The organism is Mangrovihabitans endophyticus, from assembly GCF_014646155.1.
GTDB lineage: Bacteria > Actinomycetota > Actinomycetes > Mycobacteriales > Micromonosporaceae > Actinoplanes > Actinoplanes endophyticus.
Map to the genome: position 1 here is coordinate 1 of NZ_BMMX01000013.1, position 57,671 is coordinate 57,671.

At 70.8% G+C, this 57,671-nt stretch carries 42 protein-coding genes and 1 riboswitch (1 of these 43 running past the window's edge); of the genes, 25 read left to right on the forward strand and 17 right to left on the reverse strand.

The annotated features are described in order from the left end of the window. Positions 1-130: 130 nt before the first annotated feature. Positions 131-880, reverse strand: coding sequence for an SDR family NAD(P)-dependent oxidoreductase (locus IEY73_RS16020; protein ID WP_189080013.1), 750 nt, complete (start codon positions 878-880; stop codon positions 131-133). A gap of 32 nt (positions 881-912) precedes the next feature. Continuing rightward, positions 913-1,746 carry a helix-turn-helix transcriptional regulator gene (locus IEY73_RS16025; RefSeq protein ID WP_189080014.1) on the reverse strand — a complete coding sequence of 278 codons (834 nt, stop codon included), beginning with the start codon at positions 1,744-1,746 and terminating at the stop codon, positions 913-915. A gap of 244 nt (positions 1,747-1,990) precedes the next feature. Here IEY73_RS16025 and IEY73_RS16030 point away from each other — a divergent pair, with 244 nt between their 5' ends. From IEY73_RS16030 to IEY73_RS16060, 7 genes are all read left to right on the forward strand, one after another. Then, positions 1,991-3,145 (forward strand): ROK family transcriptional regulator, encoded by a 1,155-nt coding sequence (locus IEY73_RS16030; protein ID WP_189080015.1) that lies wholly within the window; start codon positions 1,991-1,993, stop codon positions 3,143-3,145. Continuing rightward, complete coding sequence (locus IEY73_RS16035) at positions 3,142-3,954, forward strand: ABC transporter permease (protein WP_229715869.1); 813 nt, start codon at positions 3,142-3,144, stop codon at positions 3,952-3,954. The genes IEY73_RS16030 and IEY73_RS16035 overlap by 4 nt, the downstream gene beginning before the upstream one ends. After that, a complete protein-coding gene (locus IEY73_RS16040) occupies positions 3,951-4,712 on the forward strand; it encodes an ABC transporter ATP-binding protein (protein ID WP_189080016.1) in 762 nt (253 codons plus the stop codon). Before IEY73_RS16035 ends, IEY73_RS16040 begins: the two co-directional genes overlap by 4 nt. Next, positions 4,709-5,710, forward strand: a complete 1,002-nt coding sequence (locus IEY73_RS16045; protein WP_189080017.1) for an aliphatic sulfonate ABC transporter substrate-binding protein — start codon at positions 4,709-4,711, stop codon at positions 5,708-5,710. Before IEY73_RS16040 ends, IEY73_RS16045 begins: the two co-directional genes overlap by 4 nt. Next, positions 5,707-7,191: a sulfatase family protein gene (locus tag IEY73_RS16050; RefSeq protein ID WP_229715870.1), complete on the forward strand. Its 1,485-nt coding sequence runs from the start codon at positions 5,707-5,709 to the stop codon at positions 7,189-7,191. Before IEY73_RS16045 ends, IEY73_RS16050 begins: the two co-directional genes overlap by 4 nt. Positions 7,192-7,253: 62 nt before the next feature. Beyond that, positions 7,254-9,485, forward strand: a complete 2,232-nt coding sequence (locus tag IEY73_RS16055) for a family 43 glycosylhydrolase (protein ID WP_189080018.1) — start codon at positions 7,254-7,256, stop codon at positions 9,483-9,485. A gap of 158 nt (positions 9,486-9,643) precedes the next feature. Next, positions 9,644-12,709 carry a discoidin domain-containing protein gene (locus IEY73_RS16060; RefSeq protein ID WP_189080019.1) on the forward strand — a complete coding sequence of 1,022 codons (3,066 nt, stop codon included), beginning with the start codon at positions 9,644-9,646 and terminating at the stop codon, positions 12,707-12,709. Positions 12,710-12,758: 49 nt separating this feature from the next. Here the strand turns inward: IEY73_RS16060 and IEY73_RS16065 are convergent, their stop codons facing one another. Beyond that, positions 12,759-14,300 (reverse strand): cation:proton antiporter, encoded by a 1,542-nt coding sequence (locus tag IEY73_RS16065; RefSeq protein ID WP_189080020.1) that lies wholly within the window; start codon positions 14,298-14,300, stop codon positions 12,759-12,761. A gap of 36 nt (positions 14,301-14,336) precedes the next feature. Next, positions 14,337-14,443, forward strand: a riboswitch (ZMP/ZTP riboswitch). Between the two features lie 22 nt (positions 14,444-14,465). On the opposite strand from IEY73_RS16065, the gene IEY73_RS16070 reads away from it, so the two are divergent. After that, complete coding sequence (locus IEY73_RS16070; protein WP_189080021.1) at positions 14,466-15,890, forward strand: glycine hydroxymethyltransferase; 1,425 nt, start codon at positions 14,466-14,468, stop codon at positions 15,888-15,890. 370 nt (positions 15,891-16,260) lie between these two features. Here the strand turns inward: IEY73_RS16070 and IEY73_RS16075 are convergent, their stop codons facing one another. Continuing rightward, positions 16,261-16,779: a metallophosphoesterase family protein gene (locus tag IEY73_RS16075; RefSeq protein ID WP_189080022.1), complete on the reverse strand. Its 519-nt coding sequence runs from the start codon at positions 16,777-16,779 to the stop codon at positions 16,261-16,263. Positions 16,780-17,300: 521 nt separating this feature from the next. On the opposite strand from IEY73_RS16075, the gene IEY73_RS16080 reads away from it, so the two are divergent. The 4 genes from IEY73_RS16080 (at position 17,301) to IEY73_RS16095 (ending at position 22,596) form a co-directional block, all read left to right on the forward strand. Further along, positions 17,301-19,526, forward strand: a complete 2,226-nt coding sequence (locus tag IEY73_RS16080; RefSeq protein ID WP_189080023.1) for a discoidin domain-containing protein — start codon at positions 17,301-17,303, stop codon at positions 19,524-19,526. A gap of 225 nt (positions 19,527-19,751) precedes the next feature. Then, complete coding sequence (locus IEY73_RS16085) at positions 19,752-20,795, forward strand: sugar ABC transporter substrate-binding protein (RefSeq protein ID WP_189080024.1); 1,044 nt, start codon at positions 19,752-19,754, stop codon at positions 20,793-20,795. Positions 20,796-20,797: 2 nt separating this feature from the next. Next, positions 20,798-21,829, forward strand: a complete 1,032-nt coding sequence (locus IEY73_RS16090) for an ABC transporter permease (protein WP_189080025.1) — start codon at positions 20,798-20,800, stop codon at positions 21,827-21,829. Beyond that, on the forward strand, positions 21,826-22,596 hold the full coding sequence (locus tag IEY73_RS16095; RefSeq protein ID WP_189080026.1) for an ATP-binding cassette domain-containing protein: 771 nt from the start codon (positions 21,826-21,828) through the stop codon (positions 22,594-22,596). The genes IEY73_RS16090 and IEY73_RS16095 overlap by 4 nt, the downstream gene beginning before the upstream one ends. Positions 22,597-22,668: 72 nt before the next feature. Here IEY73_RS16095 and ahcY read toward each other — a convergent pair whose 3' ends face one another. Then, positions 22,669-24,126, reverse strand: a complete 1,458-nt coding sequence (ahcY, locus tag IEY73_RS16100; RefSeq protein ID WP_189080027.1) for an adenosylhomocysteinase — start codon at positions 24,124-24,126, stop codon at positions 22,669-22,671. Positions 24,127-24,346: 220 nt separating this feature from the next. On the opposite strand from ahcY, the gene IEY73_RS16105 reads away from it, so the two are divergent. Then, complete coding sequence (locus tag IEY73_RS16105) at positions 24,347-25,570, forward strand: EAL and HDOD domain-containing protein (protein WP_189080130.1); 1,224 nt, start codon at positions 24,347-24,349, stop codon at positions 25,568-25,570. Between the two features lie 9 nt (positions 25,571-25,579). On the opposite strand, the gene IEY73_RS16110 is transcribed toward IEY73_RS16105, so the two are convergent. After that, entirely contained in the window at positions 25,580-26,992 is a 1,413-nt protein-coding gene (locus IEY73_RS16110) for a serine/threonine-protein kinase (RefSeq protein WP_229715871.1), read from the reverse strand. A gap of 207 nt (positions 26,993-27,199) precedes the next feature. On the opposite strand from IEY73_RS16110, the gene IEY73_RS16115 reads away from it, so the two are divergent. Together IEY73_RS16115 and IEY73_RS16120 are read left to right on the forward strand one after the other, a co-directional pair. After that, positions 27,200-27,961, forward strand: coding sequence for a SigB/SigF/SigG family RNA polymerase sigma factor (locus tag IEY73_RS16115; RefSeq protein WP_189080028.1), 762 nt, complete (start codon positions 27,200-27,202; stop codon positions 27,959-27,961). Between the two features lie 136 nt (positions 27,962-28,097). Next, on the forward strand, positions 28,098-30,092 hold the full coding sequence (locus IEY73_RS16120) for a glycosyl hydrolase family 28-related protein (protein WP_189080029.1): 1,995 nt from the start codon (positions 28,098-28,100) through the stop codon (positions 30,090-30,092). 16 nt (positions 30,093-30,108) lie between these two features. Here IEY73_RS16120 and IEY73_RS16125 read toward each other — a convergent pair whose 3' ends face one another. Beyond that, positions 30,109-30,870 (reverse strand): hypothetical protein, encoded by a 762-nt coding sequence (locus IEY73_RS16125; RefSeq protein ID WP_189080030.1) that lies wholly within the window; start codon positions 30,868-30,870, stop codon positions 30,109-30,111. 48 nt (positions 30,871-30,918) lie between these two features. Further along, entirely contained in the window at positions 30,919-31,320 is a 402-nt protein-coding gene (locus IEY73_RS16130) for a hypothetical protein (protein WP_189080031.1), read from the reverse strand. Positions 31,321-31,830: 510 nt separating this feature from the next. Here IEY73_RS16130 and IEY73_RS16135 point away from each other — a divergent pair. After that, positions 31,831-32,886, forward strand: a complete 1,056-nt coding sequence (locus IEY73_RS16135; protein ID WP_189080032.1) for a GDSL-type esterase/lipase family protein — start codon at positions 31,831-31,833, stop codon at positions 32,884-32,886. Between the two features lie 24 nt (positions 32,887-32,910). Next, positions 32,911-34,587 (forward strand): phospholipid carrier-dependent glycosyltransferase, encoded by a 1,677-nt coding sequence (locus tag IEY73_RS16140; RefSeq protein WP_189080033.1) that lies wholly within the window; start codon positions 32,911-32,913, stop codon positions 34,585-34,587. 15 nt (positions 34,588-34,602) lie between these two features. Here IEY73_RS16140 and IEY73_RS16145 read toward each other — a convergent pair whose 3' ends face one another. Next, a complete protein-coding gene (locus tag IEY73_RS16145) occupies positions 34,603-35,763 on the reverse strand; it encodes an alpha-amylase family protein (protein ID WP_229715872.1) in 1,161 nt (386 codons plus the stop codon). Positions 35,764-36,042: 279 nt separating this feature from the next. Here IEY73_RS16145 and IEY73_RS16150 point away from each other — a divergent pair, with 279 nt between their 5' ends. From IEY73_RS16150 to IEY73_RS16165, 4 genes are read left to right on the forward strand one after another with little or no spacing between them, the layout of a single operon-like run. Beyond that, positions 36,043-37,644 (forward strand): radical SAM protein, encoded by a 1,602-nt coding sequence (locus IEY73_RS16150; RefSeq protein ID WP_189080133.1) that lies wholly within the window; start codon positions 36,043-36,045, stop codon positions 37,642-37,644. A 38-nt stretch (positions 37,645-37,682) separates the two neighbouring features. Continuing rightward, positions 37,683-38,471, forward strand: coding sequence for a methyltransferase domain-containing protein (locus tag IEY73_RS16155; RefSeq protein WP_189080132.1), 789 nt, complete (start codon positions 37,683-37,685; stop codon positions 38,469-38,471). After that, positions 38,468-39,841 carry a dihydrolipoyl dehydrogenase family protein gene (locus IEY73_RS16160; protein WP_189080035.1) on the forward strand — a complete coding sequence of 458 codons (1,374 nt, stop codon included), beginning with the start codon at positions 38,468-38,470 and terminating at the stop codon, positions 39,839-39,841. The genes IEY73_RS16155 and IEY73_RS16160 overlap by 4 nt, the downstream gene beginning before the upstream one ends. Beyond that, positions 39,838-39,990 (forward strand): hypothetical protein, encoded by a 153-nt coding sequence (locus tag IEY73_RS16165; RefSeq protein WP_189080036.1) that lies wholly within the window; start codon positions 39,838-39,840, stop codon positions 39,988-39,990. Before IEY73_RS16160 ends, IEY73_RS16165 begins: the two co-directional genes overlap by 4 nt. Positions 39,991-40,081: 91 nt before the next feature. Here the strand turns inward: IEY73_RS16165 and IEY73_RS16170 are convergent, their stop codons facing one another. The 4 genes from IEY73_RS16170 to IEY73_RS16185 all read right to left on the reverse strand — a co-directional run bounded on the left by IEY73_RS16170 (position 40,082) and on the right by IEY73_RS16185 (position 43,459). Continuing rightward, the gene (locus IEY73_RS16170) at positions 40,082-41,449 is read right to left on the reverse strand and encodes a NarK family nitrate/nitrite MFS transporter (RefSeq protein ID WP_189080037.1); all 1,368 of its coding nucleotides are present in this window, start codon (positions 41,447-41,449) and stop codon (positions 40,082-40,084) included. A 453-nt stretch (positions 41,450-41,902) separates the two neighbouring features. Next, positions 41,903-42,109: a helix-turn-helix transcriptional regulator gene (locus IEY73_RS16175; RefSeq protein ID WP_189080038.1), complete on the reverse strand. Its 207-nt coding sequence runs from the start codon at positions 42,107-42,109 to the stop codon at positions 41,903-41,905. Positions 42,110-42,194: 85 nt separating this feature from the next. Continuing rightward, positions 42,195-42,845 (reverse strand): copper resistance CopC family protein, encoded by a 651-nt coding sequence (locus IEY73_RS16180; protein WP_189080039.1) that lies wholly within the window; start codon positions 42,843-42,845, stop codon positions 42,195-42,197. Beyond that, positions 42,830-43,459 carry a superoxide dismutase family protein gene (locus IEY73_RS16185; protein WP_189080040.1) on the reverse strand — a complete coding sequence of 210 codons (630 nt, stop codon included), beginning with the start codon at positions 43,457-43,459 and terminating at the stop codon, positions 42,830-42,832. Before IEY73_RS16185 ends, IEY73_RS16180 begins: the two co-directional genes overlap by 16 nt. Positions 43,460-43,591: 132 nt before the next feature. Here IEY73_RS16185 and IEY73_RS16190 point away from each other — a divergent pair, with 132 nt between their 5' ends. Continuing rightward, entirely contained in the window at positions 43,592-44,185 is a 594-nt protein-coding gene (locus IEY73_RS16190; RefSeq protein WP_189080041.1) for a hypothetical protein, read from the forward strand. A gap of 340 nt (positions 44,186-44,525) precedes the next feature. Continuing rightward, positions 44,526-45,881, forward strand: a complete 1,356-nt coding sequence (locus IEY73_RS16195) for an FUSC family protein (RefSeq protein WP_189080042.1) — start codon at positions 44,526-44,528, stop codon at positions 45,879-45,881. Between the two features lie 3 nt (positions 45,882-45,884). Here the strand turns inward: IEY73_RS16195 and IEY73_RS16200 are convergent, their stop codons facing one another. After that, the gene (locus tag IEY73_RS16200; RefSeq protein WP_189080043.1) at positions 45,885-46,736 is read right to left on the reverse strand and encodes a helix-turn-helix transcriptional regulator; all 852 of its coding nucleotides are present in this window, start codon (positions 46,734-46,736) and stop codon (positions 45,885-45,887) included. Positions 46,737-46,864: 128 nt separating this feature from the next. On the opposite strand from IEY73_RS16200, the gene IEY73_RS16205 reads away from it, so the two are divergent. Together IEY73_RS16205 and IEY73_RS16210 are read left to right on the forward strand one after the other, a co-directional pair. Continuing rightward, the gene (locus IEY73_RS16205) at positions 46,865-47,890 is read left to right on the forward strand and encodes an aldo/keto reductase (protein WP_189080044.1); all 1,026 of its coding nucleotides are present in this window, start codon (positions 46,865-46,867) and stop codon (positions 47,888-47,890) included. A gap of 53 nt (positions 47,891-47,943) precedes the next feature. After that, positions 47,944-48,438: a hypothetical protein gene (locus IEY73_RS16210; protein WP_189080045.1), complete on the forward strand. Its 495-nt coding sequence runs from the start codon at positions 47,944-47,946 to the stop codon at positions 48,436-48,438. A gap of 4 nt (positions 48,439-48,442) precedes the next feature. On the opposite strand, the gene IEY73_RS34135 is transcribed toward IEY73_RS16210, so the two are convergent. From IEY73_RS34135 to IEY73_RS16225, 3 genes are all read right to left on the reverse strand, one after another. Then, entirely contained in the window at positions 48,443-55,513 is a 7,071-nt protein-coding gene (locus IEY73_RS34135) for a type I polyketide synthase (protein ID WP_268240454.1), read from the reverse strand. 211 nt (positions 55,514-55,724) lie between these two features. Continuing rightward, positions 55,725-57,158, reverse strand: a complete 1,434-nt coding sequence (locus IEY73_RS16220) for a S8 family serine peptidase (protein WP_189080046.1) — start codon at positions 57,156-57,158, stop codon at positions 55,725-55,727. 28 nt (positions 57,159-57,186) lie between these two features. Next, positions 57,187-57,671: the 3' end of an RICIN domain-containing protein gene (locus tag IEY73_RS16225; RefSeq protein WP_229715873.1), read on the reverse strand. 1,111 nt of this gene lie beyond the right edge of the window; 485 of the gene's 1,596 nt are visible here — the last part of the coding sequence; its start codon lies beyond the right edge, outside the window — the gene reads right to left on this strand; it ends in the stop codon at positions 57,187-57,189.

Consider the following 57,671-nt stretch of genomic DNA (forward strand, 5'->3'; position numbering starts at 1 on the left):
GGGGCGGCGAGGGGCGGCGAGGGGCGGCCCCGGGGCGGCGCGCGGGCGGCGAGGGTGGCGCAGGGGCGGCGCGGGGGCGGCGGGGTGACCCGTGTGGCCCTGGCGGCTGGGTTACGGCGGGTGGGTTGGGCTACAGCAGGGTGCCGCCGGACGCCTCGATGCGCTGGCCCGTGATCCAGCCCACCGGGTTCGTCAGCAGCGTCGCCACCACCGCGCCGATGTCCTCCGGTTCGCCGATGCGGCCCAGCGCCGCCCGGTTTCCCATCGCCTCGCGCACCGCCGCGTTGTCCCGCATCGCGCCGCCACCGAACTCGGTGCCGATCGGGCCCGGCGCCACCACGTTCGCCGTGATGCCGCGCGGTCCCACCTCCTGCGCCAGGTATCGGGTGAAGACCTCGATCGCGCCCTTCATCGAGGCGTACGCGGAATAAGTGTTGTTGCCGTCGGTGAACCGGGCCAGGCCGGTGGAGAAGTTGATGATGCGCCCGCCGTCAGCGATCACCGGCAGCAGCTTCTGGGTCAAGAAGTAGACCCCGCGAAAGTGCACGTTCATCATGGTGTCGAAGTCCTCGATGGTGGTCTGCGCGATCGAGCCGCCGAGGCCGACTCCGGCGTTGTTGACCAGGAAGTCGATGTCGTCGCGGTCCCAGTTCTCGCGCAGCGTCGTGCGGAGCGACGCGACGAACGCGTCGTAGTCCTCCAGCGCGCCGACCTGCAGCGGCAGGGTGGCCGCGGTGCGGCCGAGCTTGGCGATCTCGTCGGCGGTGGTGCCCGCGTCGGAGCGGTACGTGTAGACGATGTCGACACCGGCCTCGGCGAGGGCGAGGGCGCAGCTACGGCCCAGTCCACGGTTGCCGCCGGTGATCAAGGCGATGGGCATGGTGAAGCCTTTCCAGGGGAGAAACGGAGGGTTCAGATCCGCTGGTCGCCGAGGACGGAGAGCAACTGCAACTTCTCGTAACTCTCCGACCCGGGCGCCGCGGTGAAGACCAGCAACGTCTGTGACTGGTCCGGGTCCAGCAGCGTCTGGCAGTACAGCTCCAGGACGCCGACCTCGGGATGGCGGATGCGTTTGCGGTCCACGTGCGTCATGCCGACCTCGTGGTCCGCCCAGACGGTTGCGAACTCGGGGCTTGCCGCGAGCAGGGCGTCCACGATCTCCGCGGAGCGGCCCCGGCCGTTCTCTCGCGCGTACGTCTGACGCATCTGCGCGGTGAAGATCCGCCCGTGCATGGGGTGGTCCTCCTCGGGATAGATCTCGCGGGCGGTGGGTTCGGTGAACCAGCGATACAGCATGGAGCGGGCCAGGCCGGTCCATCGTGTCTCGTCGCCGAGCAGCGCGATGGCCGGCTGGGTCTGCCGCAGCGTCTCGCCGTGTGGGGACATCACCTGCGCCGGTGTGTCGGCGAGCCGGTCCAGCACGCGCATGATGCCGGGGCTGAGATGTTCGCTGCGCAGCAGGCGCTGTGGTGTGGCGTGCCCGGCCAGTTGGAACAGATGGTCCCGCTCGGACAGCGACAGGTGCAGGCCGCGGGCGATCGCGGCGAGCATCTGTTCGGAGGGGTGGGGTCCGCGTTGCTGTTCGATCCGGCTGTAGTAGTCGGCCGACATTCCGCAGAGCGCGGCTACCTCTTCGCGTCGCAGCCCCTCGGCGCGGCGGCGCGGGCCGCGTGGCAGGCCGACATCCTCCGGCTGCAGCGCCTGGCGGCGTGTCCGGAGGAAGTCGGCGAGCTGTGCCCGGTCCATGCGTCGAGTCTCCTTCAGGTCTCTGGGTCCGGCCGGGGTTTCGCCGTGATCCTGTCCCGGTCGGCGTGGAACCAGCGTGCCCCGGCGGCGCCCCGGTGATGAAGGTCGGGCTTGTCCGGGGACAAACAGTCCGTGGATGTGCTGCGTAACGCCGGTGTTACGCAGGAACTAAGCCTATAGAAATAGTAGGTTTAATTATGCCGGAGTGTTGACGGAAAAATTCGGCCCCGCCTACGGTGGCGACGTGGCTCACACTTCGGGTGTACATGCCCTGGTCAGGCGCGTTCACGAGGAACGCGTCCTGGCGATCCTGCGGGAGCGCGGTGGCCTCAGCCGAGCCCAGATCGCGGTCCGCGCGGGCCTGTCCCGCACCACGCTTTCGGAGATCACCGGAGGTCTTCTCGCGCGCGGGGCAATCGTGGTCGTCAATACCGATGCCCGCCGTCGGGTGGGCAGCGGACGCCCCGCCGAGTTGCTCGCCCTGGATCCGCACGCGGGGCAATACCTCGGGGTGGACCTGCAACACGCCCGCGTCCGCGTGGTGGTGGCCGACGCCACCCACGAGATCATCGCCGGCGGCCAGGCGGCGTACCCGGAGGGCACCGGCCGCACCGGCCGCCCGGCGGTGGCGTTCGACCTGATCGACCGGATCGCCGCGGAGTCCGGGATCAACTTCCAGGCGTTGCAAGGCGTCGGTGTGGGCGTGGTGGGACCGGACGCGGATGGCTCGCGCCGCCAGGTGACGGCCGCGTTCGCGCAACGCTTCGCGGTGCCGGTCGTGGTGGACAACAACACCCGGTTCGCGGCGTTGGCGGAGGCCGTGGCGGACGGCACCGATCCCCGTGACCTCGTCTACATCCGACTCTCCGACGGCATCGGCGGCGGGGTGGTGGTCGGCGGCCGTCTGGTGGCCGGTGGGCGGGGCATGGCGGGCGAGTTCGGGCACATCGCGGTCGACCCGTCCGGGGTGCCCTGCCGGTGCGGCAAACGTGGCTGTTTGGAGACCATCGCGTCGGTGCCCGCCGTGCTGCGCGCCTGCGGCCTGGCCACGCTGGGCGACCTGGCGCAGGCCGGACCGGCGGTGCACCCGGTGCTGGACGCGGTGGCCGACGCGGTGGGCCGGGTGCTCGCCGAGGCGGCGCTGATCCTCAACCCGGAACAGGTCGTGATCGCGGGCAACCTGGCCACGGCGGCGCCGCGCGTCGTGACCCGTGCCGCCTCGGTGGTGGCCGCCGAACTGACCCCGGTCGGCGGGGCCGGCCCGACCATCCGGTCCGCACGCCTCGGCGACGACGACGGCGCCCGCGGAGCGATCGCCGCGCTGTTCCGCCAGACCCCGCTGCTCACGGACTACCCCTCGACCATCCCCGCCCCGGGCGCGGGTAGGAGCGCCACATGACCATGGTCCGCCAACAGCCCGCCACCCAGGCCGGGACGCCGCAACCCGAGCCGCGTCGACGGCGAACCGTGCCGCGCGGCGTGCTGAACCTGGTGTCCGTGTTGCTCGGCATCGGCATCTGGTGGCTGCTGCCGACGGTCGGCTTCCACGACATCCCGGCGCCGCCCGAGGTGGCCGGCCGGGCCTGGGAGCTGACCGTGGACGGCACGCTCGGCGGCGACGTGCTGGCCAGCCTGCTGCGGGTGTTCATCGGGTTCGTGCTGGGTGTGGTGGCCGCGGTCCCGGTGGGATTCCTGATGGGCTGGTACGGGCCGATTCGCGGCCTGGTCGAGCCGTGGGTGCAGTTCTTCCGCACCATCCCGCCGCTCGCGATCATCCCGCTGGCCATCGTGCTGATGGGCATCGGCGAGACGCCGAAGATCTTCGTCATCTTCCTGGCGTCGTTCCTCGCCTGCGTCATCGCCACCTTCCAGGGCGTGGTCAACGTGGACAAGACGCTGATCAACGCGGCCCGGGTGCTCGGCGCCAAGGACCGGACCATCTTCGCCCGCGTGGTGGTGCCGGCGTCCACACCGTTCATCCTCGTCGGCATGCGCGTCGGCCTCGGGTCGTCGTGGGCGACGTTGGTGGCGGCCGAGCTGATCGCGGCGCAGCAGGGCCTGGGCTACCGCATGCAGAACGCGCAGCTCTACTACGACCTGCCGACGATCTTCGTGGGCCTGATCGCCATCGGCGTCTTGGGCCTGCTGATGGACCGGATCCTGCTGTTCGCCGAACGGCACCTCACCTCGTGGCAGGAGCGCCGATGATCGTCATCGACCGGGTTCGCAAGGTCTTCCCGTTGGCCGGTGCGGAGTTCGTCGCGCTCGGGGACGTCTCGCTGGAACTGGCGGACAACGAGTTCGTCACCATCGTCGGCCCGTCCGGGTGCGGCAAGACCACGTTGATGAACATCCTCGCCGGGCTGGAGACACCGAGCGGCGGGCGCGCGCTGGTGGACGGCACGCCGGTCGCCGGTCCCGGCCCGGAACGCGGCGTCATCTTCCAGCAGTACGCCCTCTTCCCCTGGCTGACGGTGCGCAAGAACGTCGAGTTCGGACTGCGCACGGCGGGTGTGCCGGCGGCCCGGCGGCGGGAGATCGCCGAACACTTCATCCACCTCGTCGGACTCGACCAGTTCGCCGACGCGCTGCCCAAGATGCTCTCCGGCGGCATGAAGCAACGCGTCGCCATCGCCCGCGCGTACGCGGTCAATCCCTCGATCCTGCTGATGGACGAGCCGTTCGGCGCGGTCGACGCGCTGACCCGGGTCCGCCTGCAGGAGCAACTGCTGGACACCTGGAGTCAGGAACGCCGCACCGTCGTCTTCGTCACGCACGACGTGGACGAGGCGGTCTTCCTGGCCAATCGGGTGGTCGTGATGGCCGCCCGGCCCGGTCGCATCGTCGAGGTCATCGACGTCGACCTGCCCTACCCCCGCACCGAGGACATCCGCCTCAGCCCGGCGTTCGCCACCCTGCGCAACCGGGTCTGGGGTGCCGTATACCACCAGGAGACCCCCGCATGAACCGACGTGCATTAGGCGCCCTGCTCGCGTCCATCGCCCTGGCCGCCACTGCGGCATGTGGCGACGACGGCGGGGACTCGGCCGGCTCCGGCGGCGACACCATCAAGGTCAACTTCGGGTACATCGCCGACTACAACGGCACCAGCCTGCTGGCCATCGCCGATGATCAGGGGATCTGGGACAAGCACGGCGTCGACGTGAGCACCGAGGTGTTCACCAACGGCCCCTTGCAGATCACCGCCCTGGGCGCCGGCGACCTGGACTTCGGCTACATCGGACCGGGCGCGGTCTGGCTGCCCGCGTCCGGCAAGGCGAAGATCGTGGCGCTGAACAGCCTGGGCAACTCCGACCGGGTGATCGCCCAGGCCGGCATCACCAGCCTGGCCCAGCTCAAGGGCAAGAAGGTCGGCGTTCCGGAGGGCACCTCCGGCGACATGATTCTCACCCTGGCCCTGAAGAAGGCGGGACTGTCCGCCTCGGACATCCAGCGGGTGCCGATGGAGCCGGCCACCATCGTCTCGGCGTTCTCCTCCGGACAGATCGATGCCGCCGGCATCTGGTACCCGCTGCTCGGCAACATCAAGAAGCGCAAACCGGACCTGGTGGAACTGGCCAAGAACGCGGACTTCGCCGACGAGGTCTCCTTCCCGACCGAGTTCGTGGCCGGCAACGACGTGGTGAGCGACCAGAAGGACAAGGTCGACCGGGTGGTGGCGGCGTTGCGCGAGGCCATGGACTGGCGTGCCGCGCACGGCGACGAGGCGATCAAGCTGACCGCCGACATGCTGCACCAGTCGCCCGACGCGGTCGCCGCCGACGCCGCCAACAACCAGATGCTCACCACGGCTGAGCTGGATGAGTACACCAAGAACGGAACCATCGACAAGTGGCTGACCGGCATGGGGGAGTACTTCGTCGGGGCGGGCAAGCTGCCGCAGCAGGTCGACCCGAAGACGTATTACCTCGGCGACGTCTTCACCGGAGCGGCGAACAAGTGAACCTTCTCTTCCTGATGACCGACCAGCACCGGGTGGACACGCTCGGGGCGTACGGCAACACCCAGGCGCGTACCCCCCACCTGGACCGGCTGGCCGGCTCCGGCACCCGCTTCGACCGGTGGTACACGCCGACCGCGATCTGCACCCCAGCGCGGGCCAGCCTGCTCACCGGGCAGGCCCCGTTCCGGCACAAGGTGCTGGCCAACCACGAGCGCAACGTCGGCTATCAGGAGGATCTGCCGCCGGACGTGTTCACGTTCCCGGCCGCGCTGCGGGAACGCGGCTACCACACCGGAATGGTGGGCAAGTGGCATGCCGGCACGCAGCGCACCCCCGCCGACTACGGGCTGGACGGTGTGCACCTGCCCGGCTGGCACAACCCGGTGGACCACGAGGACTATCTCGACTATCTGAAGGAGCGCGACCTCCCGCCGTACGGGATCACCGACCGCATCCGCGGCACGCTGCCCAACGGGGGGCCGGGCAACCTTCTGGCTGCCCGGCTGCGGCAGCCTGCCGAGGCCACCTTCGAGCACTATCTGGCCACCCGGGCGATCGAAATGATGCGCCGGTACGCGGCGGACTACTCCGCCCGGCGCCAGCCGTTCTACCTCGGCGTGCACTTCTTCGGCCCGCATCTGCCCTACATCGTGCCGGACGCATACTTCGACATGGTCGACCCGCAGACGGTGGTGCTGCCCCGGTCGGTTGCCGAGACGTTCGAGGGCAAGCCGCCGGTGCAGCGCAACTACAGCGCACACTGGACGTTCGACACGATGCCCATCGAGACCACCCGCAAGCTGATCGCGGTCTACTGGGGTTACGTGACGCTTATCGACGAGCAGATCGGCCGGATCCTGGCCGAGATGGACGCCCTCGGTCTGCACGACGACACCGCGGTCTTCTTCACCTGCGACCACGGCGAGTTCACCGGAGCACACCGGCTGCACGACAAGGGTCCGGCGATGTACGAGGACATCTACCGCACGCCGGGACTGGTCCGCATCCCCGGCGCGCCCGCCGGACAGGTCCGCGACGAGTTCGTGAGCCTGCTCGACTGCACCGCCACGATGCTGGACCTGGCCGACGCGCCGGCCGGGCAGGCGGTCGACTCGCGCAGCCTGGTGCCGCTGGTCCGCGGCGAGAACCCGCCGTGGCAACCGGACATCGTCGCCGAGTTCCACGGGCACCATTTCCCGTACCCGCAGCGCATGCTCCGCGACGAGCGCTACAAGCTGGTGGTCAACCCGGACTCCACCAACGAGCTGTACGACCTGCGCACCGACCCGGACGAACTGCTGAACGTCTACCACCATCCGGAGATGGGCGAGGTGCGCGGCCGGATGATGCGGCGGCTCTACACCCTGCTGGTCGAGCGCGGTGACCGGTTCTTCCACTGGATGACGTCCATGTACGACGTGGGGGAGGTGACCCACGACCCGACGATGAGCGGGCTCGACGAGTCGACGTACCAGTCGTGACCCACCCCCTCCCGTACGTCCGCAACTGCTGAATCCCCCGAGTCCGAGAAAGGACCGCAGCCGTGCGCCCGATCCCACGTACCGCCGTCGTGTTGGCATCGCTGCTCTCGCTGGCCGCACCGGCCGGTGTCCCCGCACCGGCGTCCGCGGCACCCGATGCCGCCACCTACACCAACCCGGTCAGCGCCGACACCGTCGACACGTTCCCCGATCCGACCATGATCCGCGGCAAGGACGGCCGGTGGTACGCCTACGGCACCACCAACCCGATCTTCAACAGCGACGGCGAGACCGGCGAGCACATCCTGCCCACGATGGTCTCCGACGACCTGGTCCACTGGACGTACGCCGGAGACGTCTTCGCGCTGCACGCGAAGCCGTCGTGGTGGCCCGCCGCGACCCGGCCGTGGGCGCCGGACATCCGGTACTACGACAACACCTACCACCTGACGTACGCCCTGTCGGTGGGCGGCATCGGGCTGGCGACCAGCCCGAACCCGGCGGGACCGTGGACCGATCGCGGGCAGATCGTGCCGGCGGCCAGCGGATGCCCCAGCGGCACCATCGACCAGGCCATGTTCACCGACACCGACGGGTCGTACTGGCTCTACTGGGGAAGCTACGACACCATCTGCGTGTCCCGGATGACGCACGACGGGACCGCGCTGACCGGCCCGGTCACCCAGATCGGCCGGGGACGCCGGATGGAAGGCGGGTACGTCGTGCACCGCGACGGCTGGTACTACCTGTTCTATTCCGACGGCGGATGCTGCGACGGCGCGTTCAGCGGCTACGTGACGAAGGTGGCCCGCGCGAGTTCGCCGACCGGTCCGTTCCGCACGCCCAGCGGCGTCGACCTGATGGATCTGACCAGCAAGGACGGCATCGTGGTGGCGGGCGACGGCAACCGCTGGGTGGGTCCGGGACACAATGCGCTGGTCACCGACCTGTCCGGACAGGACTGGCTGGTCTATCACGCCATTCCGTACGCGGACCCGGACTTCCCGCCGGTCACCGGCGCGAACGGCGCCACGCTGCGGCTCACCAAGCGCCCGCTGCTCATCGACCGGCTCGACTGGATCGACGGCTGGCCGGTGGTCCGCGCCGGCGCCGGGCCGTCCACCACGGCCCAGCCCGCTCCGGTCACCACCTGGGCGGTGGGCAGCCGATTCGACACCGCCGACGGGTTCGGCACGCAATGGGACCTGGTCGACGGGCATCTGCAGACGGACGCCGCCGGCACCGTGCTCAGCGACGACACGGTGGCCGGCAACGTCCGTGTGGAAGGCGACGTGCGGGGCGCTGCGGCCGGCATCGTCTTCGCCTACCGGAGCCCGGACAACAGGATCGAGGCCCGGCTGGACGGCGCGACGAAGCGGCTGATCGTGGACGTGACGGTGGCCGGTGCCACCACGACGGCCACCGCGGCGTTGCCGGACAACACCAACGTCGATTCGTGGCACACCATCGCCGCGGAACGCCGCGGCCGCAACCTCAGCGTCGAGGTGTCCGCCGACCGTCTGCGTGACGCCAGCGCGGCGGTCGCGATCACCCTGCCCGCGGGCATCGGCAACGGCCGGATCGGGGCGGTCTCCCGCTCCGGCGCGGCGCAGGTGGACAACCTGGGCGCGGCGCCGCTGTACGCTCCGGTGCGCCATCGGGTGGCCGACCCGTCCGTGGGGGCGAAGCTGGCCGCGTACTCGGACGAGTTCACCGGGTCGGCGCCGGGCGCGGGGTGGAGCTGGATCCGCGGCAACCCGGGCGTCACGGTGAGCGGCGGCGCGCTGTCCTGGCCGACGCAGAACGCCGAGCTGGCGCTGGGCGACAACTCGGCCTCGGTGCTGGTGCGTGACGCGCCGTCGGGTGACTACGTGGTGGAGACGAAGCTGGACTTCGACGGCACCCGAGGGAATCAGCAGGCGGGGATGATCCTCTACGGCACCGACGACCGGTTCATCAAGCTGGTGCATTCGGTGCTGCCGTTGAACAACGGCGGCGGCGCGGTGTTGCAGCAGACCGAGTTCACCAAGGAGGACACCCGGGCGTCCACGTCCCAGGTGACGTCGGGACCGATGTTCGGCGGCCCGGCGCCGCGCACGATGTGGCTGCGCATGCTGTACCAGCCGGAGACGCGTACGGCACGCATGGCGTCCAGCCGGGACGGCGTGACGTGGGAGTGGGGCGGTTCCTGGACGGCGGAGTTCGCCGCGCCGCCACGGATCGGGCTGATCTCGATGAACGCGTCGGGAGCAACCGGGAGATTCGACTACGTCCGCACCTACGCGGCGGGATGACGGGTGGACATGCGGTGCGGCGACGGGAGTCGCGGCGGGTACTAAAGTCGCGAATCTAACGTAAAGGACCGCGTACCATCGGTCTGGGTTCGTGCCGTGGAGGTCGCATGCTGCCTTTGTCGCGTCGACAACTCCTCGCGCTGAGTGGGTCACTCGCTGTGACGCCGACGGTCGGGAAGCGTCGCGACGTCGCATGGTGGTCGAAGCCGCACGACGATGCCGTCGCCGACACCTACCGGCACGTGCTGCATCTGCACACGCGATGGGTGCAGGCGCAGTGGGATTCCGCCCTCGGCGCGTACGCCGCGAACGACTTCCGCTTCGTGTCGGTGCTCGGCAACGCGGTGCTGCTGGTCATTGAGGATTACGACGAAGACCTGGCCGGCGTGTCCCGGCGTGAGTTGGAGGAGCGGACGCTCGCCACCGTCAAGCGGTTCGCCGCGACCAACCGGCTGGCCGGTGGTCGTGAGTGGGGCCGGCAGATGTTCTGGGACTCGACCTACGAGCTGTACTTCGTGCTCGCCGCCCGCCTGCTCTGGGACCGTCTGGACGCCGCGACGCGGACGAACGTGCAGCGCATCGCGACCGGCCAGGCGGCGTACGCGTACGGGCTGAATCACGGCGACGACCCGCTGAGCGAAAGCGCCGGCGCGAGCTGGACCACGAACGGCGTCGAGGGCGGCTGGCTCGATGACAGCAAGCTCGGCGAGATGGGTGTCTATGCCCAGGCCCTGGCGCCCGGCCTGGTCTGGGCGGACTCGCCCGGGTTCGGCTGGAGGGACCGGTTCCTGTTCTGGATGGCCAACCTGAGCGGGCTGCCCGCCGCGGACCGGGCGAACGCCGCCCGGCTGGACGGGCTTCCGGTGCGCGAGAGGGCCGAGGCGCACAACATCTACGACACGTTCATCGTCGCGGGCCAGGATGCGGCGGGCCGGGGCGCGGCGGATCCGTACCTCCAGGCGGAGGTGTGGCGGGTGGCGGCACGCACCGCGATTCACTTCCTGGTGGCCGGCAAGGCGCTGCCGCAGCTTCTCACCCACGCGCCCAACGGCGAGCAACTGTGGCGGACGTTGAAGCTGCTGGCCACCGACGCCGGCGAACCGGTGATGCCGATGGCCGGGGACCACTATCACCGGTACGGGTGCGACGTGCTGCCGCTCGCCTTCCTGGCCCAGGTGCGCGGCGACCGGTACGCCGCCCGTGCCGAGGCGGATCTGGCCGCGCGCCTCACGCCGTACCTGCGCTATGCGCCGCAATACCGGCTGACCAAGCTCGCCGGTGAGGAGAGCCGGGAACCACAGGCCCGCGCGGAACTGGCCATCGCCTATCTCCTGCACCGGCACCGCGGCTCCGCGGTGACGCCGGTGAGCCGCGACGCGTTCTTCGCCGACGCCGCCGGGACCCGTGACTTCGGCACCGACGTGGGCCTGACCGTGCAACAGACCTCGGCGGGGGTCGCCGCCGCCGTCTCCAAGGAAGGCTTCATCCGCTTCCTCTGGCAGCCCCGGCACGACAACTGGCTCATCGACACCCGGGCGGCGGGTTTCCTGCCGGCCGGCAGCCCGGTGCCCGTGCAACGGTGGACCAGGGCGCTGCGCCGGGTGCGCGAAGGGGTGGACGCGACCGCCACGGTGTTCTGCTACGGCGACCGGTACGCGGGTTTCGTCACCCTGCCGACCGGCACGGTGATCTACGCCAGTTCGGGGATCGGCCGGGACGAGGGCATGCTCACCCTGTTCAACCGCAACATGCCCGGCATCCCGGGGATGTCGGGCGAGAGGGCGTTCACCTGCGAGGGCGGCAAGCTCACCCTCAGCGGCAGCGGCGGTGGTGGCGGCGACGGCGGCACCGACGAACTGATCTTCAAGCCGCGGCCCGCCCGCTACGTGCGAATGCTCGGCCGGGAAGCCTCCGGCGAGTACGGGTATTCACTGTGGACGTTCAGCGTGCTGGACGAGGCCGGTGCGGACCTGGCGCAGGGCGCGATGCCGATCGCCTCCTCCTCCGACGTCACCTATCCCGCCCGCAACGCCACCGACGGCAACCCGCAGACCCGCTGGGCAGTGGACCGCGGCGAGCGGGGGCGCTCGAACAGTTGGCTCGCGGTCGACCTGGGATCCACGGTGACCGTCGCCGGCGTCCGTCTGGAATGGCAGGACGCCTACGGTGCCCGGTACCTGATACAGACCTCGACGGACGCGCTGACCTGGACCGATGCGGTGAGCGTGCCGCAGGCGCACACGTTGAGCGGGCGCTGGGTGGACATCGACGGGCGGGCCGGCCTGGTGACACACGGCGGTTCCCGGCCGATCACCGTCACCGCGACCGGCGTGATCGCGGCCACCGGTGACCTCGCCACCGACGAGGAGCCGGAGATGCTCGTGGTGGAGGGATACGCGCGGCGCGGCGTGGACCTGGCCGCGGCGGCCGCGCGGCGCATGCCGGAGGCGCCGCCGGGGATGCTGGCCAGCGACGCGGACGGCCACCTCGCGGTGTTCAACTTCCAAGCCGAGCGGTCCGCCGTCGAAGCGGTACGCCTGCCGTCGAAGACCCGCCTCTACCGAGGTACGCAGGAGGTGCGCCCGGACTGTCTGGAGTGGATGGTGACGGTGGCGGGCGGCGCCGCCCTGGTCGAGCCGCCGCGGTTCACGGTCGAGCCGGCCGCGCCGGTCGGCACCCGGTTCGTGGTCGCCGACTCGCACCACGTGCGCATCACCGCGCCGAGGGACCAGCCCGTCCGGGTGCGGCTGCACGCCGGGAACTGGTCGACGACGGTGCAGGTGGCCGCCGGGCGCACCACGAAGGTGGCGGTTGACCGGGAGGGCCCACGGACCCCGACGACCGACCTGGCCCGTGCCGCCGTCACCTTCCCCACGTCGCCGTTGCCCGAGGACATGACCGCGCCGGACAACGCGGTGGACGGCGACGCCCGCACCGCATGGCGGCCGGGTACCTCCGGCCGGATGGTGGTCGACACGGGGCACGTCTACGACGTCGCGGTGATCCGGCTGACCTGGACCGACGGACGGCGTCGCCCGGTGCGGGTGGAGCACTCCACCGACGGGCTCACGTACACCTTGGCGGACCGGATACCCGAGCCCGCGCGGGTGGCCGTGTCGCCGATGCGCACCTCGGCCCGGTACGTCGCGGTGGTGGTGGACGGGTGGCGGCCGGGCGACGCCGAGTTGGCGGAGTTCGCGGTCTTCCCGTCCGCGGCCGACTGAGTCGTACCGGCTGGCGCGGTCCGGGCCGCGCTGTCCGGACCGCGGTGTTTCAGTGCGTGTGCCGCGCGGCCTCCCGCAGGTCGATGTCCTCGATGAGCCGGCGGGCGGTGTCCTCGTCCAGTTGCCGCTGCATCACCGCCCTGCCCAGCGCCAGCCGCTGCTGCTCGAACGCCGTGTCCGGGTCATCGTCCGTCGCGGCCTCGGCGGCGATGCGGCGGCCCGTCTCGCGCATCTGCTCCGCTTCGGCGCGCTCGGCGCGCACATCGAACTTCAGCCACCGCGTCAGCCGGCCCAGGGTGGTGCCCTGGATCAGCAGGGTGCCCAGCGTGACCACCAACGCGATCGCCTGGATTGCATCCCGCCCGGGGAACGGCGCCCCACTCGACGTGGTCTGCGGCACCGCTGCCGCCGCCGCCAGCGTGATGATGCCGCGCATGCCGGTCCACCCCACCAGCAGCGTCTCGCGTCCGCTCGGCGGACCCAGGGGCTGTCCGCCGCCGCGCGCCGTCCGGCGTTCCTGACGCTGCTGCCGACGTCGCGCGAAGGCGGGGTCGCGGGCCACCTGTCGTTCGGTCATCCGGTTGCTCAGCGCCCAACGGCCGAACAGGGCGTACACGCCGCCGATGCGGACCACGATCGCCACCACCAGCAGCACCCCGGCGGCGATCAGCGTGCGGATCAGCCCCGGATCGTCGGACTCGGCCAGGTCAGCGAGCACGAATCGCAGTTGCAGGCCGATGTACGCGAAGACGAACGTCTCCAGCAGGAAGTCGATCACCGGCCAGACGGACTCCTCCTGCAGCCGGGTCCGGTAGGCGCCCGGATACTGGTGCTTCGGGTCCAGCGTGAGGTTGACGCTTACCGAGAAGGACGCGACCACCACCGCCAGAATCCCCGAGGCGTGCACCTCCTCGGCGGCCAGGAACGCGGTGAACGGCAGCAGCATCACCAGCGCGGTCTCCAGCGTGGGGTGGCCCAGCCGCTTGCGGATCCACAGCGTCAGCACGCCGAGCAGCAAGCCGATCCCGATGCCCAGGAAAGCGGTGCGGAAGAACTCCCCGACGCCACGGCCGACCGTGGTGTGCTGCCCGTCCACCGCGGCGAGCGCGATGCTGAACAGGGTCAGCGCGGTGGCGTCGTTGACCAGGCTCTCGCCGGTGAGGATCGAGGTGACCCGTTTCGGCAGGCCGGTCTCCTCGCCGTGGGACACCGTGGTGATGGTGTCCGGCGGTGCGAGGACCGAGCCGAGCGCGAACGCGGCCAGCCCCATCGAGGGCACCAGCCAGGAGGCCACCAGGCCCAGGGCGCCCGCGGTGACCAGCACCAGCAGGACGCCGAGGCTGATGATCGGGCGCAGGTTGGCGCCGAAGCCGGAGAACGACGCGCCGCGGGTCGCCGAGTAGAGCAACGGCGGGATCACGATCGCCATGATGAGTTCGCTGTCCAGTTCCAGCCGCGGGATGCCGGGCAGGAAGGACGCCGCCGCCGCGAGCACCACGATGATGACGCCGGGCTCGAAACCGCGGCGCTTGGCGATGGCCGACACCGCGATGCCGACGCCGATGATGAGCAAGATCTGCACGCCGTTCACGCGGGCAGCGTAGTTTCGGCGGTGGCGGGTATGCTGGCGGCGGGCCGTGACTGGCGTGTTCGGATGGGCCAACCATCGGGGAGCGGTCCCACGGCTGGGCGTTTCGTCCGGCCAGTGACCTGCCGTGCGCCTGGGCCTCTTCCGCTCTGTGATAGGGAGGTCCGCATGTCCGACCTGAACGCCGAATCCACCGCCTACCGCGCCGCGCTCGACGTGGTCCGCGGGGTCGAACCGCGCATCGCCGACGCCATCACCAAGGAGCTGGCTGACCAGCGGGAGTCGCTGAAGCTCATCGCCAGCGAGAACTACGCCTCTCCGGCGGTGCTGCTCGCCATGGGCAACTGGTTCTCCGACAAGTACGCCGAGGGCACCATCGGCCGCCGCTTCTACGCCGGCTGCCAGAACGTCGACACGGTCGAGGCCGTCGCCGTCGAGCACGCCACGGCGCTGTTCGGCGCGCCGTACGCGTACGTCCAGCCGCACTCGGGCATCGACGCGAACCTGGTGGCGTACTGGGCCGTGCTGGCCGACCGGGTGGAGGCACCGCGGCTGAAGAAGCTCGAAAAGCGCCAGGTCAACGACCTGACCGACGCCGAATGGGCGGAGCTGCGAGCGGCCTTCGGCAACCAGCGGATGCTGGGCATGAGCCTGGACGCCGGTGGCCACCTCACGCACGGATTCCGGCCCAACATCTCCGGCAAGATGTTCGACCAGCGCAGCTACGGCGTGGACCCGGCGACCGGACAGATCGACTATGCGGCGCTGCGGGAGACCGCCCGCGAATTCCGCCCGCTGCTCATCGTCGGTGGCTATTCGGCGTACCCCCGGAAGGTGAACTTCCGCATCATGCGCGAGATCGCCGACGAGGTGGGCGCCACCTTCATGGTGGACATGGCGCACTTCGCGGGCCTGGTCGCCGGAAAGGTGTTCACCGGCGACTTCGACCCGATCGCCAACGCGCACATCGTCACCACGACTACGCACAAGAGCCTGCGCGGTCCGCGCGGCGGCGCGGTGTTCTGCGGCCCGGAACTGTCCGACCAGGTGGATCGCGGCTGCCCGATGGTGCTCGGCGGCCCGCTCGGTCACGTCATGGCGGCCAAGGCGATCGCGTTCGCCGAGGCCCGCAGGCCGGAGTTCGCCCAGTACGCCCAGGCCATCGTGGCGAACAGCCGGGCGCTCGCCGAGGGCCTGAGCCGGCGCGGGGTGAAGCTGGTCAGCGGCGGCACCGACAACCACCTGGCACTGCTGGACGTGCACCCGTTCGGCCTGACCGGGCGGCAGGCCGAGCAGGCGCTGCTGAGTTCGGGCATCGTCACCAACCGCAACGCCGTACCGTCGGATCCGAACGGCGCCTGGTACACCTCCGGCATCCGGGTGGGGACTCCGGCGCTGACCACCCGCGGCCTGGGCGTCGCGGAGATGGACCAGATCGCGGAGCTCATCCACACCGTGCTGGGCGCGACTACCCCGGCGGCGGGCTCCAAGGCGAAATACCAGCTCGACCCGGCGCTGGCGGACCGGGTGAGCAAGCAGGCGAGCGAGTTGTTGGCACCGTACCCGCTCTACCCCGAGGTCGACCTGGGCTGACCCCGCCCGGGCCGTCGCCGCCTCCGTCCGCCGGACGGGTCCCCGCCGTCCCGGGCCTCCCCCGCGCCGTCCCGGGCCCGCGCCCCCGCCGTCCCGGGGCTCCCCCCGCGCCGATCTTGGACTTTACGTGCCCGATGTGTGGCGACTTATCCGACAAGCCCGACCGTAAACTCCATGATCGATCCGGCGGCCTCCGCTGCGCCGGCCGATCATGGAGTTTGCGGTCGGACATGTCGGTCCTGCCGGTACAAGCCTGGCACACAAAGCTCAAGATCGGCGCGGCGGGGCCACGGCGCGGGGGAGCCCCGGCGCGGCGGAGCCACGGCGCGGGGGGCCACGGCGCGGCGGGGCCACGGCGGGGCGGGGCGGGTTACCGTGTGGGCGGGTCATGGCGGCGGGGTAGCTTGTGCAGGGTTACGTCGCCCAGGGTGCCCGCGTCGATCGTCGCCGTCATGAACGTCGCGTACGGCTGGCGGCGCCGGTCGGTCGGGGAGCCTGGGTTGAGCAGGCGCAGCCCGGTGGCCGTGGTGGTGTCCCAGGGAATGTGTGAGTGGCCGAACACCAGCACGTCCAGGTCGGGAAACCGGGCTGCGCAGCGCTGCTCGCGTCCGGTGGCCGGTCCGGTCTCGTGCACGACGGCCATCCGTATGCCGTCGACCGTGGCGTGGGCGATCTCCGGGAGCCGGGCGCGCAGCCGCGGGCCGTCGTTGTTGCCATAGCAGGCGATCAAGGCTGCGGATCGCTCGGACAGCAGGTCGAGCGTCGCCTCATCCACCCAGTCTCCGGCGTGCACGACCATGTCAGCGGAATCTATCGCCGCCCAGAGTGCGGGCGGCAGATCACGGGCGCGTTTCGGCAGATGAGTGTCGGTCGTCAGGACCAGCCGCATGATGCCAGCGTAGGGCGAACCGGGGATCACGTGGGCGCCGCGGCGACGGTGCCGTTGAGGGCAGACCCGGGCGTCGATTGAGGCAGACTATGACCGTCCGCATGGGAGAGCGCTTCCCAGGGAATCGCCGGTTACGTCGTCTTCTGTCCACGATGTGAATCTTGACGGCAGGTGCCGTAACCGGTTCCGGGATCTCCGTTATCGGTAGATCCGCGGAACATCCGGAGTCGGCAAGGGTTGTCGTTCCGGTGCTTCTAGCTGCTGAAACTCATGTTTCGTGCCACCCTGACAGCCGCCGAACATGACATTCGCAAGCCCGTCGATGTTAGGGATCGGTTCCGGAACCGTCCCCAACCCTGGACATGGCCCGGGGCGCTACCTAGCGTCAACGGCGGGTGAGCGCTCTCCAGTACGCGGAACCCCCGTCCGCACACCCCAGCGCACGGGATGCGTACGCGTGGAGACCGTCTCACCCGAGTGCGAGAAGTCCCCCTCGCACCTCCCCGCACACAGGAGAAGCAATGACCATCCCCTCCCACTCCGCACCACCGCGGAGACGTTCGGCATGGCGGCTCGGTGCGATCGGCGGTCTTGTGGCCGCGGTCGTCGGCGGGTACGCCATCACCGTCGCCAATGGCGCGGAGGCCGCGGAGACCCTGCTCTCGCAGGGCAAGCCGGCTACCGCGTCCTCCACCGAGGCTCCGAACGCCTACCGGGCCGAGGAAGCCGTCGACGGCAACCCCGGCACCCGCTGGTCGTCGACCTTCTCCGACCCGCAGTGGCTGCAGGTCGACCTGGGTAGCTCGTCGAGCATCACCCGGGTGGAATTGAACTGGGAGACGGCGGCCGCCAAGGCGTTCCAGATCCAGGTGTCGGACAACGCCTCGAACTGGAACACCATCTATTCGACCACCACCTCCACCGGCGGCGACCAGTCGCTCAACGTCAACGGCACCGGCCGGTACGTGCGCATGTACGGCACCCAGCGCACCACCGGGTACGGCTACTCGCTCTGGGAGTTCAAGGTGTTCGGCGGTGGCGGGACCACGCCGACCACCCCGCCCACCACGCCGCCGACCAGCGGCCCGCCGGTCCCCGGCGGCGGCAGCCTGGGCGCCAACGTGGTGGTCTTCGACCCGGGCATGTCCACGTCGGCCATCCAGAGCCGGGCGGACGAGATCTTCCGCCAGCAGGAATCCAACCAGTTCGGCACGCAGCGTTACGTGCTGGCGTTCAAGCCGGGCACCTACAACGGCCTGAACATCCAGGTCGGCTTCTACACCTCGGTGGTCGGGCTGGGACAGAACCCGCAGGACGTACGGATCAACGGTGACATCACTGTGGACGCCGGCTGGTTCGACGGCAACGCCACGCAGAACTTCTGGCGCTCCACCGAGAACCTGTCGGTCTACCCGGTCAACGGCACCGACCGGTGGGCCGTCTCGCAGGCCGCCCCGTTCCGCCGGATGGACGTGCACGGCAACCTGAACCTGGCGCCGAACGGCTACGGCTGGGCGTCCGGCGGTTACATCGCCGACTCGCGGATCGCCGGCTCCGAGGGCCAGTACTCGCAGCAGCAGTGGTTCACCCGCAACAGCCAGATCCAGTCGAACACCAACGCGGTGTGGAACCAGATGTTCGTCGGTGTGCCGGGCGCGCCCGCGCAGAGCTTCCCCAACCCGCCGTACACCACGATCGGTTCCGCCCCGGTGATCCGGGAGAAGCCGTACCTGTATCAGAACGGCGGCAACTACGCGGTCTTCGTCCCGAACTTGCAGACGAATGCCTCGGGTGTCACCTGGGCGAACGGCAACACGCCGGGCAGCAGCATCCCGCTGAGCCAGTTCTATGTGGCCAAGCCGGGTGACAGCGCGGCGACCATCAACCAGGCGCTGGCGCAGGGCCTGAACCTGATCTTCCAGCCGGGCGTCTACCACGTGAACCAGACCATCAACGTGACCCGGGCCAACACCGTGGTCATGGGTCTGGGCTACGCGACGATCATCCCGGACAACGGGGTCACCCCGATGCAGGTGGCCGACGTGGACGGGGTGAAGGTGGCCGGCCTGCTGTTCGACGCGGGTACGACCAACTCGGCCAACCTCCTGGTGGTCGGGCCGAACGGGTCGTCGGCGAACCACGCGAGCAACCCGACCACGGTGCAGGACGTGTTCTTCCGCATCGGTGGTTCGATCGCCGGTAAGGCGACCAACAGCCTGCTGGTGAACAGCAACAACACCATCATCGACCACATCTGGGCGTGGCGCGCCGACCACGGCAACGGCGGCACGTACGGCTGGAACGTGAACACCGCGGCCACCGGCCTCACCGTCAACGGTCAGAACGTCACCGCGTACGGCCTGTTCGTCGAGCACTACCAGAAGTACGAAGTGGTCTGGAACGGCAACGGCGGCCGCACGTACTTCCTGCAGAACGAGCAGCCGTACGACCCGCCGTCGAACGCGGCCTGGCGGTCGGACGGCACCGGATACGCGGCCTACAAGGTGGCCGACTCGGTGACCAGCCACGAGGCGTGGGGGCTGGGTAGCTACTGCTACTTCAACGTCAACCCGTCGGTGCACTCCGCACGTGGCTTCGAGGTGCCGGTGAACTCCGGGGTCAAGATGCACAACCTGCTCACCGTTTCGCTGGGCGGCAACGGCGTCATCGACCACGTCATCAACAACACCGGTGGCCCGGCACAGGGCACCGACACCGTCCCGGTCTACGTGGTCAACTTCCCGTAGGTCACGGACAGCGGCTCGACACGGCCGCCGAGACGCGCGGAGCGTCTCGGCGGCCGTTCCCGTCTTCGGCCCCGCTTCCATGATCGCTGCAGGCAACAAAACCGAAACTCATTGTTGACAGTTGATGTCTCCGGTCGTCTAGTAGAGGCAGCGTTGTCTCACGATCGCATCGCACCTTGTCCCCTGTCCCCGACGGGTGCGCTGCTAAATCGATTTGGAGGAGGCATGCGTCGTCCCCTCATGGCCGCGTTCGCGGCCGGCTCGGCGGCTGTGCTGGCGTTCGGCGCGGCTGCGTGCGGCGGTAACGGTGGCGGATCCGGCGGCGACGTCGTCGGCCTGATCACCAAGACCGACACCAACCCGTTCTTCGTGAAGATGAAGGAGGGCGCGCAGGCGGCGGCCCAGAAACAGGGCGTCGACTTGCAGACCTTCGCCGGCAAACAGGACGGCGACAACGAGTCCCAGGTGCTGGCGATCGAGAACCTGATGTCGGCGGGAGCCAAGGGGTTCCTCATCACCCCCAACGACTCCAAGGCCATCGTCCCGTCCATCGACCGGGCACACCAGCAGGGCATGCTGGTGGTCGCGCTGGACACGCCGACGGATCCACCGGACGCGGTGGACGCCACGTTCGCCACCGACAACTTCGAGGCCGGCAAGCTGATTGGGCAGTGGGCCAAGGCGAAGTTCGACGCCGACGGCAAGCAAGCCAAGATCGCGATGCTGGACCTCAACCCCAACCAGGTATCCGTGGACGTGAAACGCGATCAGGGCTTCCTGCAGGGCTTCGGCATCGCCGTCGGCAACCCCGACCGGATCGGTGACGAGAACGATCCGCGGATCGCCGGGCACGACGTCACCGACGGCGCCGAGGAGGGCGGCCGTACGGCGATGGAGAACCTGCTGCAGAAGGACCCGTCGATCAACCTCGTGTACACCATCAACGAACCCGCTGCGGCGGGCGCTTACCAGGCCATCAAGGCGGCCGGCAAGCAGCAGGACGTCACCATCGTCTCGATCGACGGCGGCTGTCCCGGCGTCGACAACGTGAGCAAGGGCATCATCGGCGCGACGTCCATGCAGTTCCCGCTGAAGATGGCGCAGATGGGTGTGGAGGCGGTCGCCGAGTTCGCCAAGAACGGCACCAAGCCGCAGGCCACCGCCGGCAAAGACTTCGTGGACACCGGCACCACACTGATCACCGACGACCCGCAGCCCGGGGTGGACGCCAAGGACACCGCCTGGGGCAAGCAGAACTGCTGGGGCTGACCATGTCGACAACGACCAGAGAACCGGAGTCGGCACCCGACTTCGACGTACGCCGCCACGACTCGCTGGGCCTGCGCATCCAGCATGTGCTGCACGGCAATCCCGTCCTCGGCCCGCTGGCCGTGCTGATCGTGTCCATCATCGCCTTCTCGATCGTCAACACCCGGTTCTTCTCCGCGACCAACCTGTCGCTCGTGCTCGCCCAGGTGACCGTGATCGCGACGCTTGCGCTCGGGCAGACGCTCGTCATCCTGACCGCGGGCATCGACTTGGCGGCCGGCGCCATCGCGGTCTTCTCCTCGATCCTGATCGCCAACTTCTGCACCAAGGCCGGCATGCCCGGCGTACCGGCTCTGCTGCTCGGATTCGTCTGCGGCACCGCGATGGGCGCCTTCAACGGGTTCCTGGTGACCCGGATCAAGCTGCCGCCGTTCATCGTCACGCTCGGCACGCTGACCATCTTCTTCTCGCTCAATTCGGTGGTCAGCAACAGCGAGACGGTACGGGGATCGGACATGCCCGCGCTGATGACCTGGGCCGGAAACACCTTCCCGATCGGCGGATTCCGATTCACGTACGGGTCGATCATCATGCTGTTGCTCTTCGCGTTCTTCTTCTACGCGTTGGGGTCGACCGCTTGGGGCCGGCACGTCTATGCCACCGGCGACGACATCGAGGCCGCGCGTCTGGCCGGCATCCAGACCAACCGGGTGCTGTTCTCCGTCTACACCGTTGCCGGCCTGCTCTACGCCGCCGGCGGCTGGATCCTGATCGGGCGGCTCGCCTCGGCCAGCCCGAACGTCGGCATCGACTACAACCTCGACTCGATCACCGCGGTGGTGCTCGGCGGAACCAGCCTGTTCGGCGGTCGGGGCGGCGTGCTCGGCACGCTGATCGGAGCGCTGATCGTCGGCGTGTTCCGCAACGGGTTGCAGTTGGGCGGTGTGGAGGTCGTCTGGCAGGGCTTCGCGGTCGGCCTGCTGGTGCTGGTGGCCGTGTCGCTGGACCAGTGGATCAGAAAGGTGAAGGCATGACGCCGATCCTGCAGGCCAAGGGCATCACCAAGCGGTACGGGCGGGTCACCGCGATCGAGGACAGCGACCTGGAGTTGTACCCCGGCGAGATCCTGGCCGTCATCGGCGACAACGGCGCCGGCAAGTCCAGCCTGATCAAGGCGCTCTCCGGGGCGCTGATCCCGGACGCCGGAGAGATCTATCTGGACGGTCGGCGGGTGCATTTCCGCAACCCGATGGATGCGCGCGCGGCAGGCATCGAGACGGTGTATCAGACGCTGGCCGTCGCGCCCGGCCTGGACATCGCGGACAACCTGTTTCTCGGCCGGGAGGAGCGCAAGAAGGGCCCACTCGGGTCGGTGTTCCGGATGCTCGACCGGGGGCGGATGCGCTCCGAGGCGAAGCGTCACATGTCCGAGCTCGGCGTGGCCACCTTGCAGAACATCGGCCAGGCCGTCGAATCCCTGTCCGGCGGCCAGCGCCAGGCCGTGGCGGTGGCCCGATCGGCGGCCTTCGGCAGCAAGGTGGTCATCCTGGACGAGCCGACCGCGGCGCTGGGCGTCAAGGAGGGAAACCGCGTCCTGCAACTCGTCCGCGACGTCCGCGACCGTGGTCTGCCGGTCATCCTGATCAGCCACAACATGCCGCACGTCTTCGAGGTCGCGGATCGCATCCACATCCAGCGGCTGGGACGCCGGGCGACGGTGATCACCCCGAAGTCGCACAGCATGTCGGAAGCGGTGGCGATCATGACGGGCGCCGCGCCTCCGCCGCCGCACGCAGCGTGAGCCAGCCCGCGCCCCACCCGGAACCCTCCGAAGCCGCGTCTACGGAGGGGCCGGGCGGTAGCGTCCGGGTCGTCAGTAGCGGTAGTGCTCCGGCTTGAACGGGCCGTCCACGTCCACGCCGAGGTACTCCGCCTGCTTCTTGGTGAGCGTGGTGAGCCGCACGCCCAGGGCGTCCAGGTGCAGCCGCGCGACCTTCTCGTCCAGGTGCTTCGGCAGCACGTAGACCTGCTTGGCGTACTCGCCGGGCTTGGTCCACAGCTCGATCTGCGCGATCACCTGGTTGGTGAACGAGTTGGACATCACGAAGCTGGGGTGGCCGGTGGCGTTGCCCAGGTTCATCAGCCGGCCCTCGGAGAGCACGATGACCGCGTGGCCGTCCGGGAAGCGCCACTCGTCGACCTGCGGCTTGACGGTGACCCTCTCGACGCCGGGCACCTTGGCCAGCCCGGCCATGTCGATCTCGTCGTCGAAGTGGCCCACGTTGCCGACGATGGCGTTGTGCTTCATGGCAGCCAGGTGGCCGGCCGTGATGATGTCGGTGCCGCCGGTGGTGGTGATGAACAGGTCGGCCTGCTCGACCACGTCCTCCAGCCGCACGACCTGCATACCGTCCATCGCCGCCTGCAGGGCGCAGATCGGGTCGATCTCGGTCACCACGACGCGGGCGCCCTGGCCGCGCAGCGTCTCTGCGGCGCCCTTACCGACGTCGCCGTAGCCGCAGACCACGGCCAGCTTGCCGCCGAGCATCACGTCGGTGGCCCGGTTCAGGCCGTCCACGAGGGAGTGGCGGATGCCGTACTTGTTGTCGAACTTGCTCTTGGTGACCGAGTCGTTGACGTTGATCGCCGGGAAGAGCAGTTCGCCCTCCTTGGCCAGCTTGTAGAGCCGGGCGACGCCGGTGGTGGTCTCCTCGGTGACGCCCTTGGTCTCGGCGGCGACCTTGGTGAACCGCTGGGGGTCGGAGGCCAGGCTGCGCCGCAGGGTGTCCAGGATGATGCGGTATTCGAGGTGGTCCTCCTCGCCCGCCTGGGGCACGGCACCGGCCTTCTCGAACTCCGCGCCCTTGTGCACCAGCAGCGTGGCGTCGCCGCCGTCGTCCAGGATCATGTTGGGTCCGAGGCCGTCGCCGAAGTCGAACAGTTGCTCGGTGCACCACCAGTACTCCTCTAGCGTCTCGCCCTTCCAGGCGAAGACGGGCGTGCCGGTCGGCGTCTCGGCGGTGCCGTCGCCGACCACGATCGCGGCGGCGGCCTCGTCCTGGGTGGAGAAGATGTTGCAGGACACCCAGCGCACCTGCGCGCCGAGCGCGACAAGCGTCTCGATGAGGACGGCGGTCTGAATGGTCATGTGCAGCGATCCGGCGATGCGGGCGCCGCGCAGCGGCTGCTGCTCGGCGTACTCCGCGCGGATCGCCATCAGGCCCGGCATCTCGTGCTCGGCCAGGCGCATCTGGTGGCGGCCGAACCCGGCCAGCGACAGGTCGGCCACGGCGAACTGGACGCCATTGCGCTCTTGCAGGTCGTACGACATGACGGAGGGCACCCCCCTGAAATAGGAGGCGCCCTTGAAGTCGGAAACCACGGTCGAGCGTGGCGGACCCGAGCCGTCTCCGGCCGGTCCGTCGCAGCGCCTCTCGGCCGCAGCCGGATTCACCATAACCCCGGACCGTGGTGGCGTCGCAACCCGCCGCGGGTGATGTGGCTTTCCTCAAGTGGGCCGCGCGGACGCCGATGTGCAGGCCGTGAAGCCCATGGTGCCCTCCCTGCCCGGCACCCACCTCGTCCACGTCGGCCGTCAGCCGATCTTCGACCGTGACGGTGAGGTGGTCGCCTACGAGCTGCTGTTTCGTGGCAGCACCGAAGCCGTCGAGGCGGGCCGCCAGGACACTTACGCGACAAGCCAAGTGATCGTCAACACGTTCGCCGAATTCGGCATCGGTGAGGTGGCCGGCGGCCGGCACTGCTTCATCAACCTCACCCGGGAGTTCCTCACCGGCGAGTTGCGGCTGCCGTTCGGCCCCAAGCATGTGGTGCTCGAGGTGCTGGAGACGGTGACCGTGGACGATGAGGTGATCGATGGAATCACCAACCTGGTCGACGAGGGGTACCGGATCGCGCTGGACGACTTCGTGTGGGGTTCCGGGCACGAACGGCTGCTGCCGCTGACCTCGTACGTGAAATTGGATCTGCTGGACGGGGACCTGAGCCACCTCGACGACATCGTCGCGGACATCCGTCGCCATCCGGGCGTGCAGATCGTCGCGGAGCGGTTGGAGAACGCCACGCATCTGGAGCTGGCCGAACGGTACGGCTTCGAGCTGCGGCAGGGGTACGCGCTGAGCCGTCCCCAGGTGCTCAGCACCGCCAGCCTGTCACCCTCGCGGCTGCGCCGGCTGGAGCTACTCGGCGCGCTGAGCTCGTCGGACGCCAACCTGGAAGCCATCCTGTCGATCATCGCCAGCGATCCCGCACTGTCCATGCGGGTGTTGCGGGTGAGCAACTCAGCCGCGTCCGGTTCGCCGCTGCGGGTCTCCTCGGTGCGCCAGGCCGTGGTGCTCATCGGGCTGGCGCAGATCCGGCAATGGGCGATGCTGATGGTGGTGGACGACGTTGCCGAGGCCACCGAGGATCAGATGGCCAGCGCGCTGACCCGGGCACGGCTGAGCCAGAACCTTGCGGTGTCGATGGGCGCCCCCGCGGACGCGGCGTTCATGGCGGGCCTGATCACCGGCGTGGCCGACCTGCTGGGCATGCCGCATGCGGACCTGGCCCAGCAACTGCCGCTGTCGCCGGAGATCGCGGCGGCGTTGACCCGCGGCGCGGGGCCGGTGGGGCGGGTGTTGCGCGCGGTCGAGGCGTACGAGACGGGGGCGTTGTCGGAGTTGTCCGGCTCGTTGGATCTGGCCGGGCAGTTCATCGAGGCCGTGCGCTGGTCGGCACACCTGATCGGAGCCACGAAGGCCCCGGCTTCCTGACCCGTCCGGTCACCGGCCCCGGTGCCGTCGCGGCGTGCGGTGGTGCGTGCCGCGCTTCTTCGTGCGGCTGTCCTTGAGCGCCTTCTTGAGCGCCTTGCTCATCGCCTTGGCGGGCTTCTTCGGCTTACCGGGCTTCCGTGCGGTGCCGCCGACCGGCTTTCGTGCCGTGGCGTTTCGTGCCGTGCTGGCGTTTCGCGTGGTGGCGGGGGCGGCGCCGGTCCCCGCGGGGGTGGCCGCCCGGGTGACCGCCACCGCCCGCGCCGGCGTGGCCGGCGTGGTACTCGGCGGTGGCGACGTCGGACAGTTGTCGGTGTCCAGGGCGAGCTCGGCGGTCACGGTCGCCCCGCGCGTCGCGCACGGACGTGGGGTGGACGCTTCCGCCTCCGCGGGGGTCGCCGCCGGACGGGTGGTGAACCACGCGGCGGCACCGGCCAGCGGCAGCAGGGCGGCGGCCATCGCCGCCACCATGCGCCGCCGGCGCCGGGGGATGCCCGCCACGCCCCCGCTCCCGGACGTCCCCGTCCCGGCCGCGGCGTCCTGGTGCGGCGGCACGACGAGGGTGAGCTCTCCTCCTTCGGGAAGGGGCGTGGTGTCGGTGACCGCGGCGGCCGGCGCCGCGGAGGGAGCGCCGCGCGCGATCTCGCGCAGCACATGGGCCGCTTCGGCGGCGCCGGGGCGGTCTGCCGGATCCTTCGCCACGCACCGTCGGCACAGGTCGGCGACGCCGTCCGGCAGGCCGGGGATGTCCGGCAGCGCGGCCGGTTCGAGGTAGCGGTGCGCGGTGAGCATCTCCGTGGTCGACGACGCCTTCCAGGGCAGCCGCCCGACCAGGGTCAGGTACATCAGGAGGCCGAGCGCGTACACGTCGGTGGCCGGGCGGACGATGCCGGCTTCGAGGCGCTCCGGGGCGAGGTAGGCCGGTGTGCCGTAGACCTCGCCGTCGGTGCCCTCGGCGTCTCCCGGTGCGGCCGAGATGCCGAAGTCGACAAGCTTCACCCCGTCCGCAGCGACCATCACGTTGCCGGGCTTGACGTCACGGTGCACCACGCCGGCGGCGTGCGCCGCGGCCAGGGCGGACGCGACCTCACCGCAGAGGCGGGTGGCGGTCGGCCAGGGCAGCGGGCCGTCGGCCAGCACCTGCGCCAGCGGGCGGCCGTCCACCAGTTCCATCACCACGTACGGAAGGCCGGTGTCGGTGGTGCCGTAGTCGTGCACCGCGACCACGTTGGGGTGCCGCAACCGGGCCGCGGCTCGCGCCTCGGCGCCGATGCGGCGCACGAGTTCCGGGTCGGCGCGGGTTTCCGGGCGCAGCACCTTGATCGCCACGTCGCGGTCGAGTACTTCGTCGTGGGCACGCCACACCACCGACATGCCGCCGGATCCGAGCCGGTCGACTAGCCGGTACCGGCCCAGTTCGTTCATCGCCATCATCTGCCCCGGGTGACCGTACCCAAACCCGCGGCGCTTGCGATGTTTCCGGTTCGTCGCCCATCGGCGTGTTTCGTGCCGCCCGTACCGGCTCGTCCGGTGTCCGGGAACCTGAACGAGAGCTGAGCGACGTAGGTCATGTTGCATCGTTTTCTGCATCGCTTTAGATTGCTGTGGAGCAATCAACCGCGGGAGGTCCGCATGACGACCACGAAGGTGCCGGCCAGTGCCGACGAACTGATCCGGGAGATGGCGGCCGTCCCTGTCGGCGACCCTCGTCGGGCGGCGCTGCGCGACCGCGCCATCGAGGCGTGGCTCCCGCTCGCCCGCCACCTGGCCGCGCGTTACCAGGGGCGCGGCGAACCCGCCGACGATCTCATGCAGACCGCGACGGTCGGCCTGATCAAGGCGATCGACCGGTTCGACCCGAACCGCGGCGTGGAGTTCGCCGGATTCGCCATCCCGACCGTGCTCGGCGAGGTCAAGCGGCACTTCCGCGACCGCACCTGGTCGGTGCGGGTGCCCCGGCGCACGCAGGAACTGCGGATGGCGATCACCGATGCCAACAACACCCTCCTGCACACGCTGGGCCGATCGCCGACGGTCGCGGACATCGCGGCGCACCTGAAGCTCACCGAGGAAGAGGTTCTGGAGGGGCTGGAGGGTGCGCGAGCCTACGCCGCGGCGAGCCTGTCCACCCCGGTCGGCGCGGATCAGTCGCTGGAACTGGGCGACACGCTCGGCGGCGAGGATCACGAGTTCGAGCTCACCGAGCTGCGGATGACCCTCGGCTCGGCGCTGAGCAGCCTGGATGAGCGGGAGCAGCGGATTCTGTCGCTGCGCTTCTACGGCAACCTGACGCAGTCGGAGATCGCGGAACGGGTCGGCATCTCACAGATGCACGTGTCCCGCCTCATCGCGCGGTCGCTGAAGCGGTTGCGTACGCAACTCGACGCCGACTGATTGCAAAAACAGCTCCGGAACCGCGAAAATACTCGACATCCTCTTGTGGAGTGCGTCACATCGACCCTAGGGTCACCCTCACCTCCCGGGCGTTCGTCCCGCCCGGTGTGACGCTCGCAAGAGAATCGAGACCCCGATGTCCTTAGCTCCCCGATGGCCCGGCGTTCCCCCGCGCTGGGCCATCGCCGTCACCGCCTCCGCCGTCGGCCTGGGCGTGCTCACCGGCGTTCCCGCCGCGGCGGCGCCGACCGCTGCGGTGGTCACCCGCGCCGCCCTGGACCCCGCACTGGTCGCCGGCCGGGGCGCGGCGGTCGACTTCGCCGAGCAGGAAGCGGAGAACGCGCGTACCAACGGCACGGTCATCGGACCCGGCCGCGACGCCTACACCCTGCCGGCGGAGGCCAGCGGCCGGACCGCGGTCAAGCTCACCCCCGGACAGTTCGTCGAGTTCACGCTGCCGTCCGCCGCCAACGCGATCACCGTGCGGTACGCGTTGCCGGACGCCCCCGGTGGCGGCGGCATCACCGCGCCGCTGACCGTCACCGCGGGCGGCCACCGCTCCCGCACCATGACGCTGACCTCGCAATACGCGTACCTCTACAACCAGTACCCGTTCACCAACGACCCCGCAGCCGGGCTGCTGCACCCGGACTGGTGGATCACCGAGTGCTCGTGCGTGCCCGACGCCACCAATCCGGCGCCGGAGATCGACAAGCCGTTCCGGCCCATGCACTTCTACGACGAGCAGCGGCTTCTGCTCGGCCGCACCTACCGGGCGGGTGACACGATCCGGCTCACCGCCTCGGCCGGCGCCCCCTGGACGGTGATCGATCTGCTCGACTCGCAGCGCGTCGCACCGCCGAAGGTCGACGTCTGGGCGGCCAACGTGCTGCTGTTCGGCGCCGACCCGACGGGACGCCACGACTCCGCCGCGGCCTTCGACCGGGCGATCGCCTTCGCCCGCAAGGCCCGGCTGACGGTGTACGTGCCACCGGGCACCTACCAGGTCAACCGGCACATCATCGTGGACGACGTCACGATCGAGGGCGCCGGAAGCTGGTACACCATCGTCAAGGGACACGAGGTGGCCCTCGACGAGCCCGCCCCGGACGGCTCGGTGCACACCGGCGTCGGCTTCTACGGCAAGGAGGGCGGCAGCTCCGGCGTCCACCTGTCCGGCTTCGCCATCGAGGGTGATGTCCGCGAACGCATCGACACCGACCAGGTCAACGGCGTCGGCGGCGCGATGAGCAACTCCACCATCGACGGCCTCTACGTGCACCACACCAAGGCGGGCATGTGGTTCGACGGGCCGATGACCAACACCCGGATCGCCGGCAACGTGATCGTGGACCAGATCGCCGACGGGCTGAACTTCCACACCGGCGTGACCAAGTCGGTGGTGCGCGACAACGTCGTCCGCAACACCGGCGACGACGGACTGGCGATGTGGTCCGACGCGGTCACGGATGCGGGCAACACCTTCGACCACAACACGGTCCAGACGCCCACGCTGGCCAACGGCATCGCGATCTACGGCGGCACGGACAACACCGTGTCCGGCAACCTCGTGGCCGATCCGCTGCGTGAGGGCAGCGGCCTGCACGTCGGCGCCCGCTTCGGCGCCGAACCGTTCGCCGGCAAGCTCATCATCGCCGACAACACCACGGTGCGGGCCGGCACGTTCGAGCTGAACTGGAAGATCGGACTGGGCGCGATCTGGTTCTACGCGCTGGACCGCAGCATCGACGCGGACATCCGGGTCACCGGCGACCACTACCTGGACAGCACCTACAACGCGATCATGCTGGTCACCGAGTTCGGCGTGAAGGACCAGTACGCGATCGACGGCGTCGCGTTCCGGGACATCCACGTGGACGGCACCGGCACCAGCGTGGTGAGCGCCCGAAGCGCCGGTTCGGCATCCTTCCGGAACGTGGACGCCCGCAACGTCGGGGCGGTGGGTGTGAACAACTGCGGCTCGTTCAACTTCACCCCGGACGGATCCGAATTCACCCTGACCGACCTGGGCGGCAACGACGGCGGCTGGCTAGCCCCCTTCGTGCCGAACACCATCACCTGCGATGACCGGCCCCCGGTGGTCCCGCCACCGGCACCGGCACCGTGGTGACGGGCCGGCGCACGTTTCAGGCGTGCGCCGGCAGACGTCGGCGGCCCGACGCCGCGCGCTCCTGCTCCGGCAGCGCGGCGCGGGCTGCCTCCGCCAGCGTCTCGGCGGTGGTGGCTTCCTTGCGCAGGCTGCGCACCGCCGCGGTGGCGATGTCCGAGGCGCGCCACGACTCGTTCTCATCCTCCAGCGCCTCCTGATAGAGGCGGAACCGGTGGGCCGCCGCCGCCCGGGCCAGGACCAGTTCCTGCTCCACGGGGTGCAGCGCCGGGTCCCAGCCGGCCTGGTGGGTCAGCGCCTGCATCAGTTGCTCGTCGGACAGATCACCGCGACGGTGCGCCGCCTGCGCGGACCGGCGCAGCGACTCCGCCCGCTCCTGCTCGGTGGGGATGCTGACCGGAGCGGCATACGCCGCCGCCCGGCGCGCGCGATCCAGCTTGCCGTCCGCCGCCTGGTACGCAGTCCAGGCGGCGTCCACCCGTCCCTGCGCCTGCTGACAATCCTCGCGGCGGCGTTCCGCGGTTGCCGCGGCGCCCCGCACGGCGACCGCGATCTCCTCGGCGTACCGGGTAGCCTCCGCGGCCTCGGCGACGAGCCGGTCGGCGTCGTCCCGCTTGCGGCGCGCCGACTCGGCGAGCCACTCGGAGACCTGCTGCGGACGGCGTACGCCGCTGGGCAGGGCGAGGCCGCCGATGGCGAGCAGCGCCAGAATGATCAATACGAGCCAGATGCCGGCCACCTGGCCGCCATTGCCGTCGAGAAGTGCGAGCACAGAATTCATCGGGTCGGGCCTTTCCACCGCGGGTGACGTGAGACGGACGGGAGTCGGTCACACGGCGGGCGGTGCACGAGGCGCACGCGCGCCGCGCGCGGCGGACACCGGCAGCGGGAGGCGGCCGTTGTCGGTGACGCCGATGAGGGTCGCGGCCGGCGCGGCCGGCCCGGCCGAACCGGTGCCGGTGATCTCCACGGCGGACCGGGTGCCGACCGCGGACGAGCCGGTGATGGCGGCGGTGTCGGCGGCCCGCGCAGCGTCGGATGCGTCGTGGCGTTCGAGAAAAGCTCGGTCATGCCCGACGGCGACCGTGCTCGCGGCCGGTGCCTCACCTGCGGTGGACCGATCGAACGTGACCCCGGGGGTTGCCGCGCCGGGGGTGCCGAGCAGCGCGGCCATAACCAGGGATGCGGTCACCGGCAGCCGAAGGCGGCGCAGCAGAGACCGGACGTCCATGCCAGACAACATATCCGCAGCGCGGATGATCATGCATCCGCACACCTGGATTCGTGACGCAGTTCAAAGGTCGTCGTCGGCGCGGCGCATTTGGCGTGTCGCGCGACGATATGCAGGCGGTCTCCCGCTGCCGCGTCCCTTTTGCGTCCTGTCGCGTCCTGTCGGCATCGCCCAGCCGTAGCGTAATCGCCCAGCCGTAGCGTATGGCTGTCACCGGCGAATCAGCCGTCTTGCATGGCTCTCACCGTGCTGGTTTGACATCCGTGCGGTACGGCTCAGCGCCTCAAGAGGTGCGTGAAGTACGGCCGGGCACCCCGCTCCCGCCCGCGTCCCCTCAAGATCGCCGGGGTATGAGTGTCGCTGGGGTCTTCACCTGTCCGGTGTTCGGAGGAGAAGATGTGGGCGAGCCGTACCTCGATCGGCCGCCGGGATGGCCGGGCAGCCATCCCGCTACGGCAGCCGGTCCGTCGCCGCGCGTGTCAGCCGTCTCAAATGTTGAAGAGGTTGCACATGTCTGGAAGACGCTCTCTGTTCGCCGCCTGCGCCGCCGCCGTCCTGCTGCTCGTCGGCTTGATCTGGCCCGCCGGTATCGCCTCGGCCGCCGAACCGGTGCGGATCATGCCGCTCGGCGATTCGATCACCGGTTCTCCGGGGTGCTGGCGGGCGCTGCTCTGGAATCGGTTGCAGGACAGTGGCTACACGAATATCGACTTCGTCGGGACTCTCGGACCGCAGGGGTGCGGCGTGCCCTACGACGGGGACAACGAGGGTCACGGCGGTTATCTGGCGACCAACATCGCCGACCAGAATCTGCTGCCCGGATGGTTGTCGGCGACCAGCCCGGACGTGGTGATCATGCATCTGGGCACCAACGACGTCTGGAGCAACCGGCCGACGAGCACGATTCTGGCGGCGTTCTCCACGCTTGTCGACCAGATGCGTGCGAACAACCCGGCCATGCGCATTCTGGTGGCTCAGATCATTCCGATGAACCCGCCGAGTTGCCCGGAGTGCGCCGCGCGGGCGGTGGCGTTGAACAACGCCATCCCGGCGTGGGCAGCGAGCAAGTCGGTGACCGTGGTGGATCAGTGGACCGGCTTCAACACGGCCACCGATACGGGTGACGGCGTGCATCCCAACGACGCCGGCAACCAGAAGATCTCCGACCGGTGGTACCCGCCACTGGCCGCGGTGTTGGACGGCGGCACGCCCCCGACGACGCCCCCGACGACCCCGCCCACCACCACACCTCCGACGACCCCTCCGACGACGACCCCGCCGGGCTCGGCGGGCTGTACCGCGGCGTACCGGCAAGTCGGCGCATGGCCGGGCGGCTTCCAGGGTGAGGTGACGGTGACCGCGGGCACCGCGCCGATCAGCGAGTGGACGGTGCGGATGTCGTTCCCCGGCGGCCAGGCGGTCCAGCAGATCTGGGGCGCGAGGCTCACCTCGGCCGGTGCCGCGAACGAAACGTGGAACGGCAACCTGGCCGCAGGCGGGTCGACCACCTTCGGGTTCATCGGGTCGGGCGGCGCGGCGGTGCCGGGCCTGATCTGCACCGCGTAGCCGAGGACAGTACCGTGGCCGCCCATGAGGTCGTGGGCGGCGGCGGTGTCACGGCAGCGCCGATGGTGGGTGACGCTCGGGGTCGCGGTGTTGCTGGGACAGATGGCCGCCGTCATGATCACCACGGCGGTTCAGCAGACCCCGACCACCGACGAACCCGTGTACGTCGGGACGGCCGCGGTCTATCTGCAAAAGCACAGCCTCCAGTTCAACCCGGAGCATCCGCCGCTGGGCAAGCTGATCATCGGCGCCGGGGTCGCAGCCGTGCACCCGCGGCTGGATCCCGGTTTCGTCGGTGATCAGTGGGCGCTGGGCCACAGCGTGCTCTACGAGACGGGCAACGATCCGTGGCGGCTGATGCTCGCCGCCCGGTTGCCGGTGATCCTGTTGACGCTGCTGTTCGGGCTGGTGGTGTTCGCCTTCGCCGCGGAAGTCGCCGGGGCGCTCGGCGGGCTGCTCGCCCTGAGCATGTACGCCTTCTCGCCGGACGTCATCGCGCACGGTTCGCTGGCCACGCTGGACGTGCCGACCGCGGGTTTCCTGCTCACCGCCTGCTGGCTGGCGTGGCGTGCCCGACGCGGCGCGTACCCGGTCCGGGCGGCGGTCCTGGCCGGGCTGGCGTTGGGCGCGGCGCTGGCGACCAAGATGAGCGCGCTGCCCGCGGTGCCGGTGGTGCTGGCCCTGATCGGGTTCGCCGTCGTCCCGGCCCGGGAGACGTCGGCACAGGGGGAGACGCCGGTGCCGGGGGAGACGCCGCCCGTGGGACGGCTCGATCGGTGGCGACGACCGGCGTTGATCACCGCCGGTGCCGGGCTTGTCGCCGTCGCCGTGGTCTGGGTCAGCTACCTGCTCGTCAACCCGACGCTGCGCTGGACCCAGCCGATCGGCATGCCCGACCTGCACGGGGCGCAGGCGCTCGCCGCGAACCTGTTGCCGTTTCCCGAGCCGTACCGGGACGGGCTGCGGATCCAGTTCGGCTTCGCCGACGTGGACTTCGACGGCTTCCTGTTCGGCGACCTGTACCGCGGTTCCCGCTGGTACTACCTGCCCGCCGCGCTGCTGGTGAAGATGCCGCTGGGCATGATGGCGCTGTGGGTCGCCGGTGCGGTCACCATGCTGGCCGTACGCCGTCTGCGTCCGGCCGCGGCCTATCTGCTCGTGCCGGCCGGGGTGCTGCTGGCCGGCGCGATGACCGGCACGCGCGACTTCGGCGCCCGGTACGCCATCGCGGTGCCGATCTTCCTCGCGGTGGTCACCGGCGCCGTCGTCCAGGCCCGCCGCCCGTGGCGATGGCTGGCACTGCCGCTCGCGCTGTTCGTGGCGGTCAGTTCGGTGCGGACGTTCCCCTACTACCTGCCGTATGCGAACGAGGCCTTCGGCGGTCCCGCCCGGACCTACCGCTACCTGCATGACTCCAATGTGGATTGGGGGCAGGACCTGGGACGTCTCGCGGACCGGTTGCGGACCCGGTATGCGGGGGAACGCATCTGGCTGGTCTACAAGGGCAACGGCGACCCGGCGTACTACGGGATCGACGCCTCCGATCCGCTGGCCGTGCCGTCGGCTCGGGTGCACGGGATCGTGGCGATATCCGACTCCTGGATCGACAAGTCGCGGCCGGGCAGCAGGCTGCGGCAGTTGATCGACACGAGTCGTCCGATCGACTCGGTGGGCCACGCCATCACGATCTTCCGCCGCTGAGGCCGGGCGGGCGCCTCACCGGGACCAGAGGACCTGGCCCTGCGCGTCGCGCACGCTCGCCCGCGGCTGCTGCGTCACGTCCAGTTCCACGGTCAGCGACTCGCCGTCGGCCTTGCCCGTCGCGCGATACACGTAACGGGTGTTGGTCAGCTCCACCGTCTCGGTGCGGGCGGAGAACAACCACGGGTTGCGCCGCCGCAGACCGATCAGGAACTGGTGCGTGCGGTAGATCTCGGCACCCCACGATGCCAGCTCCTCCGGGCGTTGCGGGAACGCCGGCCGCACCGCGTCGTCGCCACCGAGCCGTTCCTCCTTGACGCCGCGGAAGCCCTGCTCGTCGCCGTAGTAGACGGACGGCACCCCGCCCACGGTCATCAGCACGGTGAGCGCCAGGATCGGGTCGGCCCGGCTGGCGATCCGGGTCACGTCGTGGTTGCCGACGAACGTGGCCGGCGGGAACCGGTCAAGAAACTCGTTGTGCCGGCGCAGCGCCCAGTCCAGCTCGAAGAAGTTGCGTTCGCGCAGGCTGCTCCAGATCGCCTTCCACAGCTCGTACTGGGTCACCGAGTCGACGCCGGAGCGGGACACGAACTCCGGGTAGTCGCCGTGGATCACCTCGCCCACGAACCAGGCGCCGGGATGCCGCTCGCGCACCTGCGGCAGCACGTCCTGCCAGAAGTCCGGGTCGACCGCGTACGCCGCGTCCAGCCGCCATCCGCGCACGCCGCGGTCCATCCAGTGGTTCATCACGTCGCGCACGTACGCGGAGACCTGCGGGCTGCGATGGTCGAGGGTGACAAGCGTGTCGTGGCCCTCGAAGGCGCGCCGGTCGGGCCGGGCGAATCCTTCGGTGCCGAGCATCGGATGCCCGGCGCCGACGTGGTTGAACACGCCGTCCAGCAGCACGCTGAGGCCGCGTTCCCGGCAGGCCCGCATGAGGTCGTCGAAGTCCTCGTCGGTGCCCAGCCGGGGATCGATGCGGAACTGGTCCAGGCTGTCGTAGCCGTGCGTCTGCGAGGCGAACACCGGCCCCAGGAGCAGACCGTTCACCCCTAACTGCACGGCGTAGTCGAGCCAGTTCAGCAGGCGTCGCAGCCGGTGACCGGGTGCGGGGTCCGGCACCCGGATCGGAGCGTCGCAGAAGCCGAGCGGATAGACGTGCCACCAGATGTCCACCCGCGCCAAGGTAGCGAACCTCGGCCGGAGTCGCCCGCCGCCCGGTTGACTCGCTGCCATGACCGACTGCACCGAGCGGCACCCGGCCGCGCCTGGCTGCGGCCTCGCTGGCGAGGGCCAGGAGGGCAGCGCTGCCGTCCGCCCGGCAGGAGTGAGCTTTCCGCAAGGCCGTGCGTTTCGCCGCGACGGGCGGCACCCTGGAAAGGCCCGTGTCCGCGCACGACAGGAGCACCGATGACCGCTGTCGAACCCACCCCGGCAGGCCCCGCCGCGAAGCCGGTGAAACGGGACCGGAACGAGATCTTCGTTGAGTACACCAAGTCCATCTGCCCGGTCTGCAAGGTCGTGGTCGACGGGCAGGTCAACATTCGAGACAACAAGGTCTACCTGCGGAAACGCTGTCGTGAGCACGGTGGGTTCGAAGCCTTGGTCTATGGCGACGCGCAGATGTATCTGGACTCGGCCAGGTTCAACAAGCCGGGCACCATCCCGCTGGCGTTTCAGACCGAGGTGAAGGACGGTTGCCCCAGCGACTGCGGCCTGTGCCCGGAGCACAAGCAGCACGCCTGCCTCGGCATCATCGAGGTGAACACCGGATGCAACCTGGACTGCCCGATCTGCTTCGCCGATTCCGGCCACCACGGCGACGGGTACGCGATCACCCTGGACCAGTGCGAGCGGATGCTGGACGTCTTCGTGGCCAGCGAGGGCGAGGCCGAGGTGGTCATGTTCTCCGGCGGGGAACCGACCATCCACAAGCAGATCCTCGACTTCGTGGACGCCGCGCAGGCCCGCCCGATCAAGGCCGTGAACGTCAACACCAACGGCATCCGGCTGGCCTCCGACCGGGCCTTCGTGACCGCGCTCGGCGAGCGCAACCGGCCCGGCCGGGCGGTCAACATCTATCTCCAGTTCGACGGCTTCGACGAGCGCACCCATCGCGAGATCCGGGGGCGGGACCTGCGGGACATCAAGCGCCGGGCGCTGGACAACTGCGCCGCCGCCGGGCTGACGGTGACGCTGGTCGCCGCCGTGGAGCGCGGCCTCAACGACCACGAACTCGGCGCAATCGTCGAGTACGGGCTGGCGCATCCGGCCGTCCGCAGCGTGTCCTTCCAGCCGGTCACCCACTCCGGGCGGCACGTGGAGTTCGACCCGCTGACCCGGCTGACCAACTCGGACATCATTCACGGCATCGCCGACCAGCGCCCGGACTGGTTCCGGGCCACCGACTTCTTCCCGGTGCCGTGCTGCTTCCCGAGCTGCCGCTCGATCACCTATCTGCTGTCCGAGGGCACCCCGGGCGAACCGGACTTCGGCGTGGTCCCGATTCCGCGGCTGCTCGACGTCTCGGAATACCTGGACTACGTGTCGAACCGGGTGGTGCCCGACTACGCGGTCCGCGAGGCGTTGGAGAAGCTCTGGTCGGCCAGCGCGTTCATGGGCACCGACACCACGCACGACCGGCTCAAGGCCGCGGCGGAGGCGCTGGACTGCGCCGACGCGTGCGGCGTCAACCTGCCCGAGGCCATCGCCGATCTCACCGATCGGGCCTTCATGATCGTGATCCAGGACTTCCAGGACCCGTACACGCTCAACGTCAAGCAACTGATGAAGTGCTGCGTCGAGGAGATCACGCCGGACGGCCGGATGATCCCGTTCTGCGCGTACAACTCGGTCGGCTACCGGGAACAGGTGCGGGAGCGGATGTCCGGGGTGCCGGTCGCCGACGTGGTGCCCAACGCCCTGACGTTGCGCGGCGTGCTGACCGACTCGCCGTACGGGTCGAAGGTCGCGGCCGACGGCGGCGCGGACGCAGGCGACGTGGCCGGGCAACGCATCGCTGCGGACACCACCAACGTCGGGCGGAGGCTGCGGTGAACCGGCCCGTCCCACCACTCCGGCCGGCCGCCGGTGACATGCCCGCTGCGCAGGCCAAGGCGTGCTGCGCTGCCGCGTACGGTTCGGATGTCGTCGCGCTGCTGCTCGGCGAGTCGTATCACCCCGGCGGCCTGGCGCTGACCCGCAAGCTGGCCGGACGGCTCGCGCCGCGCCGGGGCGACGCCGTGCTGGACGTGGCCGCCGGGCGGGGTGCCACCGCGATGCTGCTGGCCCGCGAGCACGGTGCCCGGGTGACCGGCGTCGACCTGTCCCCGGCCAACGTCGACGCCGCCACGGAGGCGGCGCGCGCGGCGGGCCTGACGGACGAGGTGCGGTTCCGCGCCGGCGACGCCGAGCGGTTGCCCGTCGAGGACGCGTCGGTGGACGCGGTGGTCTGCGAATGCGCCTTCTGCACGTTTCCCGACAAACCCACCGCAGCCGCCGAGCTGGCTCGCGTGCTGCGGCCCGGCGGCCGGCTCGGCGTCACCGACGTCACCGTCGTGCCGGATCGGCTGCCCGCCGAACTGACCGGTCTCGGCGCCTGGATCGCCTGCGTGGCGGACGCCCGGCCGCTGGACGAATACGCCGCCACGCTGGGCGCGGCGGGCCTGCGGGTCACCCACACCGAACCCCACGACGACGCGATCGCCACCATGATCGACCAGATCGAGGCACGCCTGGCGATGGTGCGGATGACCTCCCGCGCCCGAGCCGAAGCGCTCGGACTGGACTTCGCCCGCGCCCCGGCGGTGCTCGAAGCGGTACGGGCGGCGATCCGCGACGGCGTCCTCGGGTACGCCATGATCGTCGCGGAGAAGCCCCGGTGACCGGCCCCGACCTCATCGTGGTGGGCGGCGGCGCGGCCGGGCTGGGCGCGGCTCGGGCCGCCGTCGGCGCGGGCGCCCGCGTGCTGATGGTGACCGCGGGACCGCCCGGCGGGGACTGCACGTTCACCGGATGCGTACCGTCCAAGACACTGATCGAGGCGGCCGTCCGCGGCCTGCCGTTCGCCGCGGCCACCGCTCGCGTGCGCGACACCGTGGCGCGGATCGCGGCCACCGAGGACGAGGCGGTCCTGCGGGACGAGGGCATCGAGGTGATCCGCGGATCGGCCCGATTCACCGGTCCCGGCCGGATCAGCGTCGACGGGCATGCGCTGACCGCTCGGCGGTTCGTGCTGGCCACCGGCGCCGCCCCGCACCTGCCGAGCGTGCCGGGGCTGTCCGAGACGCCGTACCTGACCCATGAGACCGTGTTCGACCTGGCCGAACTGCCCACGTCGCTGGTGGTGCTCGGCGGCGGCCCGATCGGCTGCGAGCTGGCTCAAGCGTTCGCCCGGTTCGGCAGCCGGGTCACCGTGGTGGAAGCCGCCGACCGTCTGCTGCCGGGCGAGGAACCGGCGGCCTCACAGGTGCTGGCTGACGTGTTCGCGCGGGAAGGCATCCGCGTCGAGACGGGTGCGGGCGCCGCCAGCGCAGGCACGGACGGCGACGGCATCTGGCTGAAGCTGGCCGACGGCGCCCGGGTCACCGGCGATCGGCTGCTGGTGGCTACCGGGCGGCGCGCGATCACCGACGGCCTGGATCTGCCGGCGGCCGGCGTCGCGGTGCACGAGCACGGCACGGTGAAGACCGATGCGCACCTGGCGACCAGTGCGGACGGGGTGTTCGCGGCCGGCGACGTGACAGGTCTGCTGCCGTTCACCCACGCGGCGTTCGCGCAGGGACGGCTCGCCGCCGGCAACGCGCTCTCCCGCCGACGTTCCCGGTACGATCCGACGGCCACGCCGTGGGTCGTCTTCACGCAGCCCGAGGTGGCGCGGGTGGGCCGTACCGAGGCGCAGGCCGCCGCCCTGGGCGCCCGGGTCGCGTACCTGCCGATGGCCGAGATGGACCGGGCGATCACGGCCGGCGCCACGGACGGGTTCGTCAAGCTGATCGCCGGTCCGCGGCGCGGGTTGCGGCACCTCGGCGGCGGGCGGTTGCTGGGCGCCACCATCGTGGCGGAGCGGGCCGGGGAGATGATCCACGAGCCGGCGCTGGCGATGGCCACCGGCATGTTCACCGGCCGTCTCGCGCAGGCGACGCACGCCTACCCCACCTGGTCGTACGGCGTGCAAGTGGCGGCGGCCCAGTTCTTCGGCACGTACGGCGGACGCCGCGCCCGCCCCGCCGGCTCGTCGGGCGACGGCCGGTGACGTCGCCCGGAAACACTCGGGCCTGGACGGATTATCTCGGTGCGTTTCACGCCGAACGGCCCGGCATCACCGAACGGGTGCTGGTCCGTGCGGGCGGTCCGGACGGGGACGCGTACGACTGGCTTGCCGTGGCGGTGCCACCCGGCTGAGCCGGTGCCGGGCTGGTTGCGGGCCTCGGTCTGCCTGCCGGTGCCGGTGCGTCGCATCGTCGCCGAGAGGCTCTGACGACCCGCCGCGGGTTCAGACGCCTGCCTGGGCCATCCGGGAACCCCGCCGCATGTAGGCGATCCAGGTGACGACCAGCATCACCACGAACAGCCCGACGTAGAAGGCCAGCGCCGGCTTGATCGTGCCGCTGGCCGACTTCGCCCACGCGTAACAGATCGGCACCAGGAAGCCACCGAACGCGCCCATCGACGAGATGATGCCCAGTGCTCCGGCCGCCTGACGGCGCATGGCCAGCATGATCTCCGGCGTACCGCCCAAGTCCTCACCCTTGACCCGGAAGATCTTCGAGATCATCCGGTACGTGGATCCGTTGCCGACGCCGGTGGCGATGAACAGCAGCATGAAGCTGACGAAGAAGACGCTCAGGCTGGTGTGCTGCACCGACCACAGAGCCGCGTACGCGGTCGCGGCGAGCACCACGAAGCTGGCCGCGGTCACCCGTGCTCCGCCGACCCGGTCGGAGAGTCTGCCGCCCAACGGCCGGGCCAGCGAACCGATGCCGGCGCCGAGGAACGCCCAGTGCAGGGCGATGTCCGGCCGGTCGAAGACGCCGGTCAACAGCGTCGGGAACGCTGCCGAGTACCCGATGAACGAGCCGAAGGTGCCGATGTAGAGCAGCGACATGATCCACGTGTCCGGGTGGCGCAGCGACGACCAGACCGGCTTCACGTCCGCCTTGGCCTCGGACAGATTGTCCATGAACAGGAACGCGCACACCGCCGCGATCACCGCGAGCGGGATATACATCAAACCGGCTCGTGACAACGCCAGACCGCCGCCGAGAACGATGACCTTGGGTACCAGGAATTGCACCACGGCCACACCGATGTTGCCGCCCGCCGCGTTCAGGCCGAGTGCCCACCCCTTTTCCCGCTCGGGATAGAAGAAGGAGATGTTGGCCATGCTGGACGCGAAATTTCCGCCTCCGAAACCGGCGGTGGCCGCGATGGCGAGCAGTGCGCCGTACCCGATGTCCGGTCGTTCCACGGCCCAGGCGAGCCCGCCGCACGGCACGATCAACAGCAGTGCCGAGATCACCGTCCAGTTCCGGCCTCCGAAGACCGGAACGGCGAACGTGTAGGGCAGCCGCAGGAATGCGCCGACGCCGCTGGGCACGGCGGTGAGCCACAGGGCTTGACTGACGCTCAAGTCCCAGCCCACGGCCCCGAGCCGCACCACGACGATGCTCCACAGCAGCCAGACCGAGAAGCCGATGTGCTCGGCGAAAATGGAGAAAATCAGGTTGCGCCTGGCCACCCGGCGGCCGACAGCCGACCAGAAATGTGCATTCTCCGGATCCCAATGGGTGATCCAGCGTCCTTTTCGTTCGACGATTTCATTGACGGGATCGCGACGATTCGCCATCATGTCTTCGGCCATTTCCTCGCTCCTGGGAAAATGGTTTTCGGGGAGGGCTTTGTCGCCCGGCGTCGTTGCCCGGCCTTAGCGGATATGCGGTGATCAAACCGCGGTATGGTGATGCGAGTGAACCTTATGGACGGCTCGTTTCATGCGGGCACCGCATGTGGTTAAACGGCCGTCACCGAGTTCACACAACGATCGGCAGCCGATTGTGCGCCCGTGTCGTGGTGGTCGCGCCGCTGTGCCGTGGGTGCGCCACGCCCGGCATGCCTGCCATCCGCCGGGCTATGTCGGCCACGGCGGATGGCAGGCGAACAGGTGAGTCGATGGATTTTCTCAGTCGCTCGTGGCCGATCGAGATTCCGGCGTCCACCCCCGTCGCCGGATCTCATCGCCTGGGTTTCAGCGCCCTTGTCAACCTGGCATCGACCCTGTCGGCGGCATCCGCCGAACCCGCCAGGTCGACAAGGTTCAGTGCAGCCGCTGCTTCAGCAGGGGGCGGCCGCTGATCCACTCCTCTACCTCGTCGGTCAGCCAGACCTTGCCCTGCTTCAAGGCCGCGGCCGGAGTCGGGAAATCGGTGCGTTTCGTGAGTTGGTAGACACGCTGCCTGCTGATGTCTCCGAGGATCAAGCGGATTTCGTGGGCGCCAACGAGGCGAATCGATGTTTTTCGCATGTGGGCACTATAGGCACGAGACTAGTAGATAGGCAACTACTGGGCGCAAGTAAAGCGTCACGCGACAAGATGCTACTCCTCACCGCTATGACCGCACGGGCGGTGTGGCGGACGCATCGCCCCGGCGGCGCCGCCGCAGGAGTGCCAGTCCCAGACCCGCGGCGAGAAGCAGGGTCCCGCCGGCGACGGCCGCCACCAGCACCGTCACTCCACTCATCGACCGGCCGGCTTGAGCCGGGCCCGCTTGAGCCGGGCCCGCTTGAGCCGGGCCCGCTTGAGACGAGCCCGCCGGGGCGGGAGCCGGGCCCGGCGATGGCAGCACCGCCGCGGCACAAGGCTCGGGTACGTCCGGCGTGGTGCCCCCCGGCGTCACCTCGAAGAGGAACTTGCCGCTGACCGGATCGCCGTCGGCGGACGTGGCGCGGTAGGCGATCGCGTGCACCCCGGCCGTCAACGGTCGTACGGATGCGCACAGCGTCGCCGCGTTGACCAGGACTGTGTCACCGGCCGGCACGGCGCGTTCGTCCGGGCCGGTCACGGTGATCCGGGGCGGGGCGCCCGCGCCGGACAGCGGATGGAACGTCAACGCCACCACCGAGACGCCCGGTGCGACCTTGTCGCCCGGCCCCGGGGTCGCCGCCAGCAGGGAGGAGTGCGCCTGCGCGGGCGCCGGCATCGCCAGCGTGCCCGCGCAGACCACCGCCGCGGCCGCGGACGCGCTCAGAAGTCGGCGCATGCGAGCCGGTTGTCCAGTGCGTCGGCCGGGTGGATCACCACCGCCTTGGCGGCGTCGCCGACCTCACGGTCATTGGTCACCGTCGCCATGCCCATGCCGTCGGCGCCGGCCGTGAAGCCGATGTGCACCTCGTTGGGTGGCGTGTCCGGCCCGTTCGCGTCGAACTTGAAATGGGCGCCGCCGTTCTCCGCCGCGCACGGCTGGGCGTGCAGGTGCCCGACGTACTGCGCGGACGGCTTGAGGCCGGTCAGGTTGACCGTCAGGGTGGTCTTGCCGTCCTGCGCCAGCCAGGCGGTGCCCTTCACCCCGTCGGTGCCCGGCGGGCGGGTGTCCAGCAACTGGAAGCTCGCCTCGGCGGCACCGTCGATCTTGTTGGCCGGCGTCGCCGACGGGTCGTTCATCGCCATGCCCGGCATCCGCGACATCCCCGGCATGGCCGACGCCATCCCGCCGCCCGGCATCCCGGAGGCCTGCGTGGAGGTCACGGATGTGCCGGCGTCCTGGGCGTCGGTGCTCGCCTCGTCGCCGCAGCCCGCTGCCAGTGCGCCGAGGACGGCCAGCCCGGCGGCTGCCGCGGCGGTACGCGAACGGCGGATGTTTTCGGTGGCTCTCACGTGGTTCTCCCTGTTTCCGACGGACTTGTCTGCGAGCTCGCTGACTGTCAGTCGTGGAGCGTCCGGCGCGAGTTCCCGGCAACCGGCGATTGGCCGGGGAACCACGCCGCCCTGACGCGTCGTCCCATCACCATGACGGTTTCCGCGCGCGCCCTGCTCGGCCTCCCACTGTCGCTGCTCCTCGCCGCCGGACTCGCCGGCTGCGGCCGGGATGCCGGCCGGCGGCAATACCAGCAACCGGTGGCCTGTCCCGTCGACGGCGTGCGCTGGACCGGCCCGGCCACACCGCTGCCGGACGACTTCGTGCCGACCGTCGCGTGGCGGTGCACCTTCGTGCCGTACCCGATGGCGCATCGGCCGCCGGCGACCGCCCCACCCGGTCGTACCGGGGACCTGCCGTCGCCGTCGGTGTCCGCTTCCGTCTCCGCTCGGCCGGATCCGGGTTGGGAGTGGCGGACCGTGCAGCGCGCGGAGGGTTCGCTCGATGCTCTGGCCACCGCCCTGCGCACCCCGCCGCCGGCGCGCGGCGGCGACGCCATCTGTACGTTGATCATGATCCCGCCGGTCACCGTCGTGGTGGCCGACGCCGCCGGTCACGTCGTGGTGCCGGCCGTCCCGATCAATGCGTGCGGGCATCCGGTTGCCGAGGTGCGAGCCGCCATCGAGGCCCTGAATTGGGAAATCACCAAGACCAACGGGGTTGGCCCGGGTCCGTCTCCCTCCTGAGGGAGGGCCATGCCACAACGGGTTCCGTACAGCCTCCGGCTCTGTCATCATCGGGGCGGATCCGCTGTGATCCGAATCCTGGTGGTCGACGAGTCACGCCGGTTTCGACGAAGCCCTCAGTGTTGTCCGCGGCCAACCGAACTGCAGTGAAGACTCATGGGTGCGTGGCGCGTTCCGGCGTCCCGCCTCGTTCGTACGAGCAAGTCTTGACAACTCAATACACCATTCTGTCTGTTTTATTGTTACATGCACCTAGATGAATGGTGGCGGTCAGTCGCCAGCACGGCCTCCGGGTCGTGCCAGTCCGCCAGCCCACTCTGGGACAAGGAGCGAGAGCGTCATGTGGGTGGCTGCGGCCGCAAATTCCACCGTCCCGCAGGCGGTGGAGAAGCTTCCGGCGGCTTTGGTGTGGGTCGTCGTGATCGCCGGTGCCGCGTGGGCGGCGCACCGGCGGATATTCCCGCCCATCAGGTCCGTGAAGGCCAGCGTCGGCTGGCTGTCATGGGCGCAGAACGGCAGCCGGTTGCGACGGCTGCGCAACGCGATCCAGTCGGTGGTGACCGGCGCCCCGGCCGAAACGGCACGCACGGTCGTCGTCACCGGCGCGGCTGCCGCGATCGCCTGGTCCGTCGCCACCGGCGCCGGCTTGGCCGGACCGGTGATGGCCGCCATCTCGGCGACCTTCTCGGTCCAGCTCAGCGTGCACGCTTCCGTGAAAGAAGGCGTGCAACGGCTGGTGGCCACCCTGATCGGCGTCGTGGTCGCCCTCGTGATGTGGAAGACCGCCGGCGTACGTACGTGGAGCATCGCCGCGATCGTGGTCGCGTCACTGGTGCTGGGGCGGCTGCTCCGCCTCGGCGACGGCGTGATCATGATGCCCGCGACGTCGCTCGGCGTCCTCGTGATCGGCAGCACCATCACCGATGTCGTGGTGCTGGAACGCATGGCGGCCACCGCCGTCGGCGTGGTCGTGGGGGCATCGCTGTCGCCGTTCGCGGGCGGGCTGAGCCCGCTGGAACGGGCGCAACGCCGGCTGGTGGTGTTGTCCTCAGCCCTCGCGGACCTGCTGACCCAGCTCGGTGAGGGCACCCGTCGGCCGTACACCGCGGAGGAAGCCGGCCAGTGGCTGTCCACCGCGCGCAACCTCGACTACGGCGTCGAGGAAGCGGCGAAGGCGGTCAAGGACCTGTCCGGTCGGCCGCGCTGGCCGTCCCGCACCCCGGCGTCCGCGATCCGTCCGATGCGTTCGTCGCTGCGCGACCTGTGGCACAGCGTGGATCACGTCAACAGCATCGCCCGTTCGCTGTTCGACGCGGTGAACGACCCGAACAGTCACCAGGTGCCGGCGCAGATCGGCCCGGTGCTGACCGCCGCGGCGGACGCCTTCGCCGTGCACACCGCGGTGCTCGCCGACGGCGACCCGGCGCACCTCACCGACGCCCTGGAGGCGTTGCGCGAGGCGCGGGTGGAGACCGTCCGGGCGTTGCGTGCCCACGACGCCGGAACGTGGCTGGTGGCCGGTTCGATCCTGACCGACGTCCGGCGCATCACCGAGACGCTGAACCGGCAGGGTCCGGCGATGGCCATCGGGGCCTGGGACATCTCCCGCGTACCGGCGGTGTCCGAGATCGTGCCGGCGAAGAAGGCGCTGCCCGGATCGGGCCGGCGGCACAACGTACGACGGCTGAAGCTCTGAGGATCACCCCGCGGGCGTCCCCGCGGGGAAATCCTCGGTGCCCAGCACGCGCAGCAGGTCCAATCGGTCCCGGGTTTCGGCGTCCGCGGGCGTCAGCACGAGCAACTGCTGACCCAGATCGGGGGTGACAAGGGTTTCGCAGTTCATCCGGAGCCGGCCCACCCGCGGATGCAGCATGGTCTTGCGGTCGGCGCGGCGGACCGCCACCTCGTGCTCGGCCCAGCGCCGCCGGAACTCCGGGCTGGCCGCCTGCAGCCGCTCGACCAGCCCGGTCACCGTCGGATCGCCGGACCGTCGGCCGGCCACCGCGCGCAGGTCGGCCACCAACTGGCGGGACTGGTGGTCCTGCTCCTCGGGTGGGTGGAGGGCGCGTGCGGTCGGCTCGGTGAACCAGCGATAGGCGATGTAGCGCCGGTCCCCGGACAAGCCGGTCAGTTCGCCGGTCAACAGGGCCGACGTGCGGTTCTGAGCGAGGATCTCGCCCAGGTCGGAGAGCACCAGCGCGGGATTGTCGCCGAGCAGGTCGAGCATGCGCACCAGCCCGGCGCGGGCCAGGCGGGCCACCCCGTCGGCCGGCGGCGGGCGGTGGCCGGCCAGGTAGAACAGGTGATCACGCTCGTCGTCGGACAGGCGCAGCGCGCGCGACAACGCGCCCAGCAACTGAGTCGACGGTTGGCTGCTGCGGCCCTGCTCCAGGCGTACGACATAGTCCACCGACATGCCGGCGAGCAACGCCACCTCCTCGCGCCGCAGCCCGGCGGTGCGGCGGCGCGGGCCGTCGGCGAGCCCGACCTCGGACGGCCGGATCGTCTCCCGGCGTCGGCGCAGGAAGTCGGCGAGCTGGTCACGCTGCATGCCCCCATGGTGCTCCGGCGCCGCGACCCCGACCAGGGAGTCGCACTCCCACGATCAACTCTCCGCTCCCGTGCGGCCCGGAACCGGCGCACGGTGGGTGGCGACACCGACGACGAGGGAGAACCGCCATGCAGACACGAATCCTGGGACGCACCGGGCCGGACGTCTCCGCTCTTGAGGTCTCCACGCTTGAGGTCTCCGCTCTGGGGCTGGGCGGCATGAGCATGTCCGGCGCCTACGGGGCGGCCGATCGTGGGGAGAGCATCGCCACCGTGCACGCCGCGCTGGACGCCGGGGTCACGCTGATCGACACCGCCGACTTCTACGGCATGGGCCACAACGAGCTGCTGATCGCCGAGGCGCTGCGCGGCCGTGACCGGGACAGCTACCAGCTCAGCGTCAAGTTCGGCCAACTGCGCGGGCCGGGCCCGGTGTTCGGCCCGCAGGACGGCCGGCCCGCGGCGGTGCGGAACTTCCTGGCCTACTCGCTGACCCGGCTGGGCACCGATCATGTCGACGTCTACCGGCCCGCCCGGCTCGACCCGGCGGTGCCGATCGAGGAGACGGTCGGCGCGATCAAGGAGATGGTGGAGGCCGGATATGTCCGGCACATCGGCCTCTCCGAGGTCGACGCCGCGACCATCCGCCGGGCGCACGCCGTGCACCCGATCACCGACGTGCAGATCGAGTACTCGCTGCTGTCCCGCGCCGTGGAAGCCGAGGTCCTGCCGACGCTGCGCGAGCTCGGCATCGGCCTGACCGCGTACGGCGTACTCGGCCGGGGTTTGATCTCCGGGCACTGGTCCGCCGGAGGCACCGGCGAACCGGGCGACTTCCGCGGGATGAGCCCGCGGTTCTCCAGCGGGAACGTGGAACACAACCTGACCCTGGTGGAGGCGCTGCGGGCGGTGGCCGAGGCGAAGGGATGCACCGTCGCCCAGATGGCCATCGCCTGGGTGGTCGCGCAGGGCCCGGACATCGTGCCGCTGATCGGCGCGCGCACCCGGGAACGGCTGGCCGAGGCGCTGCCCGCCGCGGGTCTGGCCCTCACCGCGGACGACCTGGCCGAGATCGAGAAGGCGGTGCCCAGGGGCGCCGCCCGCGGCGACCGTTACCCGACCGCGCTGATGTCCGGCCTCGGCGTCGGCAACTGACACCCGCGGGCCACGGTGGTTTCCCCGTTGTCCGCGTTGGACATGCTGTACCAATGCATCCATTGGGGTGGCCGCTGTGGTGCCGGTGCCTGATCGCCGGTCTGGCGTACGGGGTCGCCCTGTACGCCGTCGGCGTCGGTGGCCGCGCCGCCGAACTGATCCTCGGCTACCCGGTCGTCGGAGTCGTGCTGGGCCTGATGCTGTGGCCGTACGCCCGCGCGCACGAACGCAAGCTCTACGGCGACCTCACCGGCGACGAACGAGTGGCGGTGATGCGCGCGGTGCGAGCCCACGATCCGCCCCGAGACGCCCGCCTGCGGGACGCCGGTGCCCGGCTGGCCCACCACTGGACCAGCCGACAGCGGCAACCGCGTAACCAACTGATCGTGTTCGCGCTTCTGGAGCTGCTGGCGGTCTTCGCGGCGCTGACCATGACGGCGTGGGGCTGGGCGGCTGTCGTGCTCCTGCCGCCGGTGGCGTGGTACTCGGTGCGCATCGAGCGGCGCCAGCGGCTGGCCGCGCTGCGGTTCCTGCACGCCATGCCGTGACCGGTCACCGGCCGCCGACCACCTCGTCCAGCCACCCGCGCACCACGGCCGCTGTCGCCTCGACATGCTCATCGAGCATGCTGAAGTGGTCGCCCGCGACCTCCACCCGCCGGTGCGGTACGGACCGTGTGGTGCGCCAGTCTCCGCGCATCGACGGCACCGGCCGACCCGCGGCGACCAGCAGGCTGGGGGTGTCGAGCGGGGCGATCCGCCGCCCGTCCATCAGCCGCAGATAAGCACCCACGGCGACCAGCGCGGTCTGCTCGGCCTCGGCGGTCAGCCGCCCGTGCAGCCGGCGCAGCCCCATGGCGACCAGCGCGGCCTGCCAGTCCTCGGCGTCCTGGCCCAACCCGTTCTCGTACGTGTCGAGCAGGACCAGCCCGGCCGGCGGCGACCCGTGGCGTTCCAGCCGATCGGTCACCGCATGTGCCAGCAGGCCCCCGCTGGATCGGCCGAGGAGCACCAACGGCCGCCCGGCCGCCGCCGTGCGGGTCGCCTCGGTCAGTCGGTCGATCAACTCGTCCAGCGATGCGGGCAGCTCGTGGCGGTCGGTGAAGCCGGGCAGCGGAACGGCCGCGACCGGCCCGCCCAGCACCCGGCCGAAGGTCCGGAACTCGGCCGCGCCGGCCGGCCCGAACGACGGCAGCCCGACCAGCACCGGCCCGTCCCCGTCGGTCAGCCGCACCGGCACCGGTGGTGCCGTGTCCGGTTCCTCGACCGGCACCGCGGACGCGCTGATCAGCAGGTTCAGGGCCATCCGATGGTCGCCGGCGGCGCACAGCTCGTGGAACACGTCGGCCAGGGTGTCGACGGCGTGCGTGATCGTCCGCGGTGTGCCGGACATCGGCGCGGCAACGGGCGCCGCCCCGGCCCCGTCAGGGGACTTTGCGGGCGTGTGCATCTCCGCGGCGATCCACCGGGCCAGCGCCGCCGGGCTTGGCTGGTCGAACACCACGGTCGCGGGCATCGCCACCCCGGTCGCGGCGACCAGACGGGTGCGCAACTGGATCGCGCTCACCGAGTCCAAACCCTGATCGGTGAACGCCGTACGGACGTCGACCAGAGCCGGATCAGGCTGCCCGAGTTCCCCGGCGAGTTCGTCCCGGATCAGCGTCTCCAACGCGCCGATCAGCTCCGGGCCGGCGAGCCCCCGCAGGTCGTCGGCGGGTGCGGGCGCCGGTCGGCTGCGCGGCGCCACGTCCCAGGCGGGCCGGTCCAGCACGAGCGGCGCGAGGACCGGCTCGTCGGTGCCCAGCGCGGCGTCGAACGCGGCGACCACCTCGGCGGGCGTCATCGATCGCAACCGTGACTCGCGGGCTTGCATGCCACCGGTCACGTCGAGCGGACCCCAGGCCAGCGACAACGCCGGCAGGCCGGCGGCACGGCGGCGGCGTGCCAGCTCGTCGAGGTAGGCGTTGCCGGCCGCGTACGGCCCTTGACCGGGGTTGCCGAAAAGACCCGCGGCCGAGGAGCACAAGACGAAGGCGGACAGGCCGGTGGTCAGCTCATGCAGGTGCCGGGCCGCGTCCACCTTGGGCCGCATGACCGCGTCGGCTCGTGCCCGGTCGAGCGTGGCGATCGGGCCGTCGTCGAGCACACCGGCGGTGTGCAGCACCGCCGTGACCGGCGGGTCCGCCGCGGCGACGACCTCGGCGAGTGCGGCCCGGTCACCGACGTCGGCGGCGCGTACGGTCACCCTCGCCCCGGCATCCACCAACTCGTCGCGGAGCCGGACGGCGGCCGCGGCCCGGTCGCCGCGACGGCTGACCAGCAGCAGATGGCGGACGCCGTGGGCGGAGACCAGGTGCAGGGCGAGCAACCCGGCCAGCGCACCGGAGCCGCCGGTGATCAGCACACTGCCCGTACCGAAGGCTGCCGCGGGCGCGGCTCCGACATCGGCACGGACCAGGCGGGGTGTTTCGATCCGTCCCTGCCGAACCCGGACTTCGGGTTCGGTGGCGGCGGCCCGCACCGCGGTCGGCAACGCCCGATCGTCTCCGGCCGCGGTACCCGGCAGCACCAGCGCGACCTGACCCGGATATTCGGCGGCGACCACCCGCACCAGCCCGGCCACCGCCGCGGCATCGGTGACCACCGCGACGCGACCCGGCGCGGCGAGCCGCTCCCGCAGCCGTTCCAGCACCGCCCATACCTGGTCGCGGACCGTTTCCGGGTCCTCCGCCCGGGGAAACCGGCCGTCCAGCACGGTCGGCGCCGGTCCCGCCCCGGAGGCCGGCAGTGGCACCCACGACCTGCGGTACAGGGACCGGGGCAGCGCGCGCAAGGTGAGGCCGTCGACCTCCAGCACCGGCCGCCCGTCGGTCGCGGCCAACTGAACCGCGATCCGGTCCGGGCCGAGCGCAGTGACACGGACCCGGGCGGCGCCGGTGCCCGCGCCGTGGCGGCGAACGCCGGTCCAGGCGAACGGCAGCCGGGTCGCCGACCGTTCCGTGTCCGAGTCGTCGAGCAGCCGAGCCGGGTGCAAGGCCGCATCGACCAGCGCCGGGTGCAGCTCCGTGCGTCCGGCGGCGGCCGGGAGCTTCACCTCGGCATAGACGGCTCCGTCGCCGCGCCAGGCCGCGGTCACCCCCTGGAATGCCGGACCATACCCGCTGTCCGTGTAAAAGCCGGCGAGGTTCACCGCAACCGCACCGGGCGGCGGCCACGCGGTGGCCCACGGCCAGGGCGCCGGTCCGATCTCGGTCGGTCCGATCTCGGCCGGTCCGGTGTCGGTCGGTCCGGTGTCGGTCGGCCCGCAGTGGCCGGTCGCGTGCAATGCCCACCGGCCGTCATGCCCGGCGTGGACGTCCAGCGTCCGGATGCCGTCCGCGTCCGGTTCGCCGAGAGTCAGATGCAGATCCACATGGTCGTCGGTGAGCGGCAGCGGGCGGGTCACGGTCAGCTCGCGCACCGTCGGCGTCCCGGCGTCCCGGCCGATGGTGACCGCCAGGTCCAGGAACACCGTCCCAGGAATGAGCACGTCGCCACCGATGGCATGATCCGCCAGCCACGGCTGCTCGGCACGGGAGAGCCGGCCGGTCGCCAGGAACCGTTCGGTGCCCGGCTCGGCCAGCGGCGTCACGAGGGGACCGAACGCCCGTCGCGCGGGTCGTGAGGCGGCGAGCCAGAAACGCTGCCGGGTGAACGGGTAGGTCGGCAGCGCGGCGGACGCTCGCGGACGGGCGTCGCCGAGCAGCGCGGCGCGGTCCACCGCGACCCCGTGCGCCCACAGCACGGCCGCCGTGTCCCGGGACACCGCGTGCGTTCCCGCCGGCACCAGCGTGGCCAGCGACGCATCCGGACCCATCTCCACCACGAGACCGGGTAGCGCGCGGACGGCGTCGCCGAACCGCACCGGCTCGCGGATCTGCCGGACCCAATAGGCGGCCGAACGCAGATCGTCGTCCGCGGCCGGCCGGCCGGTGACGGTGGAGACGACGGGAACGGTCGGCGGACGGTACGTCACCGTGGCAGCCACCGCGGCGAAGTCGGCGAGCATCGGTTCCATCCGGGCGGAATGAAACGCGTGACTCACCCGCAAGGTGGTCGTGTGGTGGCCGCGTGCGCGCAGCATCGCGGCCAGTTCCTCGACCGCGGGCGCATCCCCGGAGAGCACGAGCGAGCGCGGACCGTTGACGGCGGCGAGGTCCACGCCACGGCCCAGCAGGGACCGCACGTCGGCCTCGGCGGCGTCGACGCTGATCATCCGCCCACCCGGCGGCAACGCGCCCATCAGCCGGGCTCGGGCGGCGACCAGCTTCGCCGCGTCCGCCAGCGACAGGATGCCCGCCACGTGAGCGGCGGCCAGCTCGCCGACCGAATGCCCGGCGACCACGTCGGGTCGCACGCCCCAGGACTGCAGCAGCCGGTGCGCCGCTACACCGAACGCGAACAGTGCGGGCTGGGCGTACTCGGTGCGTTCCGGATCGCCGGCGCGCGGCGGCGGCTCGCCGACGGCGGCCAGCGCCTCGTCGTACGCCTCCCGGAACGCCGGGAACGGCAGCAGGTCCCGCATCCCGGGCCGGTGCGCGCCCTGGCCGGGGAAAAGGCAGGCGACCGGTGGTGTCGGTCCCGCACCGCCGAGGACCACCCCGGCGTGCGGGCGGCCCGACTCCAGCGCCGACAACGCGGCGGCGCGGTCGGCCCCGGACAGCACCACCGCGCGATGGCGCAGAGCCGCCCGGCCGGTGCCCAGGGCGACGGTGTCCACCGGGCGTTCGTGGTCCCGCAACCGGCCGGCCAGCCGGCGCAGGGCGGACTCGTCGGCGCCCGAGAACAGCAGCGGCAGCCCGTCTTCCCCGACCTCGTCCGGCCGTGCCGCGACGGGTGGCGGCGGTGCCTCCTCGACGATGACGTGGGCATTGGTGCCGGAGATGCCGAACGCGGAGACGCCGGCTCGGGCCGGGCGATCGAGATCCGGCCAGGGCCGTGCCTCGGCCAGCGGCGCGACATCCCCGGCGGTCCAGTCGACATGGGCGTTCGGGCGTGCCAGGTGCAACGTCCGGGGGAGCCGGCGGAGACGCATCGCCTGCACCATCTTGATCAAGCCGGCGACGCCCGCCGCCGCCTGCGTGTGACCGATGTTCGACTTGATCGAGCCCAGCCACAGCGGGCGCCCGGCCGGCCGATCCCGCCCGTACGTCGCCAGCAGGGCCTGCGCCTCGATCGGGTCGCCGAGAAGGGTTCCGGTGCCGTGCGCCTCGACCGCGTCGACGTCGGCCGGGCCCAGCCCGGCGTCGGTCAGCGCGGCACGGATCACGCGCTGTTGGGCCGGGCCGTGCGGGGCGGCGAGCCCGTTCGAAGCGCCGTCCGAGCCGATTGCCGAGCCGCGCAGCAGACCCAGCACCGGATGATCGTGCCGACGGGCGTCGGACAGGCGCTCCAGAAGCAGAAGCCCGGCGCCCTCGCCCCAACTGGTGCCGTCGGCATCGGCGGAGAACGCCTTGATCCGGCCGTCCGGGGCCAGCCCGCGCAGCCGGCTGAAGGCGACGAACGGGGTGGGGGTGGACATCACGGTCGCCCCGCCGGCGATCGCCAGCGAACACTCACCGGACCGCAGCGCCCGCACCGCCCAATGCGCCGCCACCAGCGAGGACGAGCAGGCGGTGTCGACCGTGACGGCCGGGCCGGTCAGGCCGAACACGTACGCGATCCGACCGGAGGCCACGCTGCCCGCCGAGCCGATGCCCAGGTGACCCTCCAATTCGGCCGGTGGTTCCGGGGCGTGGCTCGCGTAGTTCTGGTACATCAGCCCCACGTACGTCCCGGTGTCACTGCCGCGCACGGTCGCCGGATCGATGCCGGCGCGCTCCCACAGCTCCCACGCCGTCTCCAGAAGCACCCGCTGCTGCGGATCCATGGCCGCGGCCTCGGCCGGACCGATGCCGAACGGGGCCGGGTCGAAGTCGGTCGCGGTGTCCAGGAAGCCACCCTCCCGGACGTACGTGTGCCCGGCCCGGTCCGGGTCGGGGTCGAACAGGTCCGGGTCCCATCCGCGGTCGTCCGGGAACGGCCCGATCGCATCCGCCTCCCGATCGACAAACGACCACAGGTCCTCGGGCGAGCCGACACCGCCGGGATAGCGGCAGGACATGGCGACGATCGCGATCGGGTCGTCGTCGGTGTCGGGGCCGGCGGACCCGAGCAGATCACGGATCACCTTGCCGGACGCGGTGCGCGGCAGTCGGTCGACGAACCGGATCTCGTCCGGCGCGTGCGCGGCGGACATCCGACGTCGCACGGCGGTCAGCAGCGCCGCCGGATCGGTCCCGGCGACGGCGGGCACCACGTAGCCCACGGCGATCTGACCCAGACGGTGGTGCGGGCGTCCGGCGACCGCCACGTCGGCCACCTCGGGCAGGCGAAGCATCTCCGCCTCGATGTCGGCCGGATGCAGGTTGGCGCCGCCACGGATGATCAAGTCTCGGGCTCGTCCGGTGAGCGTCAACCCGCCGTCCTCGGCCAGCCGTCCCAGGTCGCCGGTGTGGTACCAGCCGTCGGCCAGCACCTCGGCCGTCGCCTCCGGATCGTCGAGGTAACCGCGCATCACGTGCGGGCCGCGGACCCAGACCTCGCCCTCGGCGCCGACCGCCACCGGCGCGCCCGACCGCGGATCGGCGATCCGTACCTCGCGGACCACATGGCCCACCGAGCCTGCCGTGGCCGGTGGCCCCGCCAGCGAGTCCATCGCGATCGTCCCGCACGTCTCCGTGCTGCCGTAGCTGTTCACCAGGGGTGCCCCGAGCTTCTCGCGGACCGCCGCCCGCAGCTCCGGCGAGCACGGCGCGCCTCCGGTCACGCAGACCCGCAGATCCGGCAGGTCCAGCCGGCCTTCGCCGATCAGGGTCAGCAGCCGGTGGTACGTGGTGGGCACGCCGGTCAGCAGGGTCGGCGAACCGGCACGCAGGGCGGCAAGGAGGTCGCCGTCCGACGGGTGGTCCAGGAGAATCGCCGTGGCGCCGAGCATCGGCACGGCGAGAGCGCAGCGGCTGTGCCCCAGCGCATGGAACAACGGGAGTGGCCAGAGCAGACGATCAGCCGGACCGACGCCCAGGTGTTCGATCAGCCCACGGCGCACCGTTTCCAGCCACGGGCGCTGGCAGGAGACCACGCCCTTGGGTCGGCCGGTGCTGCCCGACGTGAAATGAATCCACGCATCCTCGGTCGCACCCAAGTCGTCGCGGGGTGGCGCGCTCGCGGCGGCGAGGACCTCGGGCACGGTCATCGCCGGGACGTCGCCCCGCGCCGCGGCGCGGGCGGTCACCACCAGCCGTGGCCGGCACGCTTCGACAAGCCGGTTCAGCTCGGCGGTGGCCGATCGCGGATCGACCGGCACACCCACCCCCGCGGCGCGGACCGTGCCGAGCAGCGCCACCACCGCATCGATGCCGGTCGGCAGGCTGATCAGCACCCGTTCTCCCCGCCGGTGCCCGGCCCCGATGAGCCCTCCGGCGAACCGCGCGGTCCGCTCGGCCAGGCCGGCGAAGGTGAGCACCCGATCGCCCTGCACCAGGGCGGGCTGGTCGGGCCGTTCGGTGGCCTGATGGCGCAGAAAGTCCACAACGGATTCGGGCACGGCATCTCCCCATCGATGCGCGGTGTCGGTCAATCTCGCGGGGACGAGCCGGCCCGTGCCGCGCGCGGCACGGGCCGGGTGCCCACGAAGGAGAAGAGCCGACGAGTCCGGGCAGTGATACCGACGCTGCGGTCGGTGGCCGCCGGATACGACAACGTCGACGCCGCAGCGGCCGAACGCATGCGGAACACCCGATGACACTCGTCACCGTTCACCAGCCGCTGATCTCCTCCGTCACCTCGTCTGCTTCGTCCCGGGTGGCCCGGATACCGGGGTTCGCGGGAACACCGGGGTTCGCTGGCCGGTCCCAGAACGGGTCGTCGTCTCCGGCCATCCCCGCGCGGGCCGCGCGGGCCTGCCTCCTCGCCCGGCGATGGCTCACGAGCCGAGCCGCGGATTGGGTCACCGGTTGACGCAGGAAGACAACGAGCAGCAGCAGGACCATCGCCGCGGCTGCCCAGAGCAGCACCCGGCTCAGGGTTCCGAGCCCGTTCGACGGCGTGGCGGATGACGCATTGGCACCGACACCCGCCGGCAGCGGCGTGGTGACCGCGGCGACCGGGTTGACCACCTCCCGCGCGGTAGTGGCGAGGACCTGCCGGGCCGCCTCGGCGGCATGCAGTTCGGGGTGGGCGGCGCGGACCAGAGCGGCCGTGCCCGCCACGAACGCAGCGGCGTACTCGGCGCCGCTGCCGGTGCCTCCGACGGTGGCTATGCCGACGCCCGGCGCCAGCACATCCACCGCGTCGCTCGGATAATCGTCCGCGGCTCGGCCGTTCTCCGCGACCTCGCCCACACGGAGCAGGCCGTCCCCGGGCGCTGCTCCGGCCGATGCCGGCAGCACCACCACCACGTCGCGGGAAACCGCGTCGTTGACGGCGGCGCGCATCTCGGAGTCCGTGGGGTCGGCGCCGAGCAGGATGACGCTTGCGCCCGCCGCGACCGCGACGTCGACGCCGGTGGCCGCGAGGTTATCCGGAGACTCGTCGTCGGAACCCACCTTGACGGGCACGATCCGGGACCCCGGCGCCACGCCGAAAGTCTTTCCCCCGGCGCCGTCGTCGCCGGCGATGATGCCGGCCAGAGCGGTTCCGGGCCCGGCGCAACCGGTGTCGCCGCGGCCGGTGCCACTCGCGACGTCCACGCCGGCCATGACACGGCCCGCGAGGCCCGGCGCCGTACCGTCCACACCGGATCCGACGACCGCGACCTTGACCCCCGAGCCGTCGGTCACGGACCAGGCGCGGCTCGGCCCTAGCAGGTCCTGGCCCCAGGACGCCGCCGCCGGCACCTCCGCGTCCCGCGCGCAGTCCGACGACACCTCTCCGGCGGCCGGCAGCGGGCCGTCATGCAGGGCGTTGCCGACCGCGTCCCATGGCAGCACCAGATGCCATCCCTCGTGCAGACGGCCCGGATCGGCGAGACGACCGCCGTCCGGCTGTACCCGCCCGGAGTTGAGGTCGAGGATCTCGCCGGCCCGGTCCGCGTCGCCCAGGAACCGGGCGGCGACCTCCCAGAGGTTCTCCGGCGCGCCCTGATAGGCCGGGGCCACGGTGTAGTAAAGCTGCTCCGCGTTCGGCGCGGCCTGTGCCGCGGTTGCCGTGACTCCGGTCGCGGCGGTTGCCATCAGGACCGCGACCGCCATGTGCCGCTTCTTCATTCCGGCACCCCCATCACCACTCGGACTTCTCGACGAGAGCCCATTCGTGGTCGTCGTTGTCCAGGCACGGGACGAGAGCCAGCCGGATGTCGGCACCTCCGTTACCCGGGCCGGGCACGTCAAGGCACATGTCGGCGACCGTGTTCCGCAGCCAGTAATACGCGAATCCGTCCGAGGTCTGCTTCGGCTCCAAGCGGAAGTACTGGTTGTCCTGGTCGAAGCAGCCCGTCTCGTCGAGTTCGGTACCGGAGGCCACCGCCTCTCGCGTGGGCGGGTCGATGCAGAAGCCGTCGTCGGCGTTGCGGATCCAGTACAACTGGAACCCCTCGTCATCGGCGGCGCGCGGTTCGAACGACCACTCCTGGTTGTCCTCGTATGTCTTGGCGCAGTGGGACTGGTTCACCGGCCCGTCCCGGTCGCCGGCGCCGCGGCCCGGCACGTCCACGCACATCTTGGTGGCGAAGTTGAGCAGGAAGTAGGGGCCATAGCTGCTTCCCG

Coding starts and splice junctions, on each gene's coding strand:
- IEY73_RS16020 (WP_189080013.1), bottom strand. CDS start 880: ATGCCCATCGCCTTGATCACCGGCGGCAACCGTGGACTGGGCCGTAGC.
- IEY73_RS16025 (WP_189080014.1), bottom strand. CDS start 1,746: ATGGACCGGGCACAGCTCGCCGACTTCCTCCGGACACGCCGCCAGGCG.
- IEY73_RS16035 (WP_229715869.1), top strand. CDS start 3,142: ATGACCATGGTCCGCCAACAGCCCGCCACCCAGGCCGGGACGCCGCAA.
- IEY73_RS16040 (WP_189080016.1), top strand. CDS start 3,951: ATGATCGTCATCGACCGGGTTCGCAAGGTCTTCCCGTTGGCCGGTGCG.
- IEY73_RS16045 (WP_189080017.1), top strand. CDS start 4,709: ATGAACCGACGTGCATTAGGCGCCCTGCTCGCGTCCATCGCCCTGGCC.
- IEY73_RS16070 (WP_189080021.1), top strand. CDS start 14,466: ATGTCCGACCTGAACGCCGAATCCACCGCCTACCGCGCCGCGCTCGAC.
- IEY73_RS16075 (WP_189080022.1), bottom strand. CDS start 16,779: ATGCGGCTGGTCCTGACGACCGACACTCATCTGCCGAAACGCGCCCGT.
- IEY73_RS16080 (WP_189080023.1), top strand. CDS start 17,301: ATGACCATCCCCTCCCACTCCGCACCACCGCGGAGACGTTCGGCATGG.
- IEY73_RS16085 (WP_189080024.1), top strand. CDS start 19,752: ATGCGTCGTCCCCTCATGGCCGCGTTCGCGGCCGGCTCGGCGGCTGTG.
- IEY73_RS16090 (WP_189080025.1), top strand. CDS start 20,798: ATGTCGACAACGACCAGAGAACCGGAGTCGGCACCCGACTTCGACGTA.
- IEY73_RS16095 (WP_189080026.1), top strand. CDS start 21,826: ATGACGCCGATCCTGCAGGCCAAGGGCATCACCAAGCGGTACGGGCGG.
- ahcY (WP_189080027.1), bottom strand. CDS start 24,126: ATGTCGTACGACCTGCAAGAGCGCAATGGCGTCCAGTTCGCCGTGGCC.
- IEY73_RS16105 (WP_189080130.1), top strand. CDS start 24,347: ATGGTGCCCTCCCTGCCCGGCACCCACCTCGTCCACGTCGGCCGTCAG.
- IEY73_RS16110 (WP_229715871.1), bottom strand. CDS start 26,992: ATGAACGAACTGGGCCGGTACCGGCTAGTCGACCGGCTCGGATCCGGC.
- IEY73_RS16115 (WP_189080028.1), top strand. CDS start 27,200: ATGACGACCACGAAGGTGCCGGCCAGTGCCGACGAACTGATCCGGGAG.
- IEY73_RS16120 (WP_189080029.1), top strand. CDS start 28,098: ATGTCCTTAGCTCCCCGATGGCCCGGCGTTCCCCCGCGCTGGGCCATC.
- IEY73_RS16125 (WP_189080030.1), bottom strand. CDS start 30,870: ATGAATTCTGTGCTCGCACTTCTCGACGGCAATGGCGGCCAGGTGGCC.
- IEY73_RS16130 (WP_189080031.1), bottom strand. CDS start 31,320: ATGGACGTCCGGTCTCTGCTGCGCCGCCTTCGGCTGCCGGTGACCGCA.
- IEY73_RS16135 (WP_189080032.1), top strand. CDS start 31,831: ATGTCTGGAAGACGCTCTCTGTTCGCCGCCTGCGCCGCCGCCGTCCTG.
- IEY73_RS16140 (WP_189080033.1), top strand. CDS start 32,911: ATGAGGTCGTGGGCGGCGGCGGTGTCACGGCAGCGCCGATGGTGGGTG.
- IEY73_RS16155 (WP_189080132.1), top strand. CDS start 37,683: ATGCCCGCTGCGCAGGCCAAGGCGTGCTGCGCTGCCGCGTACGGTTCG.
- IEY73_RS16170 (WP_189080037.1), bottom strand. CDS start 41,449: ATGGCCGAAGACATGATGGCGAATCGTCGCGATCCCGTCAATGAAATC.
- IEY73_RS16175 (WP_189080038.1), bottom strand. CDS start 42,109: ATGCGAAAAACATCGATTCGCCTCGTTGGCGCCCACGAAATCCGCTTG.
- IEY73_RS16180 (WP_189080039.1), bottom strand. CDS start 42,845: ATGCGCCGACTTCTGAGCGCGTCCGCGGCCGCGGCGGTGGTCTGCGCG.
- IEY73_RS16190 (WP_189080041.1), top strand. CDS start 43,592: ATGACGGTTTCCGCGCGCGCCCTGCTCGGCCTCCCACTGTCGCTGCTC.
- IEY73_RS16195 (WP_189080042.1), top strand. CDS start 44,526: ATGTGGGTGGCTGCGGCCGCAAATTCCACCGTCCCGCAGGCGGTGGAG.
- IEY73_RS16200 (WP_189080043.1), bottom strand. CDS start 46,736: ATGCAGCGTGACCAGCTCGCCGACTTCCTGCGCCGACGCCGGGAGACG.
- IEY73_RS16205 (WP_189080044.1), top strand. CDS start 46,865: ATGCAGACACGAATCCTGGGACGCACCGGGCCGGACGTCTCCGCTCTT.
- IEY73_RS16210 (WP_189080045.1), top strand. CDS start 47,944: ATGCATCCATTGGGGTGGCCGCTGTGGTGCCGGTGCCTGATCGCCGGT.
- IEY73_RS16220 (WP_189080046.1), bottom strand. CDS start 57,158: ATGGCGGTCGCGGTCCTGATGGCAACCGCCGCGACCGGAGTCACGGCA.